The sequence below is a fragment of the Streptomyces sp. NPDC025273 genome (genome assembly GCF_040638585.1).
Lineage (GTDB): Bacteria > Actinomycetota > Actinomycetes > Streptomycetales > Streptomycetaceae > Streptomyces > Streptomyces cinereorectus.
The window spans coordinates 1-44,594 of record NZ_JBEZYP010000030.1; the positions used below are offsets into that span (position 1 = coordinate 1).

39 protein-coding genes are annotated in these 44,594 nt (G+C 71.7%); 5 read left to right on the top strand and 34 right to left on the bottom strand.

What is annotated here, in order from left to right:
• The first annotated feature begins 417 nt into the window (after positions 1-417).
• The gene (locus tag AB0F38_RS30130; protein ID WP_361900152.1) at positions 418-1,212 is read left to right on the top strand and encodes an SGNH/GDSL hydrolase family protein; all 795 of its coding nucleotides are present in this window, start codon (positions 418-420) and stop codon (positions 1,210-1,212) included.
• An 80-nt stretch (positions 1,213-1,292) separates the two neighbouring features.
• Here AB0F38_RS30130 and AB0F38_RS30135 read toward each other — a convergent pair whose 3' ends face one another.
• Positions 1,293-1,730: a nuclear transport factor 2 family protein gene (locus AB0F38_RS30135; RefSeq protein ID WP_361900155.1), complete on the bottom strand. Its 438-nt coding sequence runs from the start codon at positions 1,728-1,730 to the stop codon at positions 1,293-1,295.
• 227 nt (positions 1,731-1,957) lie between these two features.
• Between AB0F38_RS30135 and AB0F38_RS30140 the strand changes: the two genes are divergently transcribed.
• Both AB0F38_RS30140 and AB0F38_RS30145 read left to right on the top strand, forming a co-directional pair.
• On the top strand, positions 1,958-3,775 hold the full coding sequence (locus AB0F38_RS30140) for a prolyl oligopeptidase family serine peptidase (RefSeq protein ID WP_361900158.1): 1,818 nt from the start codon (positions 1,958-1,960) through the stop codon (positions 3,773-3,775).
• Positions 3,776-3,837: 62 nt separating this feature from the next.
• A complete protein-coding gene (locus AB0F38_RS30145; protein WP_361900161.1) occupies positions 3,838-4,617 on the top strand; it encodes an SURF1 family protein in 780 nt (259 codons plus the stop codon).
• Positions 4,618-4,711: 94 nt separating this feature from the next.
• Here the strand turns inward: AB0F38_RS30145 and AB0F38_RS30150 are convergent, their stop codons facing one another.
• The 7 genes from AB0F38_RS30150 to AB0F38_RS30180 form a co-directional block, all read right to left on the bottom strand.
• Positions 4,712-6,013, bottom strand: a complete 1,302-nt coding sequence (locus tag AB0F38_RS30150) for a hypothetical protein (protein WP_361900164.1) — start codon at positions 6,011-6,013, stop codon at positions 4,712-4,714.
• The gene (locus tag AB0F38_RS30155) at positions 6,010-6,585 is read right to left on the bottom strand and encodes a SigE family RNA polymerase sigma factor (protein ID WP_361900167.1); all 576 of its coding nucleotides are present in this window, start codon (positions 6,583-6,585) and stop codon (positions 6,010-6,012) included. Before AB0F38_RS30155 ends, AB0F38_RS30150 begins: the two co-directional genes overlap by 4 nt.
• Positions 6,586-6,945: 360 nt before the next feature.
• Complete coding sequence (locus AB0F38_RS30160) at positions 6,946-8,010, bottom strand: aspartate-semialdehyde dehydrogenase (RefSeq protein ID WP_361900170.1); 1,065 nt, start codon at positions 8,008-8,010, stop codon at positions 6,946-6,948.
• Positions 8,007-9,278: an aspartate kinase gene (locus AB0F38_RS30165; RefSeq protein ID WP_361900173.1), complete on the bottom strand. Its 1,272-nt coding sequence runs from the start codon at positions 9,276-9,278 to the stop codon at positions 8,007-8,009. The genes AB0F38_RS30160 and AB0F38_RS30165 overlap by 4 nt, the downstream gene beginning before the upstream one ends.
• A 217-nt stretch (positions 9,279-9,495) precedes the next feature.
• Positions 9,496-10,155: a DUF5063 domain-containing protein gene (locus AB0F38_RS30170; protein ID WP_361900176.1), complete on the bottom strand. Its 660-nt coding sequence runs from the start codon at positions 10,153-10,155 to the stop codon at positions 9,496-9,498.
• Positions 10,156-10,238: 83 nt separating this feature from the next.
• Complete coding sequence (gene recR / locus AB0F38_RS30175; protein WP_361900178.1) at positions 10,239-10,838, bottom strand: recombination mediator RecR; 600 nt, start codon at positions 10,836-10,838, stop codon at positions 10,239-10,241.
• Between the two features lie 76 nt (positions 10,839-10,914).
• The gene (locus tag AB0F38_RS30180) at positions 10,915-11,250 is read right to left on the bottom strand and encodes a YbaB/EbfC family nucleoid-associated protein (protein ID WP_361900257.1); all 336 of its coding nucleotides are present in this window, start codon (positions 11,248-11,250) and stop codon (positions 10,915-10,917) included.
• Between the two features lie 371 nt (positions 11,251-11,621).
• Between AB0F38_RS30180 and AB0F38_RS30185 the strand changes: the two genes are divergently transcribed.
• Positions 11,622-12,410, top strand: a complete 789-nt coding sequence (locus AB0F38_RS30185; protein WP_361900180.1) for an SLATT domain-containing protein — start codon at positions 11,622-11,624, stop codon at positions 12,408-12,410.
• 101 nt (positions 12,411-12,511) lie between these two features.
• Here the strand turns inward: AB0F38_RS30185 and AB0F38_RS30190 are convergent, their stop codons facing one another.
• The 4 genes from AB0F38_RS30190 to AB0F38_RS30205 all read right to left on the bottom strand — a co-directional run bounded on the left by AB0F38_RS30190 (position 12,512) and on the right by AB0F38_RS30205 (position 16,614).
• Positions 12,512-13,162 carry a hypothetical protein gene (locus AB0F38_RS30190; RefSeq protein WP_361900183.1) on the bottom strand — a complete coding sequence of 217 codons (651 nt, stop codon included), beginning with the start codon at positions 13,160-13,162 and terminating at the stop codon, positions 12,512-12,514.
• A gap of 134 nt (positions 13,163-13,296) precedes the next feature.
• On the bottom strand, positions 13,297-14,016 hold the full coding sequence (locus tag AB0F38_RS30195) for a GntR family transcriptional regulator (RefSeq protein WP_361900186.1): 720 nt from the start codon (positions 14,014-14,016) through the stop codon (positions 13,297-13,299).
• Positions 14,017-14,085: 69 nt separating this feature from the next.
• Complete coding sequence (locus AB0F38_RS30200; RefSeq protein WP_361900189.1) at positions 14,086-15,459, bottom strand: aspartate aminotransferase family protein; 1,374 nt, start codon at positions 15,457-15,459, stop codon at positions 14,086-14,088.
• A gap of 312 nt (positions 15,460-15,771) precedes the next feature.
• Positions 15,772-16,614: a LuxR C-terminal-related transcriptional regulator gene (locus AB0F38_RS30205; protein WP_361900192.1), complete on the bottom strand. Its 843-nt coding sequence runs from the start codon at positions 16,612-16,614 to the stop codon at positions 15,772-15,774.
• Between the two features lie 718 nt (positions 16,615-17,332).
• Here AB0F38_RS30205 and AB0F38_RS30210 point away from each other — a divergent pair.
• Positions 17,333-19,294 (top strand): AarF/UbiB family protein, encoded by a 1,962-nt coding sequence (locus AB0F38_RS30210; protein WP_361900195.1) that lies wholly within the window; start codon positions 17,333-17,335, stop codon positions 19,292-19,294.
• Positions 19,295-19,378: 84 nt separating this feature from the next.
• On the opposite strand, the gene AB0F38_RS30215 is transcribed toward AB0F38_RS30210, so the two are convergent.
• From AB0F38_RS30215 to AB0F38_RS30320, 22 genes are all read right to left on the bottom strand, one after another.
• Complete coding sequence (locus tag AB0F38_RS30215) at positions 19,379-20,224, bottom strand: ABC transporter permease (RefSeq protein WP_361900198.1); 846 nt, start codon at positions 20,222-20,224, stop codon at positions 19,379-19,381.
• 37 nt (positions 20,225-20,261) lie between these two features.
• Positions 20,262-21,203, bottom strand: coding sequence for an ATP-binding cassette domain-containing protein (locus tag AB0F38_RS30220; RefSeq protein WP_361900260.1), 942 nt, complete (start codon positions 21,201-21,203; stop codon positions 20,262-20,264).
• A 181-nt stretch (positions 21,204-21,384) separates the two neighbouring features.
• Entirely contained in the window at positions 21,385-21,861 is a 477-nt protein-coding gene (locus tag AB0F38_RS30225; RefSeq protein WP_361900263.1) for a YbaK/EbsC family protein, read from the bottom strand.
• 156 nt (positions 21,862-22,017) lie between these two features.
• Positions 22,018-22,767: a 3-oxoacyl-[acyl-carrier-protein] reductase gene (gene fabG / locus AB0F38_RS30230; protein ID WP_361900201.1), complete on the bottom strand. Its 750-nt coding sequence runs from the start codon at positions 22,765-22,767 to the stop codon at positions 22,018-22,020.
• On the bottom strand, positions 22,764-23,282 hold the full coding sequence (locus AB0F38_RS30235; protein ID WP_361900204.1) for a beta-hydroxyacyl-ACP dehydratase: 519 nt from the start codon (positions 23,280-23,282) through the stop codon (positions 22,764-22,766). Before AB0F38_RS30235 ends, fabG begins: the two co-directional genes overlap by 4 nt.
• Positions 23,279-23,677, bottom strand: coding sequence for a hypothetical protein (locus tag AB0F38_RS30240; RefSeq protein ID WP_361900207.1), 399 nt, complete (start codon positions 23,675-23,677; stop codon positions 23,279-23,281). Before AB0F38_RS30240 ends, AB0F38_RS30235 begins: the two co-directional genes overlap by 4 nt.
• Entirely contained in the window at positions 23,674-23,937 is a 264-nt protein-coding gene (locus AB0F38_RS30245) for an acyl carrier protein (RefSeq protein ID WP_361900210.1), read from the bottom strand. The genes AB0F38_RS30240 and AB0F38_RS30245 overlap by 4 nt, the downstream gene beginning before the upstream one ends.
• A 31-nt stretch (positions 23,938-23,968) precedes the next feature.
• Positions 23,969-25,084 (bottom strand): beta-ketoacyl synthase N-terminal-like domain-containing protein, encoded by a 1,116-nt coding sequence (locus AB0F38_RS30250; RefSeq protein ID WP_361900213.1) that lies wholly within the window; start codon positions 25,082-25,084, stop codon positions 23,969-23,971.
• Between the two features lie 43 nt (positions 25,085-25,127).
• On the bottom strand, positions 25,128-26,078 hold the full coding sequence (locus AB0F38_RS30255) for a beta-ketoacyl synthase N-terminal-like domain-containing protein (RefSeq protein WP_361900216.1): 951 nt from the start codon (positions 26,076-26,078) through the stop codon (positions 25,128-25,130).
• On the bottom strand, positions 26,075-27,214 hold the full coding sequence (locus AB0F38_RS30260; protein WP_361900219.1) for a beta-ketoacyl synthase N-terminal-like domain-containing protein: 1,140 nt from the start codon (positions 27,212-27,214) through the stop codon (positions 26,075-26,077). The genes AB0F38_RS30255 and AB0F38_RS30260 overlap by 4 nt, the downstream gene beginning before the upstream one ends.
• The gene (locus AB0F38_RS30265) at positions 27,211-28,467 is read right to left on the bottom strand and encodes a beta-ketoacyl-[acyl-carrier-protein] synthase family protein (RefSeq protein ID WP_361900222.1); all 1,257 of its coding nucleotides are present in this window, start codon (positions 28,465-28,467) and stop codon (positions 27,211-27,213) included. The genes AB0F38_RS30260 and AB0F38_RS30265 overlap by 4 nt, the downstream gene beginning before the upstream one ends.
• Before the next feature lie 368 nt (positions 28,468-28,835).
• The gene (locus AB0F38_RS30270; protein WP_361900224.1) at positions 28,836-29,093 is read right to left on the bottom strand and encodes an acyl carrier protein; all 258 of its coding nucleotides are present in this window, start codon (positions 29,091-29,093) and stop codon (positions 28,836-28,838) included.
• A gap of 107 nt (positions 29,094-29,200) precedes the next feature.
• Entirely contained in the window at positions 29,201-30,952 is a 1,752-nt protein-coding gene (locus AB0F38_RS30275; RefSeq protein ID WP_361900227.1) for an NAD(P)/FAD-dependent oxidoreductase, read from the bottom strand.
• An 89-nt stretch (positions 30,953-31,041) separates the two neighbouring features.
• A complete protein-coding gene (locus AB0F38_RS30280) occupies positions 31,042-31,761 on the bottom strand; it encodes a DsbA family protein (RefSeq protein WP_361900230.1) in 720 nt (239 codons plus the stop codon).
• Between the two features lie 59 nt (positions 31,762-31,820).
• Positions 31,821-32,822 (bottom strand): hypothetical protein, encoded by a 1,002-nt coding sequence (locus tag AB0F38_RS30285; RefSeq protein ID WP_361900233.1) that lies wholly within the window; start codon positions 32,820-32,822, stop codon positions 31,821-31,823.
• A gap of 15 nt (positions 32,823-32,837) precedes the next feature.
• On the bottom strand, positions 32,838-33,662 hold the full coding sequence (locus tag AB0F38_RS30290) for an alpha/beta hydrolase (protein ID WP_361900236.1): 825 nt from the start codon (positions 33,660-33,662) through the stop codon (positions 32,838-32,840).
• A gap of 298 nt (positions 33,663-33,960) precedes the next feature.
• The gene (locus AB0F38_RS30295; RefSeq protein WP_361900239.1) at positions 33,961-35,172 is read right to left on the bottom strand and encodes an FAD-dependent oxidoreductase; all 1,212 of its coding nucleotides are present in this window, start codon (positions 35,170-35,172) and stop codon (positions 33,961-33,963) included.
• Complete coding sequence (locus AB0F38_RS30300) at positions 35,169-36,965, bottom strand: non-ribosomal peptide synthetase (RefSeq protein ID WP_361900242.1); 1,797 nt, start codon at positions 36,963-36,965, stop codon at positions 35,169-35,171. The genes AB0F38_RS30295 and AB0F38_RS30300 overlap by 4 nt, the downstream gene beginning before the upstream one ends.
• Before the next feature lie 51 nt (positions 36,966-37,016).
• The gene (locus tag AB0F38_RS30305) at positions 37,017-40,049 is read right to left on the bottom strand and encodes an amino acid adenylation domain-containing protein (protein ID WP_361900245.1); all 3,033 of its coding nucleotides are present in this window, start codon (positions 40,047-40,049) and stop codon (positions 37,017-37,019) included.
• A 30-nt stretch (positions 40,050-40,079) separates the two neighbouring features.
• Complete coding sequence (locus tag AB0F38_RS30310) at positions 40,080-40,904, bottom strand: SDR family oxidoreductase (protein ID WP_361900248.1); 825 nt, start codon at positions 40,902-40,904, stop codon at positions 40,080-40,082.
• A gap of 47 nt (positions 40,905-40,951) precedes the next feature.
• Positions 40,952-41,653, bottom strand: a complete 702-nt coding sequence (locus AB0F38_RS30315; protein WP_361900251.1) for an alpha/beta fold hydrolase — start codon at positions 41,651-41,653, stop codon at positions 40,952-40,954.
• Between the two features lie 42 nt (positions 41,654-41,695).
• The coding region (locus AB0F38_RS30320; protein WP_361900254.1) for an amino acid adenylation domain-containing protein at positions 41,696-44,594 on the bottom strand (2,899 nt) is incomplete at its 5' end.

A 44,594-nucleotide genomic window follows, 5' to 3' on the forward strand; every position in this document is an offset into this window, starting at 1 on the left:
TTCACATTCATCCGATCGTGTGAGAATTGTGGACATCGCTGACAGAGGGCGGTGGGTCACGACCTGCCGGACAGCTGTGCGCGGCCAGGGATTCCTGGCGGCCGCTTCCGTGTGCGGGGCGGAGGCCGGTCGGGGGACGGTCGCCGTGGCCTCGGTGGGCCGGCGAGGCTCCCATGAGCCGCTCCTGATGGTGACTCAGAGAAGTCGCGGGGGTGTCGCAGACGATCCGCGAATTCGAAGTTTTTAGGCCCGACGCAGGTTTATCTACGCGCGGAGCATCGGCAACCAAACGATCATTCGGGCATATCAGACGACTTCCTTCGCGGCTATTACCGACGGGTACCGCGGGCTGCTAGAAACATGCTCGCTCCTTGAACTCCCCACCCGTCCCCCACATTTCGAAGGGCTGGCAGCCCCATGTCAGTACGTACCTTCTGGGCATCCGTCTCCACTCTCGCCATCGCCGCAGCGGCCGCGCTCGGCGTCGCGCAGCCTGCTTCCGCCGCGGGCGCCAACTACGTCGCTCTCGGTGACTCCTACTCCTCCGGTGTCGGTGCCGGCAGCTACACCTCCGAGAGCGGTGACTGCAAGCGCAGCACCAACGCCTACCCCTCCCTCTGGGCCAACGCGAACGCACCGTCCTCGTTCAAGTTCGTCGCCTGCTCGGGTGCCACCACCAGCAGCGTGTCCAGCGGCCAGCTGGGCGCGCTGAGTTCGTCCACCACGCTCGTCAGCGTCACGGCCGGCGGCAACGACGTCGGGTTCGCGGACGTCATGACGACCTGCGTGCTGCAGAGCGAGGCCACCTGTGTCAGCCGGGTGAACACGGCGATCTCGCAGGCGCAGAACACACTGCCGGGCAAGCTCGACTCGCTCTACAGCGGCATCGACGCGCGGGCACCGCAGGCCCGTGTGGTGGTGCTGGGGTACCCGCGCTTCTACAAGCTCTCGGGCAGCTGCATCGCCGGGCTCACCGAGACCGAGCGCGGGGCCATCAACAATGCTTCGAACATCCTGAACGACGTGATCGCCAAGCGGGCGGCCAACGCCGGGTTCGCCTTCTCCAGCGTGGTGGACGAGTTCACCGGGCACGAGCTCTGCTCGGGTGACGCCTGGATCCACAGCGTGTCGTTCCCGATCACCAACTCGTACCACCCCAAGGCGAGCGGGCAGTCGGGCGGTTACCTGCCCGCCTTCCGCTCCGCGGCGTAACGCACGTAGAGCGTTCAGGCCCCCACGGCGGCACCACCGGAACGGATCCGGTGGTGCCGCCGTACCGCTGCCGGGAGCGGTCAGTACCGCTCGGCCAGGTGGTCCCGGCCCGCCGGGGGTTCGTACGGATCGGGCCAGAAGTCCGTCACCGTGGCGATCCGTCCCTCGGCGTCGAACGTGAAGAAGTGGATGGCGTGCATCCGGTCGAGGCCGACCGTGACCAGCGTCCGCGCGGCGGCCTGCCGCCCCTCCCCGTCGGCCACGAGCTGCTCGATCCGGACGTGCCAGTCCCCGGGGTACTCCCGGTTGAAGCGCACGTACCGCTCCTTGCCGCGGATCCGCTCCCGGCTCTGCGGCAGGTCGTAGACCACGTCGTCGGCGAGGGTGGCGGCGAACGCGTCCCAGTCGCGGGCGTCCGCCGCGGCCCAGTACGCCTCCACGGCGGCCCGCACCTCGGGCGTTCCGTACGGGGTGGCGGCCCTGTCGCTCTTCTCTGCCCTGTCGGCCCTGTCAGTCATGGGTCCGAGTGTGGTCCCCGCCACTGACAATCGGCCGTGGGCCGGGCTCCGTCAGCCGCCGGCCGGCCACGTGGACGGCCAGGCGTTCGCGTTCGTCCTCGCGCACGGTCGGAGGTGTGCCGGTCGTCGGCGTCCGTGCGCGCATGCGGGGAAAGTTGTCCACAGGTCAGGGGTGTGCGCGCACAGTTGTCCACAGGCCGCCCGGCGTGGTGTCCGCATCGGGTTTGATGGGGGTCATGAGCGACACACAGAACGAAGCGCCGGTGCCGGAGCAGTTGCCGGAGTGGGAGCAGCGTTTCCGCGCCGCCCGCGTCTCCCTGCCCGACTGGGCGCAGGACGCTCCCCACCGATCGCTGTTCGTCTCCAACGCGACCGGTACGTACGAGCTGTACGCCTGGGACCGGTCGACCGGTGAGCAGCGCCAGGTCACGGACCGGCCCAACGGGACGACCGACGGCGTGCTGACCCCGGACGGCGAGGCCGTGTGGTGGTTCTCGGACACCGACGGCGACGAGTTCGGGGTGTGGATGCGGCAGCCTTTCGGCGGCGGCGCGGACGAGCCGGCCGTGCCCGGTCTGGAGCCCTCCTACCCCGCCGGGCTGGCGATCGGACGCGACGGGACCGCGGTGGTCGGCCGGTCGACCGACGAGGACGGTACGACGGTCCATGTCGTCCGCGCCGGGGTGGTCCACGAGATCTACCGGCACCGGGAGTCCGCCGGGGTCGGCGACCTGTCCCACGACGGCACGCTGATCGCACTGGAGCACACCGAGCACGGTGACGCGATGCACTCCGCCCTGCGGGTGGTGGGTCCGGACGGTTCCACGGTCGCCGAGCTGGACGACACCGAGGGGGGCACGAAGGAGCTGGGACTGTCGGTGCTGGGCTTCGCACCGGTGGCCGGTGACACCCGGCTGCTCGTCGGGCACCAGCGCCGCGGACGCTGGGAGCCGATGATCTGGGATCCGGTCGCGGGGACCCAGACGGACCTGCCGGTCGATCTGCCCGGCGACGTGGGTGCCGAGTGGTATCCGGACGGCTCGGCGCTGCTGATCGAGCACAGCTTCGAGGCCCGCAGCGAGCTGTGGCGGTACGAGCCGGGCGCGGAGGAGCCGGTGCGGGTCGACACCCCGGCCGGGACGGTGTCGGGGGCCACGGCCCGCCCTGACGGCACGGTGGAGTATCTGTGGTCGTCGGCCGCGCAGCCGCCCGTCGTGCGGTCCACCACCGGGGCCGTCGTCCTCGATCCGCCGGGGGCCAGGGCCCCCGTCTCGGTGCCGGTGCGGGACGCATGGGTGGACGGCCCCGGGGGACGTGTCCACGCCCTGGTGCAGACGCCCACGACCGGCGAGGGCCCGTTCCCCACCGTCTTCGAGATACATGGCGGGCCCACCTGGCACGACAGCGACGCCTTCGCGTCCGGTCCCGCCGCCTGGGTGGACCACGGTTTCGCCGTCGTGCGGGTCAACTACCGCGGGTCTACGGGCTACGGCCGCGCATGGACGGACGCGCTCAAGCACCGGGTCGGGCTGATCGAGCTGGAGGACATCGCCGCGGTCCGGGACTGGGCGGTGAAGTCGGGCCTCGCGGACCCGGCGCGGCTGGTCCTCGCCGGAGGCTCGTGGGGCGGCTATCTGACCCTGCTCGGTCTCGGTACGCAGCCGGATTCCTGGGCCCTCGGGCTGGCGGCGGTCCCGGTCGCCGACTACGTCACGGCATACCACGACGAGATGGAGGCCCTGAAGGCGATGGACCGCACCCTGCTGGGCGGGACGCCGGAGGAGGTGCCGGAGCGCTTCGAGGCCTCGTCCCCGCTGACATACGTGGATGCCGTGCGCGCCCCGGTCTACATCTCCGCCGGCGTCAACGATCCGCGCTGCCCGATCCGCCAGGTGGACAACTATGTGGACCGCCTCGCCGCGCGCGGCGCCGTCCACGAGGTGTACCGGTACGACGCGGGCCACGGCTCGCTCGTCGTGGAGGAGCGGATCAAGCAGGTCCGGCTGGAGCTGGACTTCGCCCTGCGGCACCTGGGGCAGGCATAAGGACCGGATAAACGGTGCACCCCGCTCCGTCCGCCCGGAGCGGGGAACCGTACCGTGGGGGGGTGTACAGGTTCCTGCTGACCCCGCGGTGGTGGGGGATCAACCTCTTCGTCGTGCTCGCCATCCCGTTCTGCGTGTTCATGGGCACCTGGCAGCTCGGCCGTTTCGAGGACCGTGTGCAGTCGCACGAGGAGGCCGGGAAGAGGCCCGATCCGGGCACCCGGACCGCGAAGCCGCTCGACGAGTTGTTGCCCGTGAGCACGGAGACCTCGGGCCGCCCGGCCGTGGCCACGGGCACGTATGCCGACCAGTTCCTGGTCCCCGGACGCACGTTGGACGACCGTGACGGCTTCTACGTGCTGAACCTGCTGCGGACCGACGGCGGCAAGACCCTGCCGGTCGTACGGGGCTGGATGCCCGGCACCGCGGACAACGCCGTGGTGCCGGCGGCACCGGCCGGCGAGGTCACGGTGACCGGTGATCTGCAGGCCTCCGAGAACACGAGCAGCGACGGCGTCGACCTCCGGGGCGGGCTGCCCGAGGGCCAGCTCGGCATGATCAGCGCGGCATCTCTGGTGAACCTCGTCCCGTACGACATGTACGACGCCTGGGTGACCCTGACCGAGCCCGAACCCGGTGGCACGGGCGGAGCGATGAAGCCCGTGCCCGCCGCGGCGGCGCAGGGCAGCGGGCTGGACCTGAAGGCCTTCCAGAACCTCGGCTACACGGGCGAGTGGTTCGTCTTCGGCGGCTTCGTGCTCTTCATGTGGTTCCGGCTGGTGCGCCGCGAGGCGGAGGCGGCACGCGACGTGGAGCTGGGACTCGCGGCCGACGCCGGCTGAGACCCCGGCAGTACCACGCGAAGGGGCCCGCCGGATCCGGCGGGCCCCTTCGCGAACTGCCCGGCATGGCGTGCCCGGGTCCGGCGGTCTCCTGCTACGAGGCGTCCAGGACGCCCGTGTGGTAGATCGTCCCGGCGCAGGCTCGGGAGATCGTGGTCTGCGCCGTCGGTGCCCCCGACTCCGGCGTGTGGGTGACCGCGACGGTGCCGTCCGCCGGGCCGCCCTCCGCACTGCCGAACTGCGGCACCGTGTCCGTCGACCCCGAGTCGCTCCCTGAGGAACCGCCGATGCCGCCGCCCTCGCCCTCCGTCGGTGTCGGGCTCGGAGAACCCCCGCCGGTCGGGCAGGTGTCCGACGGCACCCAGGCGAACCGCACCTCGTAGGCCATGGCCGGCTTCAGCAGCACCGTCCCCGGCTCCAGCGACGGATCGGGAAGACCGGCCGCCGGGCCGCCCGCGGTGTGCCGCACGACGGTGATCTTCAGCGGATCCGCGGCGCCGCCCGCCTGGAAGCCCACCGTGCCGTCACTCGTCACGGAACAGCCCTTGTCGGACACGTTGGCGATCCGGAAACTGCCGTACACCGTGCCGTCCGCGCCCGCCGAGCCCGACTGGGCGGAGGCGACACCGAGCTGGTCGGCGCCGCAGACCGGCAAGGACGCCACCTCGGTGCCCGGTGAATCCTCCAGGCCGGCCGTCCCGCTGCCCTCGTCCTGCGAGCCGGTGTCCTGCGACGGAGCCGTCGAGCTGTCCGCCTCGCCGTTCACGCCCTCGTTCTGCTGGGTGGCGTGGCCGGCGCTCTGCTCGCTGCCGGCTTCTGCGCCCGCGTCCTGGCCGTTGCCGCCCTGCGCCTGCTGGCCGTGGCCGGCGATGGCCGGGTTGGCGGTGGCCGAGCCGTCGGAGTTCGCCACGTGGACGAACGCGGGCACGGCCGTACCGATCAGCAGCGCCGCGGCCGCCGCCCCCACCACGGCCTGACGCCGCCTGGCGCGCCGGGCGGGCACCGCGCGGTGCAGGTGGTCGAGGGTGCCGTCGGAGGGTTCGAGGCTCTGGACCGCGCCCTGCAGCATGCGGCGCAGCGCGACCTCGTCCATGTCCGTTCCGCCGGAGGTTCCGCCCCCGAAGAGCTCGGTCAGCGTGCCCCCGCCGGGAGCACCGGCCTCACCGGCCTGGTGCGTCCCGGAGGCAGCCGTCCCGAGGGCCGCCGTGGCCACGCCCGAGGCGTTCGCCACCGGCCGTGGGGCCGGGGCCTCTTCCGCGCCGCCGCCGACCGCGTCCTCGCTCTGCTCCCGTTCACCGTCCTGCTCCGGTTCGGTGTTCGGGGTGTCGTCCGGGCCGTCGTTCACAATTCCGTTTCCAGTCCGGTCATCGTCGTGCCTGTGCTCGGGGCCGCTCATGCCTGCGCCTCCATCACGACGCGCAGCGCCGCGATCCCGCGGGAGCCGTATGCCTTCACCGAACCCAGCGATATGCCCAGCGCCTCCGCGACCTGGGCCTCCGTCATGTCCGAGAAGTAGCGCAGCACCAGCACCTCACGCTGACGGCGCTGCAGGCCTTTCATCGCCTTGATCAGCGCGTCCCGCTCCAGCTGGTCGTAGGCCCCCTCCTCGGCACTGGCCATGTCCGGCATCGGCTTGGAGAGCAGCTTCAGCCCGAGGATGCGGCGACGCAGCGCGGAGCGGGACAGGTTGACCACCGTCTGGCGGAGATACGCCAGGGTCTTCTCCGGATCACGCACCCGGTTACGGGCCGAGTGCACGCGGATGAACGCCTCCTGCACGACGTCCTCGCAGGACGCCGTGTCGTCCAGCAGGAGGGCCGCGAGGCCCAGCAGCGACCGGTAGTGGGCGCGGTACGTCTCGGTGAGATGGTCGACCGTGGTTCCTGCCGCCACCGTCTCCTCAGCGCTCTCGCGCTGCGAGGGCAGCCGGGTGGACCGCGCGGCGGGGACGGGCGCGATCACCGGCATACCGCCGGCTGCGCGGGGCCGCCGGAGCGGACGCACCGAAGCGCCTCGCAACGGGCCCACCACTGTGATGTCGAGAACCTCTGCCACGCCAGTTGGACACGCTTCCCCCCGTCAGGGTTGTACGCGAACGGCACCGCGTTCGATGCTGTGCGACATGCCCTCATTCGTACCTGCTCTTCCCCAAATGCCCCGTAAACGCATCCAGCCCACGCAAGAAGTGACGGCATAGACGCGCCGCAGCCGACTAGCGGTTGCAGGGGGCCAGGAGATCATCGTCGGATATGGCAACGCCCCAGCTCAAGAGGTTCAGACCAGCTAGTTCCCCATAGGGCGCACACAGATCGTACAAAACAAGTTCGATCAAACCCGAGCGAATTCCCCAGCCACGGATTCGGCGATCTCGGCGACATTCAGAGCTGCACCTTTTCGGAGATTATCTCCGCAGATGAACATCTCGACGGCGTGCGGATCGTCCATCGACCGCCGCACCCGCCCCACCCAGGTCGGATCCGTGCCCACGACATCGGACGGCGTGGGGAAGTCACCGGCCGCCGGACTGTCGAAGAGCACCACACCCGGCGCGGCCGCCAGGATCTCGTGCGCGCCGGCCACGGTCACCTCGTTCTCGAAGCGGGCGTGGACGGACATGGAGTGCGTGGCGACGACGGGTACGTACACGCAGGTCGCCGTGACCTTCAGCTCGGGCAGGCCCAGGACCTTCCGGCACTCCGCGCGGATGGCCAGCTCCTCGGAGGACCAGCCGTCCCCGGCGTCGGTGCCGGCCCACGGCACGACGTTCAGCGCGACGGGAGCGGCGAAGGGGCCGCCCTCGGCGTCGCCCAGCGCCCGGCGCACGTCCCCGGGGCGCGTGCCCAGCTCCGTACCGGCCACCAGCGACAGCTGCTCGCGCAGTGCGGCGACCCCGTCGCGGCCCGCGCCGCTGACCGCCTGGTAGGACGAGACGATCAGCTCCCGCAGCCCGAACTCGGCGTGCAGCGCGCCGACCGCGACGATCAGCGACAGCGTGGTGCAGTTCGGGGACGCGACGATGCCGCGAGGCCTGAGCCGCACGGCATGGGGGTTGATCTCGGGGACGACCAGGGGAACGTCGTCGTCCAGCCGGAACGCCGCGGAGTCGTCGACGACCACGACGCCCTTCGACGCGGCGACCGGCACCCACTGTGCGGACACCTCGTCCGGCACCAGGAAGAGAGCCACGTCCACGTCGTCGAACACGTCCTCGGCGAGCGCGAGGACCTCGGTCTCCTCCCCGCGTACGACCAGCTTGCGGCCGGCCGCACGCGGGGAGGCGATCAGCTTCACCTCGCCCCAGACGTCCGCGTGCTGCGAAAGGATCTGGAGCATGACACCACCGATCGCCCCGGTCGCTCCCACGACCGCGAGCGAAGGGCGGCGTCGCGTCATCGGCCGGTGCCCCCGTAGACGACGGCCTCGTCCGAGTCGCTGTCGAGGCCGAAGGCGGTGTGCACGGCGCGCACGGCCTCGTTGACGTCGTCGACCCGGGTGACCACCGAGATGCGGATCTCGGACGTCGAGATCAGCTCGATGTTCACGCCGACGTCGGACAGCGCCTCGAAGAAGCCGGCGGTGACGCCGGGGTTGGTCTTCATCCCCGCGCCGACCAGGGAGATCTTCGCGATCTGGTCGTCGTAGCGCAGCGACTCGAAGCCGATGCCCGCCCGGTTGCGCTCCAGGGCGTCGATGGCCTTGCGGCCGTCCGCCTTGGGAAGCGTGAACGTGATGTCGGTCAGACCGGTCGACGCGGCGGAGACGTTCTGGACCACCATGTCCATGTTGATCTCGGCGTCCGCGATCGCGCGGAAGATCGCCGCGGCCTCACCGGGCTTGTCCGGCACGCCGACGACCGTGACCTTGGCCTCGGAGACGTCGTGGGCGACTCCGGAGATGATGGCGTGCTCCACCTGCTGGTCCCCTTGCGGCTCGTTGCTGACCCACGTGCCGCGCAGTCCGGAGAAGGACGAGCGCACGTGGATCGGGATGTTGTAGCGGCGTGCGTACTCGACACAGCGGTGGAGCAGCACCTTGGAGCCGGACGCGGCCAGCTCCAGCATGTCCTCGAAGGAGATCCAGTCGATCTTCCGGGCCTTCTTCACGACCCGGGGGTCGGCGGTGAAGACCCCGTCCACATCGGTGTAGATCTCACAGACCTCGGCGTCCAGCGCCGCGGCCAGCGCGACCGCGGTGGTGTCGGACCCGCCGCGGCCGAGGGTGGTGATGTTCTTGCCCTCCTGGCTCACGCCCTGGAACCCGGCGACGATGGCGATGTTGCCCTCGTCGATCGAGGTCCGGATGCGGCCCGGCGTGACATCGATGATGCGCGCTTTGTTGTGGACCGAGTCGGTGATGACACCGGCCTGGCTGCCCGTGAACGACTGCGCCTCATGGCCCAGGTTCTTGATCGCCATCGCCAGGAGGGCCATGGAGATCCGCTCTCCGGCGGTCAGCAGCATGTCGAACTCACGCCCGGCAGGCATCGGGGATACCTGCTCGGCGAGATCGATCAACTCGTCCGTCGTGTCGCCCATCGCGGACACCACGACAACCACCTGGTTGCCGTTCTTCTTGGCATCGACGATTCGCTTGGCGACGCGCTTGATGCCCTCGGCATCGGCTACGGAGGAGCCTCCGTACTTCTGCACGACAAGGCCCACGTGCGCTCCTCGCTCAATAATGGTGCGGTCGGCTCAGTTTAACGAGCAGTCCGGAATCGACCCGTCCTTACCAGATGGTGAGATGTCCCGCCCACCACATGGTCCGGCGTGTCGCTCCGAACCGCTCGTAGCCGGGCTGCTGCCCACTCACCCGCCCCGCACGCCTGTCTGTGTCCCACGACACAGCCGGGCCCACGGCCCGTTCCGGACGGAAGACCTAGTTGACCGGCCGCAGGCCCAGCGGCCCCGCGATCTCCTCGACCATCACACGGCCCGCCTCCTCGGCCAGGTCGCCGTCGCCCGGGTCCTGGTCCGTGTCCAGTCCGTCGAGCTCCTGGAGGGGCTGGTTCAGCCGGATGTGGGCGATCAGGGACTGGAGGGCGCGCAGGGCCGCCGACGCGGTGGAGCCCCAGTTGGAGAAGTACGAGAACTGCCACCACCACATGGCCTCCGCCGTGCGGTCCGCCTCGTAGTGGGCCAGGCCGTGGCCGAGTTCCGCGACGAGCTCGGCCAGGTCGTCCGAGATGCGGTGCGGCACGGGGGGCTTGCGCGGCTCGTACGGGTCGAAGACCTCGGAGTAGACGTCGATCGGCTCCAGGAGCGCCGCGAAGCGCTCGCGCAGGCCGTCCGCGTCCGGCTCGGGGCCCAGGTCGGGCTCGTAGCGCTCCTCCGGGAGGATGTCCTCGTACGCGCCGAGCCGCCCGCCGGCCAGCAGCAGCTGGGAGACCTGCAGGAGCAGGACGGGGACGGCCTCCTCGGGCTCCTGGGCCTTGGAGACCTCGGTGACCGCGACGATGAAGGTCTTGATCTGGTCCGCGATCTGGACGGCGAAATCGTCCGGATCCTGCGTGACGGAGTTCAGCGTGGCGTCAGACATCGAGGGGACCTCCCGTGGGCACGGTCGCGAACGGTGGGTAGAACATAACGTCGCCGAACGTAAAGCCGACGTCAGATACCAGGTCACACATCGAGCAGCCGCCTCCCCTCGAACGCACGGCCGAGCGTGACCTCGTCCGCGTACTCCAGGTCGCCGCCCACCGGCAGTCCGCTGGCCAGCCGGGTCACCCGCAGGCCCATCGGTTTGACCATCCGGGCGAGGTACGTCGCCGTGGCCTCACCCTCCAGGTTGGGATCCGTCGCCAGGATCAGCTCGGTGACGGAGCCGTCCGCGAGCCGCGTCAGCAGCTCCCTGATCCGCAGATCGTCGGGGCCCACGCCCTCGATCGGGCTGATCGCGCCACCGAGCACGTGGTAGCGGCCCCGGAACTCACGGGTCCGCTCGATCGCGACGACGTCCTTGGGCTCCTCGACCACGCAGATGACCGTCCGGTCGCGCCGCGCGTCCCGGCAGATCCCGCACCGCTCCTGCTGGGCGACGTTGCCGCAGATCTCGCAGAAGCGGACCTTGTCCTTGACCTCGAGGAGGGCATGGGCGAGACGGCGTACGTCGGTGGGCTCGGCCTGCAGGATGTGGAAGGCGATCCGCTGCGCGCTCTTGGGGCCGACGCCGGGCAGTCTGCCCAGTTCGTCGATGAGCTCCTGAACCACGCCTTCGTACAACGGAACGCCTTTCCTTATTCCTGCTCGTACCGTAGCCGGTACGCCCGGGTAGCCATAGGTCTGTGGAGTCGGTGCGTCAGAAGGGGAGGCCGGGCATTCCGCCCAGGCCCTGGGCGAGCGGGCCCAGCTTCTGCTGCTGGAGCTGCTGCGCGTTCTCGTTCGCCGCCTGCACCGCGGCGACCACGAGGTCGGCGAGCGTCTCGGTGTCCTCCGGGTCCACCGCCCTGGGGTCGATCACCAGGGCACGGAGCTCGCCGGACCCGGTCACGGTGGCCTTCACGAGTCCACCGCCCGCCTGTCCCTCGACCTCGGTCCTGGCCAGCTCCTCCTGGGCCTCGGCGAGATCCTGCTGCATCTTCTGGGCCTGCTGGAGCAGCTGCTGCATGTTGGGCTGGCCACCACCGGGAATCACGGTCACTCCTGGCACTTCGACGACGGACTGTTTCGGTACGCCGAGCCTACGTGTTCGCCGGACGCCACGCCCCACCCGCCGGGGACCAACTCTTTCGGGTGAGTTTCCAAAAGCGCCTGGCGTGCTCCTATACCTGACCAGAGGCCGCGCACACCCGGGAATCCCGCGATTTCGACCCCGCGGCCCACCATTCGGCGGTAGGAAGAGCAGGCGTATCCGTACGCACACGCACATCGCAGGTAACGCAGAGTTACACGGGTGGGGCCCGGGTCATATGCCGGAATCCGCCCCTGCCCACATCGGAGAGCCGTGCCGATCCACGTAGTCATGCGCCGATACGCGCCGAACCCAGAGTGCAGAGGAGTGCCCCGGTGAGTCAGCCGGAGATGCAGCCCGAGGGGCCGCACCGCAAGGAGTCCGGCGCGGGATCCGGTGCGGGTACCGGAACCGGCCGGTCCGGTTCGCGCTACGGTTCGGGCCCACGGGACCTGACCGGTCGCGCCTTCCCCCTCGGTGACTGGGGCGAGCCCGCCGAGCGGCTCGACGAGCTCTACCGCTGGGTCGAGACGGGCGCCCTGCAGACCACCGACTGGTATCTGCACGACCGGATGCGCAAGCGGCGCGTGGCCAGGCTGCTGCGGCTCGGCACGGCGGCCGGGGTGGTGGCGGGCGCGGCCCTTCCACTGCTCGATCTGACCGGGCAGTTGCACGGGTCGGCCGGCTGGGGCTATCTGTCGTTGCTGCTCGGCGCCGCCTGCATGGGGTGCGACCGGTACTTCGGACTGACCTCGGGCTGGATAAGGAACCTCGCGACGGCACAGGCCGTGCAGCGGCGCCTCCAGGTGCTGCAGTTCGACTGGGCCTCGGAGTGCGTACGGGAGATGCTCGGGCCGACCGAGGGCACGGCCAGCGAGGCCGCGGAGCGGTGCCTGGGGGTGCTGCGCCGTTTCTCGGAGGACATCACCGAGCTGGTGCGCATGGAGACGGCGGACTGGATGGTGGAGTTCCGGGCCGGGCCCGCCCCCATGGGGATGCAGTCGCTGGTGTCGGGCGGACCGGGTGGCCGGCCGGATCAGGGGGCCAATCCGGCCCGGGTCACCATGCCCTCGGTGACCCGGCCCAACATGCCGCGCCAGCGGCCGCCGGAGTCGCCCCGCTGAGCGCCCCCGGTCCGCCCCCGGCGGACGCGCTCGCCGAGCCGCGGGCGTGCGCCGTCGGGAGCCGCCCCGGGAGCCGGCGCCCGGGGCGGGGTGCCCGGCGATCAGCTGAAGATGATCATCGAGCCCTGTGCGAGGCTGCGTGTGGCCGCCGCGTGCAGGCCCAGCCAGACGTGCCGTTCGCGGGCGAACGGGCTCTCGTCGTGCAGGATCGCGCCGGCCGGTTCCTCCAGCGTGGTCGGACCGATGGGCGGGAGCGGGGCGGCCGGGGGGTTGGCCGGGTCGATGCCGATGGCCGGGCCGACGAACTCCAGTTCCCGCAGCAGTCCGTGCGAGGAGCCCAGCGGGCCGCCGCGCTCCAGCAGCTGGTCGTCGGAGAGCGGAGCGGGGAAGTCCAGCGGGACGTAGGCCCCGGCGTGGTCGTAGTGCCAGACCAGGTGTGACTGCCGCGCGTTCTGCTCGAACATCTCCAGCAGTTGCTCGTAGTCCCCGCCCAGTGCGTCGACGGGCGTGACGGCGAGCCCGCTCAGCTGGAGCAGGTACGCACGGCGCAGGAGGTGCAGGGCGTCGTAGTCGAAGCCGGCGACCGGGGCGACGTCCCCCGTGAGGCCGGGCATGTAGGCGTAGACGGGAACGGGCGGCAGGCCCGCCTCGCCCAGCGCCTTGTCGTAGACGGCGATCTCTTCGGCGAAGGGGTTGTCGGGGCTGTGGCACAGCACATCGACGAGGGGGACCAGCCACAGGTCACAGGCCACGAAGTCTCGCTCTCCAACGGGTTCGTGCGATGGTCGGGACAGCGTAATGCGGCCGGGACCCCGCGCACAGAGTGCGGGTGGACCACCGCTCGGACAGGCCGCGCTCCGGGGGTACGGGGCGGCCGGCGTGCGGGTCAGCCGTCCCCGTGGCCCGGGTGCGGAGGGTTGCCCGCGGCCAGCCGGTCCGCCCAGTTCAGCCCGTGCCGGTGGTAGTCGTCCAGCACCGCGCGTACCGCGCTCCGGTCGGCGGCCGTGATCGCCTCGACGAGCCGCTGGTGGCCGTTCCACAGCCATTCCCGTACGTCGGTGTCCCCCCGCAGGTACGGCACCGCGAAGACCCATGCCTGCACCCGCAGCCGGTGCAGGAAGTCGGTGATGTAGGTGTTGCCGACGATCGTGCCGAGCTCCCGCCAGAACCGCAGGTCGTAGCCGATCAGGATGTCGAGGTCGCCGCAGCGTGCCGCGCGGGCGGCCTCCTCGGCCCGGCGGCGCACGGAGACCATGGTGGCGTGGTGGGCGGCGAGCAGCTCGGACGCCGAGCCCGCACCGTCCAGGATTCCGCGGAACACCCCGTCTATGACCAGGGCTCGCGCCTCCACCATGGACCGGTAGTCGGCGACGCTGAAGGCGCGGACCCGGAAGCCGCGGTGCTGGTCGGATTCGAGGAGGCCCTGCGCGGAGAGGTCGAACAGCGCTTCGCGCACGGGCGTCGCGGACACCCCGTACTGCTCGGCGATCTGCTTGACGGTGAATTCGACCCGCGGCCGCAGACGCCCCGCGAGCACCTCGTCACGCAGCGCGTCGGCGATCTGCTGCCGCAGCGTACTGCGGGTCACACCTCCGCGCACACCCATGACGCCCCTCCCGGTTCTCGGCTCCGGTCACCTTAGACCGGCCGGCAGGGGCGCCCCGTCCGGCGCGTTCTACACGGTGTGCTCGTCGGCCACCGAGAGGGCCGCGTCCAGGGCGGCGAGGCCCTCCTCGGCCTCGGCCTCGGTGACGTTGCAGGCGGGCACCACGTGGGTGCGGTTCATGTTGATGAAGGGCCAGAGGCCGTTCCTCCTGCAGGCCGCTCCGAAGGCCGCCATCGGGGCGTTGGCCTCGCCCGTCGCGTTGTACGGCACCAGCGGTTCGCGGGTCTCCCCGTTCCGGACCAGCTCCAGCGCCCAGAACGCGCCGAGGCCGCGGACCTCGCCGACCGACGGGTGGCGTGCGGCGAGCTCGCGCAGACCGGGGCCGAGGACGTGCTCGCCGAGGTGTGCGGCACTCTCGACGATCTTCTCGTCCTCCATCACGTTGATCGTCGCGACGGCTGCCGCACAGGCCAGCGGGTGGCCGGAGTAGGTGAGCCCGCCGGGGTAGGGGCGGGTCTCGAAGGTGGCGGCGATCTCGGCGCTGATGGCGACGCCGCCGAGGGGCACGTACCCGGAGTTGACGCCCTTCGCGAACGTCAGCAGGTCCGGTACGACCTCGTGGTGGTCGGCCGCGAACCACGCGCCGGTGCGGCCGAATCCGGCCATCACCTCGTCCAGGACGAAGACGATCCCGTACCGGTCGCAGAGCTCGCGGACGCCGGCGAGGTAGCCCGGCGGCGGCGGCATGATGCCCGCGGTGCCGGGGATGGTCTCCAGGACGACGGCGGCGACGGTCGAGGGGCCCTCGAAGGCGAGGGTGTCCTCCAGGTGCTGCAGCGCGCGGGCGCACTCCTCGGCCTCGGTCCGCGCGTAGAAGGGCGAGCGGTAGAGGAACGGCGCCCAGAAGCGGACGACACCCGCCGAGCCGTTGTCGGAGGCCCAGCGGCGCGGGTCCCCGGTGAGGTTGATCGCGGTGGAGGTGGCACCGTGGTACGAGCGGTAGGCGGAGAGGATCTTCGTGCGGCCGGTGTGCAGCCTGGCCAGCCGGACGGCGTTCTCGACGGCCTCCGCGCCCCCGTTGGTGAAGAAGATCTTGTCCAGGTCGCCGGGGGTGCGCTCGGCGATGAGGCGCGCGGCCTCGGAGCGCGCCTCGACGGCGAACGCGGGGGCGAAGGTGGCGAGCCTGCCGGCCTGCTCCTGGATCGCGGCGACGACCGTGGGGTGCTGGTAGCCGATGTTGGTGAAGACGAGACCGCTGGTGAAGTCCAGGTAGCGGTTGCCGTCGTAGTCCCAGAAGTACGCCCCCTCGGCGCCGGCGACGGCGAGCGGGTCGATCAGGCCCTGGGCGGACCAGGAGTGGAACACATGCGCGCGGTCGGCGGCCTTCACGGCCGCGCCTGCGGCGGAGTCGACGTACGGGGCACGGGGGGCAGGAGGGGTCATGCGGCGAGCGTAGGCGCCCTTCCGGCGGCGCTCCATGGCCACTGTGTATGGCCTGGGGCGCCATGCTCGGCAGGATGTCGGGTCCCCGCCGGGGCGCGGGGCGGGTCGCGGGGACGTACGGATGCCGCGGCGGCCGTCCACCGCGAGGGACCCGGTGACAGCGGGTGCACGGTGGGGCCGGGGCCGCCGGCCTGGTGACAGCGGCCACGGCAGAACCCTCACGACCGTGGGGGCGGTCGTCTTCGGGTCGTGGACGGTGAGGGGGAGCCCTCCTCCGGGAGGGTGACGCACCGTCCGGTGGTGGACGGACGGTCAGATGAGGCCGACCTGCATGGCGCGGGCCCCGGCCTGGAAGCGGCTACGCGCGTCAAGTGCCTCCATGGCGGAGGCCACGTCGTTGCGGACGGTACGGACACTGCACCCCAGCCGACGGGCGATCGCATCGTCCGTGAGGCCTTCCGCCAGGAGGCGCAGGACGATCTCCGAGCGGGGCCGGCGGGTCGTGGCGACAGGCTGCCGCCCCGTCTGCCGTACGGTCGCTCCGCGCTCCCAGAACCGCTCGGCGAGGGCGCTCAGCCGCTCCAGCTCGGCCGCGGACCGGACGACGCGGATCCCTTCGGCCTCGTCGACCACCACGGCGACGGCGTTGTCCATGATCACCGCACGGGGCGGCAGCGTACCGACCGAGCGCAGCGCGGCGCCCTCCTGGGTCAGCCACTGGGCGTGAGCCATGGCGCCCGGCGCCTTGATCACCGAGGACGCCCAGACCGCCCGGCACTTCGCACCCCGCCTCAGCGCCATGTCCACGATGGGGCGGGAGAACTCGAAGCCGCCCTCGGCGTAGTGGGGGACGAGGAACACGACCTCGCGCTCGACCTTGGCGACCAGCCGCTCGATCATGACGGACACGTCATGACGGCTCTCACCGCCCTCGCCGGCGTCCCCGAAGCGCTCCGCCTGTTCGTGCAGGGCGATGAACCTGCCGATGCGGACCGGGCAGGGCTGCGGCGAACGGCCCTCACGCATCCGCGATGCCAGCAGCGTCGGCAGAGCGATGCACGGCTCGACGGCCCGGAGTGCCGTGCCGTCCTCCCCGGAGGCACTGGCGAGACCTTCGGCGCGCAGGGCGTCCACCACCCTCACCACCTGGTCCACCGGCCATGCGAGAGTTTGCGCCAATTCCCGTGTCCGCCATGTCGCACGCTGGAGCATCGTGCGATAGAGCAACTCCGACCGCACATCCAGACCGATCCCCGTATCCGCCACGTCAACCTCTCGGAAGTTGCTTCCTCCGGGCAGAACCGCGCCCCTCTGACGTGGTCAACTTAGGCCGCCTCCAGCACAGTCCGTATGTTCGAGGACCGGTTTCGACAGCTTGGTGCCACGGTCAGCCAGGTTTCCCGCGGTCACACCCGGGTAAGCGGCACAACCGGCCACGCGGCGCGGGACACGTGGCCCTTCCCCCGGAAATGAACAGCGCAATTCCGAACAAGAATTCACAAAAGCCTCGGAGGCACCTGTTCCGGATGCCGCGAGGGCGCGCGCCGGCCCCGTTCCGGCGCCCCGCCCCGGTGGACACCGGTCCTCCCGCCCGGACATCCGGTGGGAAACCGGCACGGGCGAAGAGGCCCTCGCCCCTGACCCGCACCCGTCGCGGTTGCACGTTCGTGCCAGGGACGTCACCCCGTCCACATCTGCAGTTTCCTGTACGGGGGTCCGGTGGAGAGGTTCCGTCGCGGCCGCACAGAATGGCCGCGGGCGCCGGGGGCGCCGCACAGAGATCCGCCGGCAGAATCCGGCACCCGGCCCGCCGACGGCGAAACGCCCTGTATCCGCACCGCGCGTGGACTCCGGTCCGGGAAAGGCTCTGCCCATGCAGCACACAGCGTTCCTTGTTCTGATACCTGTTCTGTTCGTAGGCACACTGGTCGGCCTCTCCATGGGCGCCCGGCGGCTGCTCGGCATCAGGATCGGCAAGATCCGTGCCGCCCTGGGCGGCACGGTCGGCGTACTGGCGACGATGCAGATCATCTCGGCCATGGGTCCGAGCAGTCACCGGCCGGCCATGACCTCCGTGCAGGTGGGCTGCGGCATCCTGGTCACGATGATCTTCCTGGCGGTGTCGGAGGTGATGCTGCCCAGCAGCATGCTCACCGACATCGTGCGGCTGCCCGGGGTGCTGCGCCGCCGTGTGGTGCGTACCCGGCGCTATGCGGAACTCAGCGCCATAGCCATGCGCAACGGTCTCTCGCCTTCGCTGCGCGGGCTCTCCAAGGCCGGCTCGTCGAAGGCGACGGCCGCCGGACGGCGCCACAGCGCACAGCAGTTGCGGCGGGCGCTGGAGGAAGCGGGCGCGACGTTCGTCAAGCTCGGGCAGATGCTCTCGACCCGCTACGACCTGCTCCCCGCCGAATACGTCGAGGAGTTCTCCAGGCTCCACCACCAGGCCGCGGCAGAACCCTGGGAGCGGGTACGGGAGCTGCTCGCCGAGGAGCTGGGCTGCGAACCGGAGACCGTGTTCGCCGAGTTCGACCCGCAGCCACTGGCAGCCGGGTCCATGGCCCAGGTGCACCTGGCCCGGCTGATGGACGGCCAGGAGGTCGCGGTGAAGATCCAGCGTCCCGGCGCCGGGCAGGTCGTGGAGCGCGACCTGGACATCCTGTTCCGGATCAGCGGCAAGCTGGAGGAACACACGAGCTGGGCGAAGAGCCTGGGTCTCGGTGAACTGATGAACGGTTTCGCCGTCTCGCTCCACGAGGAGCTGGACTTCCGGACCGAGGCCCGCAACATGGCCGCCATCATCGCCGGAGCCGCGGAGTCGGGGGCCGTCTGCGCGATACGCACGCCACGCGTGTACGAGGGGTACAGCAGCAAGCGGGTCCTGACGCTGGAACGACTGCACGGCGTCCCCCTCAGCTCCGCCGGGGAGACGATCGCCGAACGCGGCCTGGACGGGGCGAAGCTCGCCGAGCAGCTGCTCGACTGCATCCTCGAACAGATCATCCTCGGAGGGGTCTTCCACGCCGACCCGCACCCGGGGAACGTGCTGCTGCTGAGCAGTGGGGAGCTCGGGCTGATCGACTTCGGTTCGGTCGGCCGGCTCGACCGCAGGATGCGCTCCGCGCTGCAGGACCTGCTGCTCGCTCTCCACCGCAACGATCCCGCGGCCCTCAGCGACGCGCTGCTGGAGGTCGTCGACCGTCCCGAGCAGATCGACGAGAGGCAGCTGGAGCGTGCGCTGGGGCGGTTCATGGCGCGCTACCTGAGCCCGGGGAGCAAACCCCACCGCGACATGTTCTCCGAGCTCTTCCTCCTCGTCGCCCAGCACGGTCTGACCGTCCCGCCGGAAGTGGCGGCGACCTTCCGGGCGCTGGCCACCGTGGAGGGCACGGTCGAACGGCTCGTGCCCGACTTCGACATCGTCGCGCAGGCCCGTACGTTCGCCGCCGCGCGGGTCCAGGAGCAGCTGAGCTACGAGAGGGTCAAGGACTCGCTGATCGAGGAGGCGATCTCGCTCAGCTCGGTGCTGCGCCGGCTGCCGCGGCGGGTGGACCGGGTCAGCAGCGCGCTGGAGGGCGGCCGGCTGGGGATACGGATACGGCTGCTGGCCGACGAACGGGACCGGCGCTTCGTACGGGGGCTCGTCCACGACGTACTGCTGACGTTCCTCGGCGGGGTCATCGCGCTGGTCGGCGCCGTGCTGCTGAGCATCGACAGCAAGCCGACGATCATCGGGTCCGTCTCACTGAGCCAGCTGATCGGCTACAACCTGCTGGTGGTCAGCTGCATCCTGGTGCTGCGGGTGGTGTTCTCCATCTCCCGGGGCCGGGGCTGATCACGCACGTCGGCCGGGAGGCGCGGTGTGCGCCTCCCGGCCGCGGGCTGTCCGGTACCGGTCACGGGGTACTGCGGCCGTGGGTCACAGCACCTTGAAGGAGCGGTTCGCGATCGGTGCGCAGACCGCCACCAGGACGCAGGAGACGCCCACGGTGGTGAGCAGCTCCGTGAACGAGGCCTGCCCGGCGACCATGCTGCGCATCGCGTCGTTGGCGTACGAGATGGGGTTCGCCTCGGCGACCACCCGCAGCCAGACCGGCATCGACTTCGGGTCGACGAACGCGTTGGAGGCGAAGAGCAGCGGGAAGGTGCACAGCGTGGTGATCATGCGCAGCACGTCGCCGTTGCGGAGCACCGCGGCCAGGGCGATGAAGATCCAGCTCATGGACCAGCCGACGAACAGACTCAGGAGGATCGAGCCGACGACGCCGAGGATCCCGCCGGGCGGGTTGAAGCCGAAGATCAGCGCGGCCAGGACGGCCACGGCGATCAGCTGGTAGAGGGACCGCGCGGCGTCCGCGAGGCTCCGGGCGAGCAGCACGCTGAACCGGGAGATCGGCATCGTGTGGAAACGGGTGATCACATCGTTGCGCAGGTCGTTGATGAGCCCGTTCCCGGCCTGGGCTCCGGCTGCGACCGAGGTGATGATCATGATCGCGGGGGCCAGCCCCGAGATGTACGACAGGTCGCTCCCCTGGGGGGCGACGGTGTCGCCGAGGGCGCGCAGCACGCCGCCGAACATGAGCAGCATCACCAGCGGCTCGATGAACGTCACGATGAGCACGCCGGGCTGCAGGTAGGGCCGTATGGAACGGCCCGTGAGCGCGAGGGTCTGGGTCAGCAGGCTGCTGCCGCCCCACTCCTCGGACACGCTCCGGCCTGTGCGGGTGGTCGGGCGGGGTGTGGTCTCGGCGTCGATGACCGTCATCGGGACGCTCCTTCTTCGGTGAGGGGGATCGGGACGGTCACGCGGGCACCGGCTTCCTGGCGGGCTCGTGGGTGAGCTTCAGGTAGACGTCGTCCAGGGTCGGTTCGGAGAAAGCGAGTTCGGCGATCTCGGTGTGCGCGTCGCTGAGGATGCGTACGACGACCGCGAGGTCCGCGGCGGCCGCCACCGGGGCGCTCAGCGCCGTCCCCGACTCCAGCGGTGTCGCCCGGATGCCGGCCGCCTCCAGGGCGCGCACCGCGGGCTGCATGTCGGACTCCGACGCCAGCGTCACGGTCACCAGGCGCTGGCCGACCGCGGCCTTGAGCTCGGCCGGGTTGCCGCCGGCCACCACGCTGCCCGCGGAGAGCACAGTGATCTGCTCGCAGAGGCGGTCGGCCTCCTCCAGGTACTGGGTGGTGAGGAGCACGGCGGTGCCGTCCTTGGCGAGCCGCTCGATGGTCTCCCACACGCCGATCCGGGCGTTCGGGTCGAGCCCGGTGGTCGGTTCGTCGAGGAAGATGACCCGGGGCCCGCCGACGAGGCTGGCCGCGATGTCCAGGCGCCTGCGCATGCCCCCGGAGTACTGGAGCACCGGACGCGTCGCCGCGTCGGTCAACTCGAACAGTTCCAGGAGTTCGTTCGCGCGGGTGACCGCCTGGCGTCGGCTCGCGCCCAGCAGGCGCGCGACCAGTACGAGGTTCTCCCGCCCGTTGAGCTGCTCGTCGACCGAGGCGAACTGCCCGGTCAGGCCTATGCAGCGGCGGACGTCCACGGCCTCGGTGGTCACGTCGAAGCCGCAGACGCGTGCGGAGCCGCTGGTCGGCGGCAGCAGGGTGGACAGGATGTGCACCAGGGTGGTCTTGCCGGCACCGTTGTGGCCGAGCAGACCGTGGATCGATCCCTCCGGGACCGAGACGTTGACTCCGTTCAGTGCCTTCACGTCACCGAACGACTTGACTACGTCGACTGCTTGAATCATGGGTTTGGCCACGTGCTCGGCCTCCGTTGCTGTTTCCGGTGGCCCGATGGCTGGCCCCGGTTCGGATGTGTGCTCGGATAAGCCACCGCCGCCGGGTGGCGATCGTAAGACCGGAAAGCGGTCGGAACCGGGGCGCTGCAGGTTGCGGAAACCCGGAGTCCGTCAGGTGCGGTCCGGTGGGTCAGCCCGCCGGTGCTTCGCTGATCCGGGCCGTGCGCGGCCGGGCCATGCGCACGTAGTCGTCGGTGGGCAGCGCCATCGACAGGTCGAGCCGGGCGGCGTTGAAGTACAGCACCTCGTGCCGGAGCAGGTCCTCGTCGACGATCAGCTCGAGTTCGGGGTGGAAGGAGAACGGGATGATGGAGCCGCTGACCGAGCCGGCCAGCCGCTCCGCGGTGTCGCGGGCCGCGAAGCCCGCCTTGCGGCTCCCGGCCAGTTCCGCGATCCGGCCGAGGTCCACGCGCCGGTCACCCGGCACGACGGCCAGGACGTACCGGCAGGTCCGCTTGGTCGGACGGGCCGCGACGACCAGGGACTTGGCACTCTGCGCGAGGGCGTGCCCGCGCAGGGCGCTGGCGGCCTCGGTGCGGCCCTCCGGTGCGTGCGCGATCAGCCGGTAGTCGGCGCCGTGCAGGTCGGCCAGCCGCCGCAGCCGCAGGTACGCGGTGCGGCCGTCCGGTACGGCATCGTCCAGGTTGCCCGGTACTCCGTCGTCCGGGATGTCCGGTACTGCGTCGTCCCGGCCGGCGGGCGGTGCCACGCCCGCACGGTCGGGAGGGTGTCCGGTCACCGACACGTCACACCCGGCCGGCACTCATATGGTGATGCCGCCGTCGATCTGGAGGACCGATCCGGTGATGTAGCCGGCGCGGTCGCTCGCCAGGAAGGCGACGAGGTCGGCGACCTCCTCCGCCTGGCCGAACCGGCGCAGCGGGATCTGCTTGGCCGCGTCCTTCTTGACCTTGTCGGTCAGTTCGGCGGTCATGTCGGTCTCGATGAAGCCGGGTGCCACCGCGTTGACCCGGATGCCGTACCGGCCGACCTCCTTGGCGAGTGCCTTGGAGAAGCCGATGATGCCCGCCTTGGACGCGGAGTAGTTGGACTGCGTCGCGTTGCCGTAGACCCCGGCGACCGAGGACACGTTGATGATCGTGCCGGACTTCCGCTTCATCATCTCGAAGACCACCGAGCGGCACACGTGGTAGACACCGTCGAGATTGGTGTCCAGGACGCTGTGCCAGTCCTCGTCGGACATCAGCAGCAGCGGGTTGTCGCGGGTGATGCCCGCGGAGCAGACCACCACCTCGACCGGGCCGAGCGCGGACTCCGTCCTGGCCACCCACTCCTTGACTGACGCGGCGTCGGTCACGTCGACCCGTACCGCCAGGACGCGCGCGCCGAGCTCGCCGGCCTCCTTCTCCAGGGCCAGTGCGGCCTGTTCGTCGGACCGGTAGCAGAAGCTGACGTCGTAACCCTCGGCCGCGAGCCGCAGCACGACGGCCCGGCCGATGCCGCGCGATCCGCCGCTCACCAGGGCGACGCGCGCTCCGTTGTCGTCTGTCATGACTTCTCTCCTCGCTGACTGCCGGTCAGCGGGGCGCTGTTCCGGCCGGCGTGTTCGGGGTCGAGTTGTTCGCGCGGGCGGAAGGCCACCGTGACGGTGCCGATGGTCAGCACCGGCTCGTCGCCGATCCTGCTGCTGCCCTCGAAGACCAGCGTGTCGTTCACCGCGCGCTGCAGCCGGACATGGTGCTCGAGCACGTCGCCGGGGAACACCCGCCGGTGGAACTCCACGTCCCGCATGGAACCGAACAGCATCGTCCGGCCGTCGGCGGGTTCTTCCTCCGACCGCGTGGCCAGCAGGCCGGCGGTCTGGGTCCAGGACTCGAGCAGCAGGAAGTCCGGGTAGGCGAAGTCCGCCTCCGAGGGCTCCTCGCCGAGTCGTGCGTACCACGGCTCGTTGAGCGTGACGGCCTTGACCGACCGGATCTCGTCGGCGCTCACCGTGAGGATCCGGTCGACCAGGAGCATCGGGTAGCGGTGCGGCAGCGCGGCGCGTATCGCCGCGGGGCCGGTCACGCCGCCGCTCCGCTCGTGTAACGGCAGCGGACCGAGGCGGCGGGGCCCCGGCCGGTCGCCACCTTCGCGGTGCAGCGCCAGTCGGCGCCGCGCTGCTCCCAGACCAGTTCGATGTCCAGCACGTCGCCCGGGTGGACCGCGGCCAGGAAGCGGGTGGACTCGACCGAGGCCAGCCGGACTCCGTCGGCGGCGGGCGGTACGGAGGCCTCCGCGGCGGTGCGCACACACTCCAGTACGCACACGCCGGGGAAGATCGGGAAATCCGGATAATGTCCGGCGAAGACGGGTTCGTCCGAGGTGACAGCCACCGAGTACCGGGCGGACCACTTTCCCGTGACCGTGTCGTGGCCCGGCTCCCGCACCGCCTCCGGCCGGGCCAGCACCGCGCTGGTCACGGACGCTCCCCCAGCTTGCGCAGCACCTCGTCGTAGGCGCTGTTCAGCGTCCGTACCGAGCGCATCTCCTGCTCGGCGAACTTGATGCCGTACTTCCGTTCGAGTACGACGACGATCTCCAGGGCCATCAGCGAATCGACCCCGAGCTGGTCCACGAAGTCCGTGTCGTCCCCGACCTCGGACACGTCGGCGTCGATGGTGTCGGCCAGCAACGTCCTCAGCTCGTCCCGATCGAGCTGGGCCACCGCGTCGATTGTCATGTCTTCCTTCCGGTTGCGCACAAATGGTCCGTCAGTCGGCGAGGAGGCGGAGTACGGCGCAGGCGACGATGCCGTCGTCGTCCACCGAGGAGACGACGGCGACGCTGCCTGCCGGCCTCTCCCCCCGGCCGGCGGTGCTCAGCAGGGAACCGATCTGGAACGCCGCGGAGGCGCCCGAGGTGTCTCCGACACCCTCCAGGGACGGCGCCCGGTCCAGGGCCTGCGCACCGAAGCGGGCGGTGAGCGCCTCGCGCTCCGTCTCGCCGGCACGCCCGGCGAGACCGGAGGCCGAGACCGCCCACACGTCCTGGGCCTCGATACCCGCCCGCGTCAGCACGCCGTCGAGGCAGGCGTCGAGGACGGGCCGCAGCCCGGCGTCGAAGTACACCCGCGACTCCACGGCCAGTACCTCGGCGAGTGCGTGACCGTCCTGCCCGACCTCCGAAGCGGATTCGAGCATGAACATGGCGCAGCCCTCGCCGAGCAGCGCGCCCACCGCGTCCTCGCTCCGCCGGTGGTGGTCCAGCCATGCCCGCGCGTTCGAGAACTCCTCGGCGGCGCCGCACAGTACGGTCTCGGCCCGGCCCGACCGGAGGAGTCCGGCCGCGTAGCTCAGCGCGGAGAGTCCGGCGACCCGGCCGCCGGCGATCGTGGTGTTCGGCCCCTTCAGCCGGTGCCAGATGGCACACTGGCCGGCCGCGCAGTTCATCACCGCGTTCGGCATGAGCGAGGGGTCGACGTAGAAGGGGCGGTCTCCGACCAGGGAGGCGCGGGTGAAGTCCATCATGCTCTGGGCGCTGCCCGTGGTCGTGCCGAGCACCAGAGCGGTCTCCTCGTCACCGCCCCTGCGCTTGCCCTCGCAGTCCCGCAGCAGGTCCCGGACCGCGGTGACGGCCAGTCCGGTCACCCGGTCCATGGACCGGGTGCCCTTCTTGCCGAGGACCTCGCGGAGTTCGAAGCCGGGAACCAGGCAGGCCCGGTCGTCCGGCACCGCCCATGCGTCGGAGTCCAGCGAGGACGTGGCGCTCCTGCCGGCCAGCACGCCGGCCCTGAACTCGTCCTTGCCGATGCCGTACGGCGACACCGCGGACCACGCGGTGATCACCGGCCGGTTGAGGGTCGCGGGCGCGCTCGCCGAAAAGGTCATGGTCATTCCGTCCTGCTCAGAGTCCATGGGGCCGATATCTCGTTCAGACCGCGCCCGGCTCGGGAGCCGTCGCGGCGGGCGGCCGCAGCACCAGCGCGGCGCTGCCGTCGTCGTCGTCGCTTCCCGCGACCAGGCACACCGGGCCGTGCGCGCCGGCTCCGAAGCCGCCGATCGCCGCCGCGGCCTGCACCAGGCCCAGCGCTCCGGACAGCTCGCCCCAGACCGCCGAGAGGTCGTGGCCGGGCAGTTCGGCGGGCAGCACCTTGGCCGCGGCGCCCGAGGCGAACCAGCCGGTGAGCCGGGCGGGCTCGTCGGCGGCGAGCCGGTCGAAGCCGGCGGCCACGCCGGCTCCCCGGGTATGGCCGCCGATCACCGCGTGGACCGTGGCACCGCGGGCCTCGGCGGCCTCGGCACGCTCCAGCACGAGTGCCGCACCCCCGTCGGCGACCGGGCCGCCGACGAGTTCACGCACGATCTCGTTGTCGGGCTCCACGCCCACCACGACCGCCTGGTCGGCACGGCCGGAACGCAGCAGGGCGGTGCCCCAGCGGATGGCGTCGAGGCCGGAGCTCGGACCGTTGCACACCATCAGGTTGGGGCCGTGCAGACCGAACCTGATCGCGATCTCGGAGGCGATGATGTTGCTGGACGCGTTCGGGGTGTCCATCGGGCTCAGCCCGCGGGTGCCCTCGTCCGCGATGGTCCTGGCCACGCGGCAGGCCGTGTCCACGTTGCCCAGGTTGGAGCTCACGAGCACCGCGACCCGGGTGCCGTCGACGGTCAGCGCGCCGTCGCGCAGGAGCCCCGCGTCGGTCAGCACCCGCTGCCCGGCGACGAGTCCGAGCTGGGTCGCGCGGTCCTTGTAGCGCAGCCCCTTCTTCCCCAGGACCGCCGCCGGGTCCACGGAGCCCACGGGGTACCGGGTGGCCGCCAGCACGGCCGCGGAGTCGGCACCCGGCAGGGCTACTCCGACGCCTGTGACAAAGATGCTCATGGTGCCTCGACAATCGCCACGGCGTTGATCCCACCGAATCCGAATCCATGTACCTGCGCGAGCGAGACCTCGTGCTCGGCCTCCTGGTCGCGGACCAGCCGGAGGCCGGCTGCCTCCTCGATCGGCTGCTCCAGCCCGACCAGCGGCGGGACCTTGCCGGTCGCCATCACCTGCAGGGCGGTGACCAGGCTGAGCACCCCCGCCGAACCGCTGGTGTGCCCGGTCATCGGCTTGATGCCGGTGACCACCGGGACGCCGGCGTCCGGACCGAAGACCTCGGCGTACGCGGAGGCCTCGACGAGGTCGTTGAGCGGCGTCCCGGTGCCGTGCAGCATCAGCAGGCCGATGTCGGCGGGCTTCGTGCCCGCGTGCCGGTGCGCCTGCCGGATGGCCTCGGCGACGTACTTCTGGTCGGGGGCGGTGGGGTGCTTGGCGTCGCAGGTCATCCCGACGCCCCGGAGCCTGCCCCACAGGGTGCCGCCCGACAGCGGGAGGTCCTCGCGGCGCAGCACGACGGCGGCCGCGCCGTCGCCCAGGATCGTGCCCTTGCGGTTGACGTCCAGGGTCCGCAGCGCGCCGGGCGGCTCCGGCTGGACACGGTCGGCCAGGCCGAACATGCTCTCGGTGATCGAGTCCACCCCGGCCACGATCACGGTGTCGGCCTCGCCGAGCTCCAGCATGTCCGCGCCGAGCGCCAGCGCGTACAGCGAGGCGGAGCAGGCGTTGGAGAAGGTGTGCGTGTCGGCGGCGCCGAACCGTTCCCGCAGGGCGGTGCCGAAGTGCAGCCGCTCGGGGCCGAAGGACACCCCGTCGCGCCACCACAGCTCGGCGGAGCGCAGCTCGCGCAGTCCGGTGCCCACGAGCACCGGGCAGTCCGACAGGTCGTCGCCGAGGCCGGCCGCCTCGGCGGCCTGGCCGACGGCGTCCAGCAGGAATCCGGTGGCGCGCAGCGTGCGGTCCACTCCGGGCTCGGGCCGGTCGTCGATCTCGAAGAGCTGTGTGCCGGTGTACAGGTCGTGGTCGAACCCACGCATGGGCCCGAGACCGCCGCGCCCGGCGCAGAGGTTCTCGAAGATCTCGTCCGCGTCCCGGCCGATGCTCGCGACCGCGCCGACTCCGGTGATGGGAAGTCTCACCGCTCACCTTCCTGGTACTTGCCGAGGATCACGATGGCGTTGTTGCCGCCGAAGGCGAGCCCGTTGTTCTGCACGATGCGCAGGTCCGCCTCGACCGACTCGTTGGGCACGCAGTCGATCTCGCACTCGGGGTCGGTCTCGCGGTGGTTGATGGTCGGCGGTATGAAGCCGTGGTAGGCGGACAGGGCGCAGGCGATCGCGGCGAGCGCGCTGGCGGCGCCCATCGTGTGGCCGAGCATCGACTTCAGCGACACGGTGCGCGGCGGGGTGTCGCCGAACACGTCGTGGATCGCGCGTGCCTCGGTCACGTCGTTGGCCTTGGTCCCGGTGCCGTGGGCGGAGATCAGGTCGACCTCCTCCTCCTTCACACCGGCGTTCTTCAGCGCGATCTCCATGCACCGGGCGACGCTCGCCTGGTTCGGGGCGACCTGGTGGTAGGCGTCGCAGTTCATGCCGTAGCCGAGCACCTCCGCGTAGATGCGGGCACCGCGTGCCTGTGCGGAGGCGAGGCTCTCCAGCATCAGCACGCCGGCGCCCTCACCGGTCAGGATGCCCTTGCGCTCGGAGTCGAAGGGCCGGCAGACGTCGGGGGCGATGGTGCCGAGCCGGTAGAAGCCGGTGAACGTCTTGCGGCACATGGCGTCCGCGCCGCCGCAGAGGGCGTAGTCGACCGCGCCGGAGCGGATGGCGTCGAAGCCCTGGCCGATCGCGTAGTTGCCGGCCGAGCAGGCGGTGGCGATGGTCACCGCGTCGACGTTCGACAGTCCCAGTTCCTGGGCGGCCGCGATGGACAACCGGTTCGGGGACACCCGGCGGGCGACGGTGGGGTCCATGGCGGCGGGGCCGGACTCGACCTCGGTCTCGACCAGGTGGTCGAGGTCGTAGGACTCTCCGTCGGTGGTGCCGATCGAGATCATTCCGCGCTGGGCGCGCAGCGATTCGAGGTCGACCCCGCTGGCCTCGACAGCCATCCGGGCCGCGGCGACGGAGAACTGTGTCGCCCGGCCCAGGGTCTCGACGGGCAGGTTGCGGATCCAGCGTTCCGGCTCGGCCCCGGTGATCTCGCACCCGTTGGCGTGCGCGAAACCCTCGGTGTCGAAGAGGGTGATCGGCTTGGCGCCGCTGCGGCCCGCGCGCAGGCCCTCGGCGAACTCATCGGCTCCGACACCGATGCTGGAGAAAACGCCGAACCCGGTCAGCACGACCCGGGACGCCGCGTCGTCGCGCATCGCGTCAGAAAGGCTGTCAGACATCAATCTCCCTCGGTACGGCCTGGTCACCCACGGGATCACCACGGGGTCACCACGGAAAGGGGTCGGGGGACCACCGGACGGGGTCACCACGGGGTCGCCACGGAAAGGGGGCGGGGGGACCGCCGGACGGTCACGGCCCGATGGGCCGCCGGGGCCGGGGAGCCGACGGTGTGCCGGCTCCCCCGCGCCCTGCTCGGAACCGGCGGTTCGACCGGGCGAGGCGGGGTCCCGTACGTTCCTGGCGGGTGCTCGACGACCGCGTGGCACCGCGCGGCACGGCCGGAACACATCACGGTGTGAGCGTTCCTCCGCCGTGCCTCGCACCGCGGCCGCCGTGCGCCGGCCCGCCAGGGATGACGGAACCGGTACTACTTGGCGTCGATCGACTCCTGGACCACGGCGTAGACGCCGTCGAGGTTGACCATCCGCTCGAGCTCGGACTGGTCGATCGTGACCTTGAACTCCTTCTCGAGGCCCGCGAGGATCTCGATGGCGCGCAGCGAGTCCGCGCCGTACTCCTCCTTGAAGAGACCCTCGTTGGTCACCTCGTCCTCCTCGAGCTCGAGGATGTCGCAGACGATGTCCTTGATGCGGGCCTGCTGCTCGACGGTGGTGGTCGCGCTCATGTGAATCACTCTCAGTTCGTCAGAGGTACGGAAGGCATGACTGGTGTCACGGGTGCATCGGTTACTGCTCGGCGGTACGCGGACGTCCGTCCCCGGACCGCCTGATCTCAGCCGGGCGTGCCGGCCAGATCCCGGGCCGCTGTCCCGGGGCCCGAACGGGCCCGCCGGGATCCACCCCGGCAGACCTCCCTCGGGTCCCAGCCGTCCGGCCGGTCGGGGAGCAGGTCCGGGTCGCCGGACACCACTCCCTGCCGGCCGTGCGCGAGCAGCGGCTGGCCGAGAATGTGGGAGGCGCACGAGATGCCGCCGAGCATGACGCCCGCGACACCGTTGCCCGCCTGGGTGCTGGCCCCGACCACGTGCAGTCCGGCGATGTGGGTCGCCGTTCCGGGCCGGGCGGTGCCGCCCCATTCGGCCATGCCGAAGGGGGTGCCGCCGGAGGACAGGGTGTACCGCTCATGGGTCAGCGGTGTCGCCGCCTCCATGTGCGTGATGTGCCCCCGCAGCGGGCCGATGGCCTTCTCCGCCGCGCGCAGGGTGGCTTCGGTGAGCTCCTGCTTGCGGCGCAGGTACTGCGCGTTGCGCCGGTACGAGGCGCTGTCGCCCTCGATCCCGTCGGCGACACCCCACCACTCGTAGTCGGGCGGGCAGAGCGTCATGACCTGGAGGTTGGAGTGGCCAGGCGGGCACAGCGCGCGGTTACCCGGGTCCTTGAGCGAGGCGAACGAACAGAAGAGGAAGGGCACTTCGTCGACGTCGCCGGCGCGCGCCCGGTCGAAGTATCCGTCGATGTCATCGGTGTCGTACCACCACAGGTTGGCGTTGGGCCGGTCCCTGAGGTCGGTGTCGAGGCCGAGGTAGAGCACCAGCCACGGCATGCCCATGCTCGCGTTCCTGGTGCGGTTCGCCAGGGACTTCGAGAAGTGCTCGGCACCGACCAGGTCGAGCACCGTGCGGCGGTAGTCCGCGTTGGACACCACCAGACCGGTGGTGACCGTCTCGCCGCCCTCCAGGCCGACACCCGTGACCTTGCGGTCCTCCACGAGGATGCGCCGCACCCTGCTGCGGGTGCGGACCTCTCCGCCGTGTGCCTCGATGACCTCGACCAGGCCTGCGGCGAGGGTCTGGCCGCCGCCGGCCGGGTAGTAGGCGCCGCGGAGGTAGTGGTCGGTGACACTGGTGTGCCGGGCCACCGTTGCCTGACGCGGGGTCAGGCCGTAGTTGGGTGCCTGGGCCGCGAGCACCGTACGCGCCCTCGACGACAGGCCGCAGTGGTTGAACAGGTCGTCCAGCGTCCGCCTGCCCCACTCCCGGACGGCGACGGTTCCGTTCGCGATGTCCGTCGGTGACCAGGTGTGCGACTCGAACAGCGCCGATCGCTGCTCCTCGCCGACGGCCGCGCAGATCTCGGTGAAGGTGCGGATGCCCTCCGCCTCGTCCGGCATCGCCGCGATGAGCCTCTTGCGGTACTCCGGCCAGCCGGCCGGCATGTCCACGGAGGCCCCGGGCACCCTGATGAGGTCGAAACCGCTCTGGTCCATCTCCAGGAACTCGACCCTGTCGCGGAGTCCGAGCCCGCCCAGGACGGACGGGATGACTCCGCCGGGCGCGCAGTCCCCGAGGTAGTGGACGCCGACGTCGAACTCGTAGCTCCGTCGCCTGCGGAAGACGTGGCTGTTGCCGCCGACCACCGAGAACTGCTCCAGCACCAGGACGCGCCGGCCCGCGGTCGCCAGGTAGGCGGCCGTGGTCAGACCGCCCAGACCCGCACCGACCACGACGGCGTCCCAGTGTGCGCCGCCGACCGGGCGCCGTGCGGCGCCGCCGGTTGCGGTGCCGCCGGGGTTGCTGCTGTCCACAGTGCTCTCCTCGTCTCGTGCCGCAGGTGCTTCTTCGTCACCGCGCGGTGGCCGGTGGCCGCGTTCCGTGCCGCGGCCACCGGCCGGTATCAGCCGCAGCCGCCGGCGTGGCCCGCGTCGCCGCCGGCCGGCAGCAGGTCGGCGTGGGTCGCCGGGTCCGGCGCTTCGGTCTTCGCGGCGGCGGGCCGCGCGGTGCCCTGGAAGGCCCGGACGAAGGCCTCGACCCGGTCGAGGCCCCAGTACTTGTCCCTGCCGGTGATGAAGAACGGCACACCGAACAGACCGTCGTGTGCGGAGTCCGCGAGCAGGGCGGCGCCCCGCTTGCGCAGTTCCGCGTCATCGGCGGCGGTGGACAGCCGCTGGGCGTCCAGGCCCAGCTCCTGCGCGATGGCCGCGATCACCGCGGGGTCGGAGATGTTCTTGCCCTCCTGCCAGCGGGCGCGGTACGCCGCCGCCACGAAGTCCTTGCCCCGGCCCTCGTCCTCGGCCACGATCCACGCGAGGTGGGCGACCTCCCAGCGCGGTTCGCGGTCGATGGGCCAGGTGATCTCCGCCAGGCCGCGTTCGGTGGCGAGCCTGCGGGTGTCCTGCAGGATGTAGAAGTTCTTCGCTCGGCTCATGGCGACGATCGGAAGGGTGACTCCCTCCTCGGCCAGCAGCTTCGCGGTCTCCTCGTCCGGCTCCCAGAAGGGCACCCATTCGATGGCGTCGAGCACCTCGGGATGAGTGGCCATGAGATCGCGGTAGGCGAACCAGGAGTACGGACTGCGCAGGGAGAAGTACCAACGCGGTGGGCGTTTGGAAGCCATGGGGTTCCTCCGGGGCTCGGTCGTCCGGGGCTGTGGTCCGGGACGGTGGGCGTCTCGGGTCACTCGCCGCGCAGTGCGCGCAGGACCTCGTCGTCGAAGACGGTCATCTGCCACTCGGCGTCGGGCGACTCCTTGTGGCAGTAGCCGTGGGTGATCGAGCCGGTGGCGGTCTGGACGAGCTCGCCGTCCCGCACGACGTAGAAGTCCACGCGGGAGGTGTAGAGCATGTCCTTGAAGACGGACTCCACGGTGTAGACGGTGTAGAGGTCCTCCTCCATGATCGTCTCGTCCGTGAAGTGGATCTTGCACTGCGTCACGACCGGGATCCAGCCGCGCTCGTTGAGCATCCGCTTGATGCTGATGCCGCGCGAGGCGACGAAGACGTGCTTCGCCTCCTCCATCTGCCGCAGGTAGCCCGACATCTGCATGCGCTCGGTGAAGTGGCAGTAGTAGTACGGGACCCTCCACTTCCAGCCGACCGCGTTCTCGTCGCCGATGATCTCGGCGAGGACCGGGTCGGTGTCGGTGTTCTCACCGCGGTGGAGGGCGCCGGCGAAGTCGTCGGACGGGGTCGCGGTCAGTGCGGTGGGCTCCGCGGTGGCGAGCCGGTCGACGACGAAGCGCTGCAGTTCCGCGGGCAGCGGCTCGGGGTTGTCGACGTTGGTGTCACGGCGCAGCAGGACGCGCAGCTTGGAGCTGACGGCCTTCTTCGGCGCACCGTCGCGCTCGACGGTCGCGGTGACCGCGAAGACCATCGCGGCGTCGGTGTCCTTCGTCTTCGGCGTCACTTCCAGCAGGACGTCGTCGTCGAGCATGAGCACCGTGTGCAGACGGGTGTCGAGGCCGGCCACGTCGAAGTTGACGCCGTGGACGAGGAACAGCTCCTGGGCGCCGAGGCCGACGGCCCGGAAGTGGTCGAGGACCGCGGCCTCGAGCAGGTAGTTGACGCACTTGAAGCCGATCGCGGTGTTGATGTTGCCGCCCTCGTAGGGAGGCCGCATCGTCACCGAACTGGATGCGTTCAGAAGCTTCTTGAGCTCGACGTCGGACAGGGTGGTCATCGTGTGCTCCCGTACTCAGTTGACCGCCGCCGGGGTGTGCCCGGCCGGCAGGGTGGTGAGGAATTGCTGGACAGCGAGCGCGAACCGCTCCGGGTGCTCGGTCATCGGCGAGTGCCCGCAGTCCTCGATACGGTCGATCGAGGCGTGGCCGAGCGCGCGCGCGAGGGTCTCGGCCTGGGCCGGCGGTGCGATCGTGTCGCCCGCGCCCATGACGATGTGCACGGGCAGGCCGATCCGGTCGGCGGCCAGGAACGGCGTGCGCAGGTAGGCGTCGAGGTAGCGGACCGCCCAGTAGGGACCGAGCCGCGCGCACGCGAGCTCGGCCATGTCGCGCCGCACGGCCGGGTCCAGGCGGTCGCGGGCCGTCAGCCGGATGTACTCGTCCGCGCTGCGGCGCATGGCGTCGAGGATGACCGGCAGTTCGGTCCAGGTGAAATCCGTCGGTTCCTGCCGGAAGAACGGCGAGACCAGCACCACGCCGCGGATGCCGAACCGCTCCCGCGGGTCCACCCCGGCGGCGACCGTGTCGGACAGCAGGGCGAGCAGCAGGATCGTGGCGTAGGAGTGCGCGATCACCACGTCCGGGCGGCCCGGGACCTGGTCGATCGCCTCGGCGACCCACGCCTTCTCGTCCCGCTCGGTCACCGCGTACGGCCCGCCGGCCCGCCACGGCAGGCCGGCGGTCCACAGGTCCAGGCCGGCGGGCCGCCGCGCGACGAAGGGGTCCCAGCAGCTCTCGCCGCTGCCGAGGCCGTGCAACAGCAGCGCACGGTGGTCCGCCTGCGCGGGCACACCTCGCTGTCGGAGCACGAGCGGCTCGACATCGCTGTTTCGGAGCACCGGAAAGCCCTTCCGAAGGCATGGGACGTACAGAGGGACAACGGGGAGGAGCGGCCGGAGCGCAAGAGCTGACCGGCGACCGCCCGCGCATCGCACCGACCTCGTACGACAGGGCGGGACGGCCCTGTTCCGGCGGCCCGTCCGGAAAGTCCGGAAGGACAGGGAGCACGCCTGAGGAAGGCAGGCGCGTTTCCCTGCGGAAAGCCGTCGGCCGGTGTCGGTTCGACGTCGGTTCGACGTGGTCCGATCGTGCCGGAGGAGCCCGGCGCAACGACAGGGTCTTTACAGCAAGCTGCGACTACAAAGACTTCCAAGCGGCAACGGTGTCGTCGGCGCCGCCCGGTGTGCCCATCGAACGCCGGGCCGCCATGAGGGCCTTCGGCCAGTTCACCGTCAGTGCGGCGCACAGCACGGGGCCGCGGTGGTAAGCGACGGCGAACCGCCGTCGCGGTCCGTCGGCCCGTACCACCGTCACCTCCGCGCCCGGCTCCGGACGTCCGATCAGCGCGATCTTGCCGCCGTACTGGTCGGACCAGACGAAGAGCTCGTGCCGGTGGGCCACCGGTTGCGGTCCGAGGATGTTGCGGACCGCGACGGCGGCCTGCTCCACCGCGTTGGTCCAGTGCTCGACCCGGACGTGCCGGTCGAGCAGCGGGTCCCGGCACCGGGCCACGTCCCCGACCGCGAACACCGTCCGCTCGGCATCGGCCGCGCAGAACTCGTCGCACAGCACTCCGCCGTCGTCGGTCAGCGCCAGGCCGGAGCCGGCCAGCCAGTCCGTGGCGGGCCGCACGCCGACACCCGCGACGACCGCGTCCGCGCTCAGTGTCGTCCCGTCACTCAGCTCCACGCCGGTGACGTCGGGCTCGCCGGTCAGCGAGGTGACCGAGGTGCCGCACAACAGCCGTACGCCGTTGTCGGTGTGCAGGAGTGCCAGCTCGGCGGCGACCTCCTCGCCGAGCAGCCCGGACAGCGGCGCGGGCTGCGCCTCGATCATCGTGACGCCGATCCCGCGCGAGCGGGCGGTGGAGGCCACCTCGGCGCCGACGAAGCCGCCGCCGGCGACCACCAGATGTCCGGCCCCGGCGTCCGCCATGCGGTCGAGCCGGGCCCGCAGCTCCAGGGAGTCCGCCAGGGTACGCAGCGTGTACACACCGCGGCGCGGCATTCCGGGCAGTGCCCTGGGGGTCGCCCCGCACGCCAGGACCAGCCTGTCGTAGTGCAGTTCGCCGCCGGTGTCGAGCCGCAGCACCCGGTCCACCGGGTCCAGCCCGGCCGCGGCCGCGATGTGCCGTTCCGCCTGCCACTGTGCGGGGTCGCCGAGCGACGCCCGGTCGGGCGACCACGCGCCGGAAAGGATCTGCTTCGACAGCGGGGGACGGTCGTAGGGGGCGTCCGGGTCCGGGTCGACGAGCGCGATCGGGCCGGTGTGGCCCGCCTGCCGCAGGCCGTCCGCGACCCGGATGCCGCCGACGGAGGCGCCGACGATCACCACTCGGCCGGCGTTCACAGGGCGGCTCCGTCCCGGACGAGCCCCGCGTCCCCGGTCCCGCCGGGGTCCGTGTCCGCCCGGTCGGCGAGAGCACGGGGGGTGCGCAGCTCCAGTACGTCCCGCAGGCCGAAGGTCCAGCCCTCCTTGCGGGCCCTTCCGGCGAGACGGACGGCCCGCAGGCTGTTGCCGCCCCGGGCGAAGAAGTCGTCGTCGAGGTAGACCGCCGGCAGGTCGAGCACCTCGGCGAACAGCTCGCACAGACGTGTCTCGGCGGGGCTCCCCGGCTCGGCGCCCGGCACCTCGCCGACGGCCGGCGGTTCGGGCAGAGCGGCCTGGTCGAGCTTCCCGTTCGCGGTCAGCGGGAGGTCGTCGAGCACCATGATCCGTGCGGGCACCATGTACGCGGGGAGTACCTCGGCGACGGCGGCACGCAGGGCGGCGGGGCCGACGGCCGCCCCGTCCTCCGCCACGGCGTATCCGGCCAGGTACCGGTCGCCGGACCGGTCCTCACGCGCCACCACGGCGGCGAGCCGCACCCCGGGCAGGGAGCCGAGCACCGAGCTGACCTCACCGAGCTCGATCCGGTATCCGCTGATCTTCACCTGGTCGTCGGTGCGGCCCAGGTACTCCAGGATCCCGTCGGGGCGCACCCGGGCGATGTCGCCCGTGCGGTACATCCGGCCGCCGCCGAAGGGGTTCGCCACGAACCGCTCGGCGGTGAGGCCGGGCCGGCGGAGGTAGCCGCGGGCGACCTGGCCGCCCGCGATGTACAGTTCGCCGGCCGTTCCGCTCCCGACCGCCGCGAGCCGCTCGTCCAGCACGTACAGCTCGGTGCCCGGCGTCGGCACGCCGATGGGGACGGCGCCCGGGGCGGCCTCGTCCCCCGGTCCGATCCGGAACACGCAGCATCCGACGGTCGCCTCGGTGGGACCGTACTCGTTGACCACGGCCGCCCCGGGGTGCGCGGCGCGCCACTGGTCGACGACGTCCCCGCGCAGCATCTCGCCGCCCACGACGAGTTCGCGGGTGGGCGACAGCGAGCCCGGCAGCGCGGCCAGCAGGGGCAGGTGCGAGGGGGTCGCCTTGACGAACCCCGGCCGGTCCTCGGCCGGACCGGCCACCGGCTCGCGGTCCAGTGCCGCGACCCGTACGCAGCCGCCCAGGAGCAGCGGCCCGTACAGCGCGGTGACGGTGAGGTCGAAGGCCACCGGGGAGTGCAGCAGCGCCCCGTCCGCCAGGCCCGGGTACTGCGCGCACGCGAAGTCCAGGTAACGCGTCAGGGTGTCGTGCTGGACGGTGACGCCCTTGGGGCGGCCGGTGGACCCGGAGGTGTAGATGACATAGGCCAGGTTCTCCGGGCGGAGCGGGGCGGTGCGGTCGGCCCCGGCCGGGTCGTGGGCCGGGAGGCCGGCCGCTTCGGCGGCGGCGACGGCCCCGGCGACGGTCAGGGTCTCCGGGCCGCCGTCGGCCCCGCGCTGTGCGGCCCGCTCCCCCAGCACCAGGTCGAGCCCGGTGTCCTGGACGATGAACGCGGTCCGCTCCGCCGGGGAGTCGTTGTCCATCGGGACGTAGGCGGCGCCGGCCTTGAGGACGCCGAGCAGCGCCACCACCAGGTCGGCCGACCTGGGCAGCTGTACGCCGACGAGGCGCTCGGGGCCGATTCCGCAGGCGATCAGGTGGTGCGCCAGCCGGTTCGCCCGGGTGTTGAGCTCCGCGTAGGTCAGCTCCTGCCCGCCGGAGCGGACGGCGGGGGCGTGCGGCGTGCGCGCCGCCCGCAGCTGAAAGAGGTCGGGCAGGAGCGTTTCAGCCATCGTGTCTTCCATCTTTCGGAACGGGGCGCTTCGTGCTCGCGGGTGCGCGGTTCACGCGCGCCCGGCGGCCAGCTGACGGATCGTCGGGGACATGTACAGGTCGCGCATGGGAACGGTGGCGGCCCCGCGCCGGCGCAGTGCCGCGCCGACGCGCATGGCCAGCAGCGAGTTGCCGCCGAGGTCGAAGAAGTTGTCGTCGGGGCCCACGGGAACGCCGAGCACCTCCTGCCACACCTCCAGGAGGGTCGAGGTGAACTCGTCCTGAGGAACGGCCGGCTCCGCACCGCTCACCGGCGCGGGCGCTGCCGCCGGTGCGGGCGCGCTCACGGGCGCGGGCGCGGGCCGGGGCAGCTTGTGCGCGTCGAGCTTGCCGTTCGGGGTGAGCGGCATCCTGTCGAGCGGGGTGACGGTCGAGGGAACCATGTACTCGGGGAGGTACCTGGCGGCGCGCTGCCGTACCCCGGCGGTGTCGTCTCCCTCCAGCACCACGTACGCGTCGAGCTGGGCGGTCGCCGGGTCGTCCGGATCGGTCCTGTTGAGGACGACGGCGGCGGCGCCGACCTGCGGGTCGTCCATCAGTACGGCCCGGATCTCGTCGAGCTCGATGCGGAAGCCGCGCAGCTTGACCTGGCTGTCCAGCCGGCCGAGGTGCTCCAGCCGGCCGTCGGGCAGCAGTCTGCCCTTGTCGCCGCTGCGGTACATGCGTTCCCCGGTGCGCGGGTCGGTGAGGAAGCGCTGTTCGTCGAGGTCGGGCTTGTTGAGGTAGTGCGCGGCGACACCGGCCCCGCCGACGTAGATCTCTCCGGCGACGCCGACGGGCAGCGGCCTGCCCTCCGGGTCGGCGACCCGCACCCACCAGCCGGGCAGGGCGTGGCCGACGGACTTCGACCCCGTGAGCGCCTCGGCCCGGGTGACGGTCTGCGCGGTCACGTGCACGGTCGTCTCGGTGATGCCGTACATGTTGACCACCCGGCACGCGGACTCCGGGTGCCGGTCGAACCAGGGCAGCAGCATGCGGGGTTCGAGCCCCTCCCCGCCGAAGACCACCAGCCGTACGGGGGCGGGTTCGGCGCCGTCCCGTTCGACGTCCATCAGGTGGGCGAAGGCGGACGGGGTCTGGCTGAGCACGGAGACCCGCTCCTGGACCAGCAGCCGGTGGAACTCCTCGGAGGAGCGCGACACCCAGTAGGGCACGACGACCAGGCGCCCGCCGGTGAGCAGGCAGCCCCAGATCTCCCAGACCGAGAAGTCGAAGGCGCTGGAATGGAACAGCGTCCAGACGTCGTCGGAGCCGAGTGCGAAGTCCTCCAGCGTGGCGGCCATCAGGCTCAGCACGTTCACGTGCGGGATGACGACGCCCTTGGGACGGCCGGTCGACCCGGAGGTGTAGATGACGTACGCGGGATCGTGCGGGCCGGTCGCCGAGGAGGGCGGGCCGTCGCACGTCCCGGGGGCGAGCGCGGCGAGTTCCGCCGTACCGATGACGCGGACGCCGTCGCCGCCGGGGAAGTCCGCACGGTCGGTGACGACCGTGGCGAGCTCCGCGTCCGCGGTCGTGTACGCCAGCCGCTCCTGCGGGTAGGCCGGGTCCATGGGTACGTAGGTGGCACCCGCCTTGAGCACGGCGAGCAGCGTGACGACGAGCTCGGCGGACCGTTCCAGGCAGACCCCGACCCGGTCGCCGTCGGCGACCCCGAGCCCGCGCAGCGCGTGGGCGAGCCGGTCGGCGCGGCCGTCGAGCTCGCGGTAACTGAGCCGGGTGGACTCGAAGGACACGGCGACGGCGTCGGGACGGGACTCCGCGATGGCGGCGACGGCCACGTCGATCCGCTCCGGTTCGAACCACGGCGGGCCGGCGGGCCGGCCGAGTTCCGCCGTACCGGCCAGCTCGTCCTCGTCCATCAGCGCGACGTCGGCGACCGGGGTGTCGGGCGACTCCACGAGCGCCCGGTGGACCCGTGACACATGTCCGAGCAGCCGGTCGGCGACGTCCGCGTGCAGCAGCCGCGGCGTGTGGTCGCAGCGCAGCACGAGGCCACCCCCGGTGTCGCGGGTCACGGAGACCGTCACCGGGAACGGGGCTCGCTGGAACGGCAGGTAGGCCTCCGTGCCGGAGACCCGCGCAGGGCCGTGACCCACGGCGACGATCCCCACGGCGGGGAACGCCTCGCCGTCCCGTCCGGCGGCGACGAGTTCGCGCCGAAGGGCGTCGGTGTACCAGACGGGGCCGGCGGCGAGGGCGGCGCGGAGACTCTTGTCCACGGTGCCGAGCGTGTGCGCCGGGCCGGCTTCGACGGGGATCAGCGCGATGCCCTCGACGGCCCGCGGGTCGGCGGTGTCGGTGACCAGCGCCGGGACGAGGGGCCGGGTGAGTCCTTCGTAGCGCGCGAGGACGAGTCCGAGGGCGGCCGTCCAGCTCTCCGTGTCGCCGGCGGGGTGGCCGGCCGGCAACGGCAGCGTCCGGGTCTCCGGGGTGTCGGGACCGTGCGGCCGGCCCAGCCCCCAGTCCGGCCGGTCGTCGAACCCGCAGTCGGCGAGTCGGGCGGCCTGCGCGGCGGCGTCCGGGGCGCCGGACGCCGTGTCCGGGGTGACGGCCTCGGTGTCCGGCGCGGGTGTGCGGCCGAGCACCTCGCCGGCGAACCGGCGCAGGGCCGAGGCGCCGAGCGCGGCGCGGTGGGCGACCACGACCAGATCGGCCACGCCGTCGGCGTAGGTCAGCAGCACCCCGCGCACCGCCGGGTCCCGGTGGGCGACCAGCGGCCGGGCGAGCTCCCGCGTACGCCAGCGCGCCGCGTCGGAGGAGTCGGAGCGGCACGGCACCGCCTGCGGCCACAGTGTCGCGGCTCCGGGGAAGAGATCCGCCGCCGGGCCGGCGGCCACCAGCTCGGCGGCCCGCTCGGAGAAGCGGCCCGCCAGCTCGTCCCGTACGCCCGGACGCACCGGCCCGGTGATCCGTGCGCTCAGCGCGTGGCACACCGCGCCGGGTGCTTCCCGGCCGCTCTCCCGGATCCGGTCCCGGGAGGGGACGACGGTACGCCGGGCCGGGGTGAGAGCTGCGACGGCGTCCTGTTCAGAGATCGACACGACTGGTTCCCTTGACGTGGTTGCGGTGCCTCACCGGGCGGTGAAGCCACCGTCGACGGTGAGCACGGAGCCGGTCACCTGAACGGACTCGTCGGAGGCCAGCCAGAGGGCTGCCCCGGCTACGTCCTCCGGCTCGATCAGCGCGTTCATGGGCTGCGACTGGACGAAGGTCTCCTCGCTCTCGGAGACCGGGAGATCGAGCGCCCTGGCGATCTCCCCGAGCATCCGCCCCTCCGCCCGGCTGTCGTCCCGGATCGAGCCGGGGCACAGGGCGTTGACGCGCACCTTCAGCGGCGCGTAGTCGAGCGCGGTCGCCTTGGTCAGGCCGATGAGCCCGTGCTTGGACGCGGCGTACCCGGCGAAGTTCCGGTAGCCGACGAGGCCGGCGGTGGAGGCCACGTTGATGATGCTGCCGGCCCGCTGGGCGAGCAGCAGGGGGCCGACGACGGAGGTCATCCGCCAGGCGCCGGACAGGTTGATGTCGAGCATGACCTGCCACTCCTCCTCGCCGACCTCGTGGGCCGGCTTCCCCGACGGCGCGACGATGCCCGCGTTGTTGAGGAGCACGTCCACCCGGCCGAACCGTTCGAGGGTCCGGTCGACGGCGGCCCGCAGGGCGGCACGGTCACGGATGTCGGCCTCCGCCGTGAGGACGGCCGCGCCTTCCTGACGGCACAGCTCAGCCGTGTGCGCGAGCTGGCTGGCGGTGCCGAGCGGGTAGGGCACGCCCTCGATGTCGCCGCACACGTCGAGCAGCGCCAGGTCGGCGCCCTCCCGGCCGAACGCCAGCGCACAGGCACGGCCGACACCGCGCGCGGCTCCCGTCACGATGACGGTCTTTCCTTGCAGGCGCACCAAGTCTCCTTAACGTTGGGGGCGGTCGGCGGACTCGCCCGCCGGACTCATCCGGGGCAGACGTCCGCGAGCACCCGGATCAGGGCCTCGGTGTTGTCGACCAGGTACATGTGGCCGCCCTCGACCTCCACGAGGTCGAACCGCTTGTCGGTGGCCTTGCCCCACTCCATGGCCTGCTCGGGGCTGACGAGGGTGTCGGTGGTGCCGCGCACCGATGTGATCGGCACCGGCAGCGGGGTGTCCGACAGGGCGAGGTAGCTCTCGTGCATCTCGACGTCGGCCCGCAGCGAGGGGAGCAGCAGCTCGCGCATCTCCGGGTCCTCGAGCGCCTCGTGCCGGTAGCCGGCGAACTCCCGCACCCTTTCGAGGAACTGGTCGTCGTCCAGGCCGCTCGCGCCGTTCTCCCGGCGGGTCCACGGGCCGGGCGAGCCGCTGACCACGAGCGCGGCCAGGTCGACCCCGTCGGTCGCGGCCAGCCGGTGCGCGATCTCGTAGGAGAGGACCGCGCCGAGGCTGTGCCCGAAGAGCACGACCGGTCCCGCGCCGGAGACCCGTTCCAGCACCTCGGGCATCAGCCCTTCCACGGCCACCGCCACGTCCTGGTAGGGCTCCTCGGCGAAGCGCTGCTCGCGGCCGGGCAGCTGGACGGCCGCCAGGTCGAAGCGGTCCTCGCAGAGCGGGACCCACGGGCGGAAGACCGAAGCCCCCGCACCGGCGAACGGAACACAGAGAACCATTGCTCGTGCCATCTCAAATCCTCTTTCTGCTGTCGGACGGGCGCCGTTCGGGCGTCACGCGCGGTCCGCGGGCTCGGTGCGGGCCAGCTTCTTGGCCAGGACCGCGCCGATCTGGGCGAGCGGCTGCGGCCGCATCAGGTCGTTGTGCGCGGCGGCCACGGCGTGGATCTCCAGGTCGCCGTCGAGGTGGTTCAGCCAGTCGCCCGGCTCGCCCGCCGGTTCGACGGTCGCGGCGAACATCACCGCGTCCGCCCGGCAGCGGCCGGTGACGGAGCCGGACTCGACCCGGAAGCTGTTGGCCATCACCCGCTGCAGGCGCCGCAGTTGCTTCTCGGTGAGCCCGGCGAGCTCCTTGCCGGAGGCGCGCATCGCGGCCATCACCCGGTCGAACTCCACGGGGCCGTCGAGCTCGGCGGCCTCGATGCCGATCGCGGCCAGGATCCCCTGCAGGAAGTCCTGTTCGGAGAAGGACGCGGCCGGCTCCGCCTCCGTACGCGGGTAGGCGTCCAGCAGGGCGAGCAGTTCGACCTCCTGCCCGGCGGACTCCAGGAGTCCGGCCATGGCGTGCGCGACCCGGCCGCCGAGCGACCAGCCGAGCAGCCGGTAGGGGCCCTGTGCCTGCACCGTGCGGATACGGGCCACGTAGTCGGCGGCCATCTCCTCGACGGTCGCGGGCAGCGGCTCGTCGTCTTCGAGGCCGGCCGACTGCAGCCCGTAGAGCCCGACGTCCGCCGGGAGGTGCTCGGCGAGCCCGGCGTAGGGCCAGCTGAGCCCGCCGAGCGGGTGTACGCAGAAGACGGGTGTCCCGGTGCCGCCGGAGCGCAGCGGCAGCAGCCGGCTCAGCGGTCCCGCCCCGTCCGCCTCGGCGAGACGGACGGCCAGCGCCGCGACCGTCGGGGCCTCGAAGATCGTCACCACCGACATCACGGCACCCAGCCGGTCGCGGACCATGCTGATGAGCCGGGTGGCGAGCAGCGAGTGGCCGCCGAGCTCGAAGAAGTTGTCGTCGATGCTCACGGTGCTGTGTCCGAGCAGCTCGGCGAAGACCTCGCAGAGCGCCGTCTCGGTCGCGTCGCGCGGGGCGCGGCCGGGCTCGCGCTCCAGCAGCTCCGGCTCGGGCAGCGCCTTCTTGTCGACCTTCCCGTTGGGCGTGACCGGGACGGCGTCGATGGCCGTGTAGTGGGCGGGCACCATGTGGCCGGGCAGCACACCGGTCAGGTGGTCGCGCAGCGCGGCCGCGTCCGGGAGCCCCGCCGGTCCGGCGGCCGTGACGTACGCGGCGAGCGTGACCCCCGAGGGCGAGGTGCGGACGGCGACGACCGCACTGCCCACCAGCGGGTGCCGGGCGAGGGCGTGCTCGATCTCGCCCAGCTCGACGCGCTGGCCGCGGATCTTCACCTGGTCGTCGGTGCGGCCGAGGAACTCGAGGACACCGTCCGCGGTGATCCTGGCCAGGTCACCGGTGCGGTACAGCCGGGATCCGGGCGGGCCGTAGGGGTCCGCCACGAACCGCTCGGCGGTCAGCGCCGCACGGCCGAGGTAGCCGTGCGCCAGCTGGACCCCGCCCAGGTACAGCTCACCGGGGCTGCCGGCCGGAACCGGTGCGAGCGCGGGATCCAGGACATAGGTCCTGGTGTTCCAGACAGGCCTGCCGATCGGGACCACCGCGGCGGCGGAGTCCTCGGCGCAGTCCCACGCGGTCACGTCCACCGACGCCTCGGTCGGCCCGTAGAGGTTGTGCAGGCCGGCCGGGAGCAGCGCCCGGAAGCGTGTGCGCAGTCCGGTGGGCAGTGCCTCGCCACTGCACAGCACCCGGCGCAGCCCGGTGCAGCGCGCGGCCTCCGGCTCCGCGAGGAACACCTCCAGCATGGACGGCACGAAGTGCGCGGTCGTCACGTCGGCGTCCTGGATCAGGCGTGCCAGGTAGGCCGGGTCGCGGTGCCCGCCGGGCTTCGCGACGACCTGGACCGCCCCGGTCACCAGCGGCCAGAAGAACTCCCACACCGATACGTCGAATCCGGACGGGGTCTTCTGCAGGACCCGGTCGTCCGGGCCGATGCGGTAGGCGTCCTGCATCCACAGCAGGCGGTTCACGATGCCCCGGTGCGGGACGACGACCCCCTTGGGGAGGCCGGTCGAGCCGGAGGTGTAGATGACGTAGGCCGGGGAGTCCGGCAGCGGTCCGGGCAGGTCGGCGGTGCCGCTCAGGGCGGCCGCCTCCTCCCGCGTACCGGGCTCGTCGAGCACGAGGAGCTTTTCCGCGGTGCCCTCGGGAAGGCTGCCCCGCGCGCCGCTCGTGGTGACCACGACGGCCGGGGCCGCGTCGGCCAGCATGTGGGCGACCCGCTCGGCCGGATAGTCCAGCTCGACCGGCAGGTAGGCGGCGCCCGCCCTGATCGCGGCCAGGAGGGCTACGGTCAGGCCGGCGGAGCGGGGAACGGCCACGGCGACGGTGTCACCACGGCGGACCCCGCGGGCGGCGAGGAGCGCGGCCAGCGCGGCCGAGCGCTCGTCCAGTTCCGCGTAGGTGAGGCATGCGTCCTCGGCCACGATCGCGGGCGCGTCGGGGGTCCGCGCCGCCTGGGCCGCGAACAGCCCGGCGATCGTCTCCGGCTCGGGTCCCGGGACCGTCGCCGCCGGCAGCTCCAGCGCCCGCCCGGTGTCGTTCCACCCGGTCAGCAGCTGTTCACGCTCGGCCGGGTCGAGGATGTCGATGCGGCTGAGCGGCCTCGCCGGGTCGGCGGTGCCGGCCGTGAGGAGGCGGACGAGCCGCTCTCCGATGTGCTGGACCGTGCTCTCGTCGAACAGGTCCGCACTGAAGTCCACGGTGACTTCGATGCCGGCCGGGGCGCCGTCCAGATCCGTGCGCTCGACGAAGTTGAACCCCAGATCGAACTTCGCCGCACCACCCTCACCATCCACCGGACGCGCCACCAGACCCGGCAGATCCAAC

What these genes read in the sequence shown, in the direction of transcription:
- AB0F38_RS30130 (WP_361900152.1), top strand. Translation starts at nt 418, where the DNA reads ATGTCAGTACGTACCTTCTGGGCATCCGTCTCCACTCTCGCCATCGCC.
- AB0F38_RS30135 (WP_361900155.1), bottom strand. Translation starts at nt 1,730, where the DNA reads ATGACTGACAGGGCCGACAGGGCAGAGAAGAGCGACAGGGCCGCCACC.
- AB0F38_RS30140 (WP_361900158.1), top strand. Translation starts at nt 1,958, where the DNA reads ATGGGGGTCATGAGCGACACACAGAACGAAGCGCCGGTGCCGGAGCAG.
- AB0F38_RS30150 (WP_361900164.1), bottom strand. Translation starts at nt 6,013, where the DNA reads ATGAGCGGCCCCGAGCACAGGCACGACGATGACCGGACTGGAAACGGA.
- AB0F38_RS30155 (WP_361900167.1), bottom strand. Translation starts at nt 6,585, where the DNA reads ATGCCGGTGATCGCGCCCGTCCCCGCCGCGCGGTCCACCCGGCTGCCC.
- AB0F38_RS30160 (WP_361900170.1), bottom strand. Translation starts at nt 8,010, where the DNA reads ATGACGCGACGCCGCCCTTCGCTCGCGGTCGTGGGAGCGACCGGGGCG.
- AB0F38_RS30170 (WP_361900176.1), bottom strand. Translation starts at nt 10,155, where the DNA reads ATGTCTGACGCCACGCTGAACTCCGTCACGCAGGATCCGGACGATTTC.
- AB0F38_RS30195 (WP_361900186.1), bottom strand. Translation starts at nt 14,016, where the DNA reads ATGGGTGTGCGCGGAGGTGTGACCCGCAGTACGCTGCGGCAGCAGATC.
- AB0F38_RS30200 (WP_361900189.1), bottom strand. Translation starts at nt 15,459, where the DNA reads ATGACCCCTCCTGCCCCCCGTGCCCCGTACGTCGACTCCGCCGCAGGC.
- AB0F38_RS30210 (WP_361900195.1), top strand. Translation starts at nt 17,333, where the DNA reads ATGCAGCACACAGCGTTCCTTGTTCTGATACCTGTTCTGTTCGTAGGC.
- AB0F38_RS30215 (WP_361900198.1), bottom strand. Translation starts at nt 20,224, where the DNA reads ATGACGGTCATCGACGCCGAGACCACACCCCGCCCGACCACCCGCACA.
- AB0F38_RS30220 (WP_361900260.1), bottom strand. Translation starts at nt 21,203, where the DNA reads ATGATTCAAGCAGTCGACGTAGTCAAGTCGTTCGGTGACGTGAAGGCA.
- fabG (WP_361900201.1), bottom strand. Translation starts at nt 22,767, where the DNA reads ATGACAGACGACAACGGAGCGCGCGTCGCCCTGGTGAGCGGCGGATCG.
- AB0F38_RS30245 (WP_361900210.1), bottom strand. Translation starts at nt 23,937, where the DNA reads ATGACAATCGACGCGGTGGCCCAGCTCGATCGGGACGAGCTGAGGACG.
- AB0F38_RS30250 (WP_361900213.1), bottom strand. Translation starts at nt 25,084, where the DNA reads ATGACCTTTTCGGCGAGCGCGCCCGCGACCCTCAACCGGCCGGTGATC.
- AB0F38_RS30255 (WP_361900216.1), bottom strand. Translation starts at nt 26,078, where the DNA reads ATGAGCATCTTTGTCACAGGCGTCGGAGTAGCCCTGCCGGGTGCCGAC.
- AB0F38_RS30265 (WP_361900222.1), bottom strand. Translation starts at nt 28,467, where the DNA reads ATGTCTGACAGCCTTTCTGACGCGATGCGCGACGACGCGGCGTCCCGG.
- AB0F38_RS30270 (WP_361900224.1), bottom strand. Translation starts at nt 29,093, where the DNA reads ATGAGCGCGACCACCACCGTCGAGCAGCAGGCCCGCATCAAGGACATC.
- AB0F38_RS30280 (WP_361900230.1), bottom strand. Translation starts at nt 31,761, where the DNA reads ATGGCTTCCAAACGCCCACCGCGTTGGTACTTCTCCCTGCGCAGTCCG.
- AB0F38_RS30285 (WP_361900233.1), bottom strand. Translation starts at nt 32,822, where the DNA reads ATGACCACCCTGTCCGACGTCGAGCTCAAGAAGCTTCTGAACGCATCC.
- AB0F38_RS30300 (WP_361900242.1), bottom strand. Translation starts at nt 36,965, where the DNA reads ATGGCTGAAACGCTCCTGCCCGACCTCTTTCAGCTGCGGGCGGCGCGC.
- AB0F38_RS30315 (WP_361900251.1), bottom strand. Translation starts at nt 41,653, where the DNA reads ATGGCACGAGCAATGGTTCTCTGTGTTCCGTTCGCCGGTGCGGGGGCT.